Raw genomic sequence first — 55,606 nt, 5'->3', positions numbered from 1 at the left:
GGAGCCGACAGGAGCGTCCGGGCGATCCTTGGAATGCAGCAGGGGGATCTGGCGCTTCAGCTGCTCGAGCAGCAGGGCCTTGTCTGGCAGCTGTTGGCCGACGGCTGCCTCGATCGCATCGATTGCGGCGTCAGGATGCGCGGCGGCCTCGGTCCACGATTTCACCATGGCGTTGTACATCGACTGCACCAAGTCGGGATCGCTCGAAATGAGCTTGTTACTCGTCAGCAGCCCGAGCCCGAGCATGGGAATGCCGTAGTCGCTGTACAGCATCGTGTCGACCTTCTTGCCGCTCTTCTGCGCGACGACGGGTGCCTGGTTCTCATCGAATCCGACGATGGCGTCGACGCTGCCCTTGACGAGAACCGCGATCTTCGAGGCTGCGTCCACGTTCACGATCTTCACCGTGGAGGGATCCACGTCATTCGCCCTGAGGAACGCAGGGAAGGTTTGCGAGAGAGCATCTCCCGGTGTGATCCCGACGGACTTGCCCTCGAGGTCCTTCGGAGACGTGATCCCCTCGTCCGCCAGCGAGATCACGGCCGAGCTGCCACTCTGTTCAAATGCGCCCAGCCCGTGCACGGCAACACCTGCTCCGACCCCTGTGATGATGGACGGGGCATCAGACCATCCGAAATCCGCGTGTCCCGCGCCGACCGCTTGAACGGTCTTCAGCGAGCCGCCTCCGGGCTCCACCGTGAGATCAATTCCCGCGTCTTTGAAGTAGCCCTGCTGGATGCCGTAGAAGACCGGCGAATGGTGCCCGCTGTAGGTGAAGTTCATCATGAGGGTCACCTTCTTCAGCGAGTCCGTCGTCGATTGCCCCTTGTCTGCTCCTGCGTCGGCCTGGCCGCCCCCGCACGCGGTCAACGCGAGCAGGGTTGCTGCGGCCAGCGACACTATGGGAAGTACTTTCTTTAAACTCACTGCTTTCTCCTTCGCTGTGTGGTCGCGACGTCGTCGTCGACGACCGATGGGTGCTGCACGTGGTCAGGACGCAGCCGTTGCCGTCACCCGACGACTCGGCTGCCACGGGATGAAGACACGCTCGGCGACCTCGATCACCATGAACACGACGATGCCGATGGCAGACAGGATGACGAGCCCGGCGTAGAGCATGGGGGTGTTCAGGTTGCCATTGGCATTGAGCAGGACGTAGCCGATGCCCTCGTTCGCCCCAACGAACTCCCCGACAACGGCGCCGATCACCGCCAGGGTGGCTGCCACCTTCAACCCGGAGAAGACGTGCGGAAGCGATGCGGGAAAGCGAATCTTGCGGAATGTCTTCCATTGGCTCGACCCCATCGTCGACGCGAGATCGAGCAGATCAGGATCGACCGACCGCAGTCCGGCGATCGTCGAGACGACGACGGGAAAGAATGCCACAAGCACGGCAACAAGCACCTTCGGCGCCGATCCGAAGCCGAGCCAGATCACGAATAGCGGTGCAATCGCTACTTTCGGAATGACCTGCGCGAAGACCAGGAGTGGGTACAGTGACTTCTCCGCATTGGGCGAGTACACGATCCACATCGCGATCGCGATTCCGCCGACCGCAGCGATGATGAATCCCGCAACCGTCTCGTAGATCGTCACGAGTGCGTTCGCCCATAGGAAGCCGGCAGACGACGTCATCGTGTGCCAGACGTCGACCGGTGCCGGGATCAGGTACGCCGGCACCCAGCCCAGAGTCGTAATCACCCACCAGACAATGAACAGCCCGACAACCACAGCCGCCGGCCGCCACGATGCCGCGATGAGGTCGAACGTCCTGTCGCCGAGGCTCTTGGTCTTCCGCACCTGTTGTGACCGTGCGGGCGCGGGTGTTCGGTCATCCGTCAGCGTCGAGGTGTCACTCGATTGCGTACTCATGGTCGTATCCTTTCCTCGGGCATCGGCGGCCGAGAAGATCAGACGAGTTCGGGCACTTTTGCGGCGCCAAGTCCCGCGAACCTCAAAGCGGAGACGACTTCCTCTTCTGCGCCCTCCGGCAGTGGCAGCAGCGGAGAGCGCACATCTGCCGTCGCGATCACTCCGCGTGCGACGAGGCCGTGCTTGAGGGCCACGGATCCCTCCATGTGCGAACCACGGTGGTAGACGGCTTTCGTCAGGGGCAGCAGCTTGTCATGGACCGCGCGCGCTCCCGCATAGTCGCGCGCCTTCGCTCGCGTCAGCATTTCGTACAGGGGCTCGGGGGCAAGCGAGCCGTAACCCACGAGCGCACCGTCGACGTCGAACATTGTGTGGAAGAGGTACTCGTCGTGACAGGTCATGACCTTGACATCCGGATACTGATCGCGAACGACCGGGATCTCCGTGTCCCAGCGCCGCATGTTGCGCACACCGTTCTTCATCGCCACGACCGAGTCGAAGCTGCACAGCTCAAGAATCGTGTCGAGGTTGTAGGTGGCCGCTGTGACGTCCGGGTAGATGAAGAGCACCTGGGGCAGCCCCGACTCCTCGGCGACGATGCGATAGCGATCCTGAGGGGCGCCGGGCTGGAACCCGAAGCGAAGCCAGCCGTGCGACGGGTACAGCAACACGGCCTCGGCACCGGCTGCAGCTGCCTCGGTGGCCTCGACGGCCGCGACCTTCGACCCTTCACCGCCAATGCCCGCGATGATCGGCACGCGCCCTTCCACAGCGTCGACGAGCGCTCGAATGACATCGTTGCGCTCATCCGTGGTCAGCGAGAGGCCCTCGCCGGCATGCCCGTTGCAGACGATTCCCTTCACGCCCTCGACGGAAGCCAGCCACTGAGCCTGGCGGGCAAGCGAGTCATAGTCGATGTCACCGGCGCTCGTGAAGGGGGTGACATTGGCAGGAAGGATGCCGTCAAAGTTGAGTTCAGACACGATTTGCCTTTCGGTTGAAAGTTGGCTGGCCCCGTCGACGTTGACTGATTCGCGCCGGATACGCAACCGATTGCGTCCTTTCTACGTTGGTTGTAGCATCCTGTCAAGAGCAATTGTTGAGGAAGCCGATGGCGCGCTCGTGTGGGCCGATCGGAGGGTTTGTGCGCGTCGGCGGTGGCGCGCCATCGACGTGAAATGGGCACGTGGCTGGCGCGTCAACAGCGTAAGCATGGCGCGTTCGGCAGGCATGTCGAGAGCGCCCCAGGCGCGAAAAAGGGGCGCCGGCCGAAGCCGACGCCCCTCGAGACGTGATGCGTGCGAGGCCGGTGCTTACCAGCTCGACTTGGTGATGCCGGGCAGCTCACCGCGGTGCGCCATCTCGCGGAAACGCACGCGCGAGATGCCGAACTGGCTGAGGAAGCCGCGGGGGCGGCCGTCGATGGCGTCGCGGCCACGAAGGCGCACGGGCGACGCGTTGCGCGGCAGCTTCTGCAGGCCGACGCGGGCCGCCTCGCGGGACTCGTCGCTGCCGTTCGGGTCGACGAGAGCCTTCTTCAGCTCGAGACGCTTGGCGGCGTAGCGGTCGACGATTTCCTTGCGCTGGTTGTTGCGCGCGATCTTGCTCTTCTTTGCCATGTTTTACCGCTCCTCGCGGAAGTCAACGTGCTTGCGCACTACGGGGTCGTACTTCTTGAGCACGAGACGATCGGGGTTGTTGCGGCGGTTCTTCTTGGTCACGTAGGTGTAACCGGTGCCCGCCGTCGAACGAAGCTTGATGATCGGACGAACGTCCTGCTGCTTTGCCATTAGATCTTCTCCCCGCGAGCCAGCAGGTCTTTGACGACGGACTCGATGCCACGAGCGTCGATGACCTTGATCCCCTTGGCGCTCAGCGTCAGGGTGACGTTACGGCGAAGCGACGGCACGTAGTACGTCTTCTTCTGCACGTTCGGGTCGAAGCGGCGCTTGGTGCGCCGGTGCGAGTGCGAGATGTTGTGACCGAAGCCTGGAACGGCTCCCGTCACCTGGCACACTGCTGCCATGATTCCTCCATCAATACCGCAGAGCGGATGCTCTGCCCAAGATCTCTTGTCGGCACAATTCATCCCCGAACCACGAGAACTCATGCTCGCAAAAGCCTGAACTCGAAAGGTGGGGGGATTTATATGCGATCTGAGCAGAGGAGTCCGCCCAGCCAACGAGCAAGCTTACGTTGTGCCGGGGGCCTCACGCAAACTGCACGCGTCGCACAGGCCGAACACGTCGACCACGTGCTGCGCCTGGGTGAAGCCGTTCCGCGAGGCGACCTGCTGCGCCCAGCGTTCCACCGCATCCGCTTCGATCTCAATGGTGAGACCGCAGTTTCGGCAGATCAGGTGGTGGTGGTGACCCGTGCTGCACGCGCGGTAGAGGCTCTCGCCCTCGGGTGACTGCAGGGAGTCGGCCTCGCCCTCGACCGCGAGGTCGGCGAGCGCGCGGTACACCGTGGCCAAGCCGATGGGGGAGCCGGCGTCGCGCAGCCCGGCGTGCAGGCCCTGGGCGCTCACGAAGCCCTCGCGGGCGTCGAGCGCCTCGCGAACGGCCTCGCGCTGCCAGGTGTTGCGCTTCATGATTCCAATCTATTCCGTGGCAACGCGCAGGCGGCCGCTCAGGCCGCGCCGTGCCCGCACCACCGCGATCACCCGGCACACCACGTATATAAGGAACGAGATGGTGGTGACGAACGGGCTGATGGGAATGGAGCCGCCGAGCGCGAGCAGAATGCCGCCCACCATCGACACCATCGCGAACACCACGCTCAGCACGGGCACCATGACGGGCGATGACGACAGCCGCAGCGCCGCCGCCGCGGGCGTCACCAGGATCGAGAGCACCAGCAGCGCGCCCACGATCTGCACCGACACGGCGACCGCGAGCCCGAGCAGCAGCATGAACACGATCGACAGACCACGGATGGGCACGCCGCGAGCGGCGGCCACATCGGCGTCGACGCTCGCGAACATGAGCGGGCGCCACACCACGAAGAGCCCCACGACGACGACGACCGCGATGACGCCGAGCCAGCCGAGCTGCGGATCGTCGACCGCGACGATCTGGCCGGTGAGCAGCCCGAACTTGTTCGCCGAGCGGCCGGAGTACAGGGCGAGGCACAGGATGCCCAGCCCCAGGCCGAACGGCATGAGCACGGCCGTGATCGAGTTGCGGTCGCGCGCCCGCGAGCCGAGCACGCCGATGAGGAGCGCGGCGACGAGCGACCCGACGAGCGAGCCCTCGACCACCCCGACACCGAGCAGCAGCGCCGCCGACGCGCCCGCGAACGACAGCTCGCTGATGCCGTGCACCGCGAACGCCATGTCGCGCGACATGACGAACACGCCGATCAGGCCGCCCACGAGCCCGAGCACCGCCCCCGCAAGAAGCGAGTTGTGCAGCAGCACGATGAGCTCGCCGTAGTCGGTGAAGTCGAAGATCTGGTTCCAGTCGAAGCCGGCAGACGACGACGCCGAGAGTGCCGCAGCCACGCTCGAGGCGATCACAGCGGCCTCACCTCATGGTGATACTCGTCGGCGTGGTGCGGGTCGTGCTGCTCGTCGTGCTGGGCGTGCGTGCCGTCGGGGTGCGCGTGCGGCCCCTCGGCCGTGCCGACCACGACGATGCGCCCCCGGGTGCGGATCACGTCGACGGGCGAACCGTACAGTTCGCTCAGCACCTCGCTGCGCAGCACCTCGTCCGGCGTGCCGATGCGGAACCGGCCGCCGGCCAAGTACAGCACCCGGTCCACCATGCCGAGCACCGGGTTCACGTCGTGCGTCACGAACAGCACGCCGATCCCGCGCGCGCTGCGGTGCTCGTCGATCAGCTCGCTCACCGCCCGCTGATGCGCGAGGTCGAGCGAGAGCAACGGCTCGTCACACAGCAGCAGCCGCGGGTTGTCCGCGAGCGCCTGCCCCACGCGCAGCCTCTGCTGCTCGCCGCCCGACAGCGTCGCGATGGGCACGCGCGCGTACTGCGACGCGCCCACCGAGGCAAGCACCGCGTCCACGCGCGCGCGCCGAGACTTCGATGGCCACGGCAGCCCCCACCGGTGCCCGTCGAGTCCGAGCGAGAGAAGGTCGCGCGCCCGCAGCGGCGTTCCCTCGTCGGCGAGCCGCTGCTGCGGTATGTAGCCGATTCGCCGGTTGCCCGACTGCACGCTCTCGCCGAGCACGCTCACGCTTCCCGCGCTCAGCCGCTGCCTGCCGAGGATCACCTTCAGCAGGCTCGTCTTTCCCGAGCCGTTCGCGCCGAGCACCGCGATGAACTCGCCCGGCCGCACGTCGAGATCCAGCCCGCTCCACAGCACGCGGTCGTCGAAGCGCAGGCTCGCGCCTCGCAGGCTGAGTACCGCGCTCACCGGCCACCGCCGAGGGCCGAGCCGATCGCATCGAGGTTGTGGCGCATCCATGCACTGTAATGCGTGCCGGCCGGCATGGTCTCGGTGACGGGCACCCGGGGAATGCCGTTCTTCTTCGCCGCCTCCAGCACGGCCTCGGTCTGCGGCCCCTCGGTCTGCGCGTTGTAGATGAGGGCGGCGACCGTGCGGTCGTCGAAGAGGGCGAGCATGTCGCGCAGCACCGAGGGTGCCACGTCGGAATCCTCCTCGATGCCCTCGCTGAACGCCTTGGGCGTGCGGTTCACGAGCCCGGCCGCCTCGAGCATGTAGAGGGAAACGGGCTCGGTGATGGCCACCGCGGCACCGCCGTGGGCCTCCTTGAGCGCGGCCTCCCTCTTCTCGAGTGAGGCAAGCGAGGCGAGAAAGTCGCGCTCGTTCGCGTGCAGGGCGTCGGCGTCGGCCGGCTTCGCCTTCACGAGCGCATCGGCGAGCGCGGTGGCGAGCTTCGCCATGCTTGGCATGTCGTACCAGAGGTGCTCGTTGAACTCGCCCTCCGCCGGGTGCTGGTCGCGCCCCGAGAGCGTCGCGACGTTCAGCACGACCACATCGTCGCGCCCGGCGGAATGGAGCATGCGGTCAACGAACGCGTCGTAGCCGCCGCCGTTCTCGATCACGATGTTCGCCTTCGAGATGGCCAGCTGGTTGCGGCCCGTCGCCTCGTACTCGTGCGGGTCGCGGTCCGGGTCGTCGATGAGCGAGGTCACGGTGGCGCTGTCGCCGGCGATCGTGCGCGCGATGTCGCCGTACACGTTCGTCGAGGCAACAATGCTGACGGATGCCGCATCCGCACCCCCGCCGCCGGAGCCCGGCCCGCTCGTGCCACTCGCGCACCCGGCGAGCGCCAGCGGAATGGCAAGCGCGGCGGCCAGCGCCGCGAGCAGAGGCGGAGAGAAGGGGGAGAGCTTGCGTCGCACGACGGGGGCCGATCTCAGTCGAGTGGGTGCGGCCTGTCGCCGCGATTCCCCGACGCTACTCCTTATTGATAATGATTGTCAAACTCGCTGAGACGCCACTGGTCGAGTAGCTCGGAACGAGCGTATCGAGACCCCTGCCGATGTGACAGAGGTCTCAATACGTCGCATCCGCGACTACTCGACCAGCGGGGAGTCGGCTACTCGACCGGCGGGAGAGCCAGCAGGAGAGCCAACGGGAGACGCTACTTCGTGAGAGAGTCCACGAAGTCCTTGTGGTCGGCCATCCAGTCCTTCACGATGCCCGGGTAGTCCGACTCGTCGGCGCCGCTGTTGAACATCTTGTTCTCGAGGTCGGCGAGCAGCTCGTCGCTGAACGAGAAGTTCTTCAGCCACGAGGTGAGCGTGGGGTAGTCATCCTCGAAGCCGGTGCGCGCGACGGTGTCGACGTGGTCGGGCTTGCCGAGTGCGCCCTTCGGGTCCTTGAGGTCCTTGATCGGGAACGCGCTGTAGGCCCAGTGCGGCTTCCACAGGGTGACAACGATGTTGCTGCCCTCCTTGGTGGCCTTCTTGAGCGCCGCGAGCATGGCTGCGGTCGAGGAGGTCTGGAATTCCATCTTGTCCAGGCCGTACTGCGGGATGACGCTGTCGTTCATGACCGAGGTCAGGCCCGCGCCGGGCTCGATGCCGATGATCTTGTTGTCGAACTTGTCGGCGTTCGCGGCGAGGTCGGCGAGCGAGTCGATGGGCGCATCCTTGTTGACGGCGACCGTCAGCGGAGCGTTCTTGTACCAGGCGCCGAGGTCGTCGAGCTTGTCGCCGTACTTCGCCCAGTACTTCTTGTGCGTGTTCGGCAGCCACACGTCGAACGTGACGTCATAGTCGCCCTGGCTCACGCCCGTGAACACCGGTCCCGCGGTTGCGGACTCGAGCGAGACGTCGTAGCCCTTCTCCTCGAGCACCTGCTGCCACAGGTACGAGGCAGCCTCACCCTCGGCCCAGCCGCTGAACACGGCGATCTTCAGGTCTTTCTTGTCGCCGTTGCTCGGCCCGTCGCTCCCGCTGCCGCTGCCGGAATCGCCGGCAGAGCACGCGCCGAGCGCGAGCACGGTCGCCGCCCCCACCGCGATAGTCGTCAAAAGACGCTTCTTCATACTGTGTTCCTTTCGTACCCGATGCTGTGAACCGGGTGATTGGTTGCACGCCGAAGACAGCCGTGAGGCCGTCGTCGACGCAGATCCGTACGGCTAGACGCCGACGGAGGTCTGGTTGGAATTGGGCTGCTGCGTCAGCTCGGGTGACGGCACGGCGGCCGACGGGCCGGAACCGGTCGTCACGGCGGGCTCGACAGCATCCGTGCCCTGTGCCACACGAGAGCCGTGCGGCAGCAGCCGGTGCGTGCGTCCCGCGCCAAGCGTGGAGGTCAATCGGTCGAGAAGGATCGCGACGATCACAACAGACAGGCCCGCCTCGAAGCCGAGGCCGACGTCGATCGTCTGAAACGAGGCGACGATCGGCTTGCCGAGGCCGGGCGAGCCGACCATGCCGGCGATCACGACCATCGAGAGCGAGAGCATGATCACCTGGTTGATGCCGGCCATGATGGTCGGGCGAGCCAACGGCAGCTGGATCTGCCGCAGAATGCGGCCGGGCGAGGCGCCGAATGCGTGGCCCGCCTCGACCACCTCCTTGTCGACGCCGCGGATGCCGAGCTCAGTCAGGCGCACGCCCGGGGCGATCGCGAACAGGATCGTCGCGACGATGCCGGGAACCGCGCCGACGCTGAACAGGATGATCGCCGGAATCAGATACACGAACGCCGGCATGGTCTGCAAGAAGTCGAGGATCGGCCTGATGGTCGCGGAGGCGCCCGGCGACCGCGACATCCAGATGCCAACCGGGATGCTGATGAGCACCGAGATGATGGTGGCGACCAGGGTCAGCGCGATGGTGTGCATGGCGTTGTCCCACTGGTTCACGCCGTAGATGAGCACCAGCCCGATCGCGGCGCCGATTCCGAAGAGCCAGCCTCTGGCCCACAGGCTCAGTGCCACGATCACGATCATGAGCACCCAGAACGGCGGCGCGGCGAATACCCAGTCGACGCCCTCGTAGAAGCCTCCGAAGATCGCGCGTATTACGTCGAACAGGCCCTTGAGCGCGGTCGTCACGAAGTCGACGAAGTCTTCGACCCAGTTGCCGAGCGGAAGACGGAAGAGTGCGTCGGTCATCGTGCACCCCCTTCCGCGGTGACGAGCGAGTCGTCGTCGCTCGGGCCTCCCGTTGCCAGGAGCGTCTGCGTGATGACCTCGACGGGGATCGTCGCCGGCGGCTCGACCACAGGAATCTCCGCGGTGCTGCTCGGCACGTTGCCGAGCGCGCTCAGCAGCGTGACGCGCGGGATCAGGCCGAGCAGGCGCTGCCGATCGTCGACGACCGCGACGGGCAGGTCGCTCTCGACCGACGCCTCGAAGAGGTCGGCGAGCTGCGTGTCGCCGGTTACGGTGCCGCCGTCGTGCCGGATCGCCTTGCGCAGGTCGGTCTCGCCGGCCTTCACCTGGCGCATCACGTCGCGGTCGCGCACCACGCCGGCAAATGTGCGGCCGTCGCCCACCACGAACGCGGCCGACGTCTGCAGGTCGCGCATGACGCGCAAGGCGGCGCGCGGCCCCGCCGAGACCGAGACGAGGGCCCTGGCGGGCTCCATCACACTTGCGGCGGTGAGCACGCGGGCGCGGTCGACATCCTGCACGAACTGGGCGACGTAGTCGTTCGCCGGGTCGGTCAGAATGTCCTCGGGCGTGCCGACCTGCACAATGCGGCCGTCGCGCATGACAGCGATGCGGTCGCCGAGGAACATGGCCTCGTTCAGGTCGTGCGTGATGAAGATGATGGTCTTGCCGAGCTCTCGCTGCAGCTCGACGAGCTGCTCCTGCATCTCACGGCGAATGAGCGGGTCGAGCGCCGAGAAGGCCTCGTCCATCAGCAGAATCTCGGTGTCGCTGGCGAGCGCACGGGCAAGGCCCACGCGCTGCTGCATGCCACCGGAGAGCTGGCCGGGCAGCTTGTCTTCCCAGCCGGCGAGCCCGACGCGCTCGACGACGCGCTGGGCGCGCGAACGCCGCTCCTCGACGCCGACGCCCTGCACCTCGAGCCCGTATGCCGCGTTGTCGAGCACCGTGCGGTGCGGCAGCAGCGCGAAGTGCTGGAACACCATGGAGACGCTGCGTCGACGGATGCCGCGCAGCACCTTCGCGGGAACGCCCGAGATCGGCTTGCCCATGATCTCGACGGAGCCGCTCGTGGGCTCGAGAAGCCCGTTGAGCATACGGATGAGCGTGGATTTGCCGGAACCCGAGAGCCCCATCACCACGAAAATCTCGCCGGGACGCACATCGAACGACGCGTCGATGACGGCCGCGGTGCCCAGTGAGGTCAGTGAATCTCTGTTTGCGCCGGCGGTGAGTCGCCTGACGACTTCTTTCGGTCTGCGGCCGAACACCTTGAAGAGGTTCTCGGCCCGAACTGCAATCGTTTCGGTCACGTGTCTACGCCCTGCACGCGCGACTCATCCTGAGTCGGGTTCGCGGTGCAGCTTTCGTTTTCTCGGCCGGGTCTGCCAGGAATTGCTCGCGTCACACATCAAGCCCGGCGGGCACTGGACCTGCCTCTGCCAGGGCGATTCGTGACGAGCGAGCGGGGCGATCATGGGACCGCGCCAACCTCGACAAACCATACGTGCGCACGGAAGTCGGGTAAGCGTCAATCGTGCGTTCGCGGACTGGTTTCGGCCCGAAGGCCACCCGCCACGGTATCAAAGATGCGCGGGCGACGCGACCGTAGGATGGGGGGATGCGAACCCGGTCCTCCGACCGCGAGCGTCTGGAGGCGGTCGCTCGCCGTGTGAACTCCAGCTTGTTTCTGCGCATCCTCGCCCGCACGGGCCTGGTCGCGAACGGCATCGTTCACGTGATCGTCGGCGTCATCGCCATCACGGTGGCGTACGGCCTGAAGGCGCAGGCCGACCAGTCCGGCGCCCTCGAGGCAATCGCGCGAACGCCCGGCGGAATCCTCGCGCTTTGGGTGGCCAGTATCTCGCTCTTCGCGCTCGCGCTGTGGCAGTTGACGGATGCCGCGTGGGTCACCGCGCTGAAGGAGAGCACCCGGATCGTGCGCCGCTCATCCGATGTCGGCAAGGCATTCGGGTTCGCCGTCGTCGGCGGCGCCTGCTTCGTCTACGCCGTCGGCGGCCGCTCGTCGAGCACGCACACCGCGCGCCGCGTCAGCCGCTGGCTGCTCGAGAACCCCCCGGGGACCCTGCTGCTGCTTGCCGCCGCGGGAGTGATGGTGGGGATCGGGGTCGCGCACCTGGTGCGCGGAATCCGTCGCCGATTTCGTGACGAGTTGATGCCGCTTCAGGGCGCGCGGCGCGTGATCGTGTACGCGCTCGGCATGGTGGGCCACTTCGCCAAGGCAGTGGGTTTTCTCGTCGCGGGCGGGCTGTTCACGGCGGCCGCACTCATTGCGGACCCGGAGCGGGCGGCCGGTCTCGACGGCGCGCTCAAGTACCTCACGACACTGCCCTCGGGGCGCGTGCTGCTCGTCATCGTGGCGGTTGGCCTGATGGCATACGGGCTCTACCTGTTCGCCCGCGCCCGGTATATGAAGCTCGGCGCGTGAGCGTGAACGCGGCTGCCGCTCAGTCGAGCAGCAGCGCCGGCTCCTCCATGATCGCCGCGACATCGGCGGTGAACCGGCTCGCCACATCGCCGTCGACGACGCGGTGGTCGAACGAGGCGCCCACCGTCGTCACATAGCGCGGCCGCACCTCGCCGTCGACCACCCACGGCTTCTGCTTGATGGTGCCGAGCGCGACGATCGCCACCTCGCCGGGGTTCAGAATGGGCGTGCCGGTATCCATGCCGAACACGCCGATGTTTGTGACCGTGATGGTGCCGCTCGCCATGTCGGCCGGGGTCGTGCGCCCGTCGCGCGCCGTCAGTGTGAGCTGCTCGAGCGACTGCGCGAGCTCGAGCAGCGACATCGACTGCGCCTCCTTCACGTTCGGCACGATGAGTCCGCGCGGCGTGGCAGCGGCGACGCCCAGGTTCACGAAGTGGTGCACGATGATCTCCTCATCGGTCCACGTCGAGTTCACGGTGGGGTTGCGCTGCACCGCCCAGATGATGGCCTTTGCCATGATCAAGAGCGGCGACACCTTCACGCCGGCGAAGTCGGGCGAGTTCTTCAGCCGCTTCACAAACTCCATGGTGCGTGTCGCGTCGACGTCGGTGAACACACTCACGTGCGGAGCCGTGAACGCGCTCGACACCATCGCCGTCGCGATCGCCTTGCGCACGCCCTTCACGGGAATGCGGTCCTCGCGCGTCTCGGGCCACTGCGGCGTCTGAATGTTGTGGAACACGCTCGCCTGCGTCGCCTCGCGGATCACGTCGTCGCGCGTCACCTCGCCGAGCAACCCGGTCGGCGTGACGAGCGTCAGGTCGACCCCGAGGTCTTTCGCGAGCTTGCGAATAGGCGGCTTGGCGATGACAGGCCCAGCGGATGCCGCCGGCACGCTCTCGGGGCGACGGCCCGCGGCGGAGACCGCTGCCTGCGCCCCCGCGTCCGGCCGGCCCGGCTGGCCGACAGGGATCGACGCCGTGCCGGGGTGTGTGGAGCGGCGACGGCGTGAGGTCGTGTGCCCCGTGCTGCCATAGCCGACGAGCGGGGCGGAGGGCTCGTCCTCCTCCTGCGAGACGCTCGCCGCGGTGTCGCTCACGAGGTCACGCTCGGGGCCATCGTCGGCTGCCGCGTCTACGGCGCCGCCATCCGCTGCACCGATGGTGATGAGGGGGGTGCCGACCTCGACCGTCTGCCCCTCTGGCACCAGCAGGGCGCCGACGACGCCCTCGAACGGCGAGGGCAGTTCGACGAGCGACTTGGCGGTCTCGATCTCGACGATCACCTGGTTGAGCGAGACGGTGTCGCCGGGGGCGACCTTCCACGTGACGATCTCGGCCTCGGTCAGGCCCTCGCCCACGTCGGGCAGGTTGAACTGGCTCATGATGACTCCTTCGCGAGGGGCGGTTGCCGTGCTCGTCAGTAGGCCAGGCTTCGGTCGACGGCCTCGAGAATGCGGTCGGCGTCTGGAATGAAGCCGTGCTCGAGCTTGGATGGCGGGTAGGGCGTGTCGAACGCGGTCACGCGCAGCACGGGCGCTTCGAGCGAATAGAAGGCACGTTCGGCGACGGTGGCGGCGATCTCGGATGCGACACTCACGAACCCGGGTGCCTCCTGCCCCACGACGAGACGCCCCGTCTTGCGAACGGATTCGAGCACGGGGCCGAAGTCGAGGGGTGAGATGGAGCGAAGGTCGATGACCTCGGCGCTCGTTCCCTCGGCGGCGGCGAGGTCGGCGGCCCGCAGCAGCGTGTCGACCATGGCGCCGTAGCCCACGAGGGTGACGTCGGTGCCCTCGCGTGCGATGCGACTGGTGTGCAGCGGCGCGGCGGGAACCGTGGTGTCGACCTCGCCCTTCGTGAAGTAGCGGCTCTTCGGCTCGAAGAAGATGACGGGGTCGTTCGAGCGGATCGCGTCCTGGATCATCCAGTAGGCGTCGTTCGGCGTGGCCGGGGCGACCACGCGCAGCCCGGGGGTGTGTGCGAAGTACGCCTCGGGGCTCTCGGAGTGGTGCTCGATGGAGCCGATCGAACCGCCGAACGGAATGCGGATCACGATGGGCATGGTGACGCCGCCCTCGTGCCGGTTGCGCATGCGGGCGAGCTGGGTGGTGATCTGGTCGAACGCCGGGAACACGAAGCCGTCGAACTGGATCTCGCACACCGGGCGGAACCCGCGCATCGCCAGGCCGATCGCGGTGCCGACGATGCCGGATTCTGCCAGGGGCGTGTCGAACACGCGCTTGTCGCCGAATTCGGCCTGCAGCCCCTCGGTGATGCGGTAGACGCCGCCGAGTGGGCCGATGTCCTCGCCCATGAGCAGCACGTGGTCGTCGGCGGCGAGCGCCGCGCGCATTCCCGCGTTGAGTGCCTTGCCGAATGGCATGGTGAGGCGGGTCGGCGGGTCGGACTGTGCCGGCGCGGCAGGCTCGGCCGAGGGTTGCTGCTGCCCGGCCGGCGGCTCCTGCTCAGCCGCTGGTTGCTGCTGCCCGGCCGGCGGCTGCGACTCGACGGCCAGTCCGCGCGTCTCGTCCGTCTGAATCATGCCTGCTCCCCGAATGACTCCTCGTAGCGTGCCAGCCACTCCTGCTGCTCCTCCACAAGCGGATGCGGCTCGGCATACACGTTCTCGAACATGCGCCCGACGCTCGGCGGTCCGAGCTGAAGCACCCGGCGGCGGGCGTCGTCGGCGATGTCGGCCGCCTCCTGGTCAACCGCGTCGAGGAACTCCTGCTCCACGCCCAGCGTGCGCAGGTGCGCGACGAACCGCACGATCGGGTCACGCTGCACCCAGGAGGCGAGTTCGTCGTCGGTGCGGTACTTGGTGGGGTCGTCGGCGGTGGTGTGTGCGCCGACGCGGTAGGTGAGCGCTTCGATCAGCGCGGGGCCGTGCCCGGCGCGCGCGTCGTCGAGCCACTTCGCCGTGACGGCGTAGCTCGCGAGCACGTCGTTGCCGTCAACGCGCGTGCCCGGAACGCCGAAGCCGCTGCCGCGCAGGTACAGGGGCGTGCGCGACTGCCGCGCCACGGGCACCGAGATGGCCCAGTGATTGTTCTGCAGGAAGAACACCTGCGGCGTCTGGTAGCTCGCGGCGAACACGAGCGACTCGCTTGTGTCGCCCTGGGACGAGGCGCCGTCTCCGAAGTAGACGAGCACCGCGGCATCCGTCTCGGGGTTGCCTGTTCCGCTCGAACCGTCGAGCTGCATGCCCATGGCGTACCCGGTCGCGTGCAGGGTCTGCGAGGCGAGCACGAGCGTGTAGAGGTGGAAGTTTCCGTTCTCCTCCGGCACCCAGCCGCCGAGGGTGACGCCGCGCAGCATGCGAAGGATGTCGACCATGTCGAGGCCGCGGATCATGCCGACGGCGTGCTCCCGATACGACGGGAAGATGTGGTCCTGGGGGCGCGCGGCGTACGCGGAGCCGACCTGCGCCGCCTCCTGCCCGTGGCTCGGCACCCACAGGGCGAGCTGACCCTGTCGCTGCAGGTTGGCGGCCTCGGTGTCGAACTGGCGCATGACGACCATGTCGCGGTAGAAGCGCTTGAGATCGTGCTCGCCCAGCGACTCGACGTACGGCAGGTATTCTTCCGCTGAGTCACTCGGCTGCCAGCGCCCGTCCGGTGTCACGAGCTGGACGGTCGGCGTGCTCCCCGGGGAGTCGATGGTGGCAGACACCCATCTAACCTAACCGCTTGCCGGGGTGCCCCTTTGGTAGGCCCCGGACAATCTCCCCTGAAATCTTTAGGAGTTTCTCCACAGACTCGGGCTCGCCGATGCTCACGCGGATGCCGTCGGGGTGGAAGGGGCGCACGCTGATTCCGCCGTCGAAGAACGCGTCGGCAGCGGCATCCGTCGCCTCTCGGGTGGGGAGCCAGACGAAGTTGCCCTGCGCCTCGGGGATCGCCCAGCCCTGGTCGATGAGGGCCGCGCGCGTGCGGTCGCGCTGCAGAGCGATGCGGGCCACGCGTTCCATCAATTCGTCTTCATGCTCGATGGATGCGACGGCCGCCGCCTGCGCGGCGTCCGTCACCGAGAGCGGGATGGCGGCCGAGCGGGCGGCCGCCATGATGCCGGGCTGGCCCACCGCGTAGCCCACGCGCAGCGCCGCCAGACCGTACGCCTTCGAGAACGTGCGCAGAACCACCAGGTTGGGGTATCGCGGCAGCAGGGGCTTGCCGTCAACCGCCTGCGGGTCGGTGACGAACTCGTAGTACGCCTCGTCGAGCAGCACGAGAGTGTCGGATGGCACGGCGGCCATGAACGTCTCGAACTCGTCGCGTGTGACGATCGTGCTCGTGGGGTTGTTGGGGGTGCACACGATGACGACCCGCGTGCGCTCGGTGACGGCGCGTGCCATGGCGGGCAGATTGTGGCGCCCGTCCGGCAGGCAGGGCACCTGAACACTGCGCGCACCCGTCACGGTGACGAGGCCGGGGTATGCCTCGAAGGATCGCCACGCGTAGACCACCTCGTCACCGACGCTGGCCGCCGCGGCGATGAATTGGGCCAGCAGCGAGACGGAGCCGGCGCCGATGTGCACATGGGCGCTCGTCACGCCGAAACGCTCGGCAAGCCTTTCGCGCAGTTCGGGGGCTGCCGCAGCGGGATAGCGATTGAGCGCGGACTGGGCGCGGTAGACCTCGAGCACCGACGGCAACGGAGGGTATGGATTCTCGTTGCTCGACAGCTTGAACCCCGACTCGCCCGCCGTTCTGCCCTGCGCGTACGCGGCCGCCGCGGCGATCTCCGCGCGGATCTTCACGGGCAGCGGTTCGGCTTCACTCACGAGGGTTAACTTACCGGGAGCACCCTGACATAGTGGAGCGATGAGATTCCTCGTGAAGCTGATCATCAACGCCCTCGCGCTGTGGTTCACCACGCTGATCGTCGCCGGGGTCGACGTCAAGGCGTTCAGCCCAGGCGGCGACCTGCAGCTGGTGCTGACGTTTCTGCTGATCGCACTCATCTTCGGCATCGTCAACGGGGTGGTCGGCACGGCGGTGCGGATCGTCGCTTTCCCGCTGTACATCATCACGCTCGGCCTCATCGCCCTGATCATCAATGGTCTGCTCCTGCTGCTCGTCGCGTGGATCAGCTCGCTCATGGGCTTCGGCCTCATCGTCAGCGGCTTCTGGGCCGGCGTGTGGGGCGCGCTCGTTCTCGCGGTCATCAGCTGGCTGATCGGGCTCATCGTGCGACCCCTGGTTCGCCGCTGACCCCGGGCGCGACGCGGTCCGCCCGCCACGAGGAGACGTCGGGCGTCGCCCCGCCCGTGAACGCCGCGAGATGGTCGCGCATGCCCGCGAGCCGAGGATCGCTCGCGCCATCCATCATCGCCGCAGTCTCGCGGTAGTTCGACAGGGCGTGGGCGGGAAGCAGCTCGTCGGCCGGGGGAGGGCTGTCGTCGTAGATGCTGCGGCGCACGAGCACCCGGTCGAGGCCGCCGTGCGCAGCATCCCTCGGTTCGCCTCCCAGGTGCGGAATCAGGTCCTCCTTCACCTCGACCGCCACGTTCGGCACCTCGGCGGGCACGTCCATCTGCCCTGTCGGCGAGCCGAAGGTGACGAGCCCGCCGTTGGTGAAGCCACCCTGACGCACGACGTCGGTCGCCACGATGCCGCCCTGCGAGTAGCCCACGGCGAACACCTTGTCGCCCGGCTTCGCGCCGGCATCCCGCATGGCGTCGAGCGTCGCCCGCACCGACCCGGGGTCGAGCTGTGCGACGCCCTGCACGTTCGCCGTGTCGTCCCACGGCTCACCCGCAGCGACGAACCCCGTGTCGACGGTGCCGCCCACATAGACCACCCAGCGCGGGCGATCTTCCCCCGGCACCGCGTAGCTCTCGAGGCGGACCTGCGGCTTGCCTTCGGCGCTCTTCGGGATGCGTTCGGCCAGGTCTTCGAAGCCGGCCGGCGCCGCCGCCGCACGGCTCGCGTTCTTCCCGTTCCAGCGATGCACGCTGACGGCCGTCTCCTTCAGCAGGGTCGGGCCGGCGAGCGCGATGAGAGTTCGACCCGCGCCGCGCAGCCCGAACCAGCCCGTCTTGTCGTCGTCGAGCGCCCTCACAATGGGCAGCGGCACGTGGGCTGAGCCCAGCATGACATTGTCGGACGCCGAGATGGCTCGCCCGACGAGCGAGACGAACCGCGGGTCGCTCAGCAGCCCACTGCTGCGAACGCGTTTGCCCAGTTGGGCGAAGCTGGCGTTCGCCGAGCCGGTGAACCAGGCGGAGACGCCGAAGCCGACCGCGCCCGTGAGCGCCGTGGCCGTGATGATGAGGATGGTCGCCGGGGAGGCAAGAGACATGCCGATCAGCCACCCGAGCAGCCCGTCGGCCTCGCCCGCGAGGTGCTTCGCCGTGCGTTCGGCCCGGCCGTAGTTCTCAGCCGATTGCGTCACCGCACGTGACAGTGTGCCCGCGCTGGCACCGGCCTGCCGGAGGAGCGAGACCGCGGCGTGCGCGCGCGTGGCCGCGTCGTCACGGCGCAGGCTCCAGAACGCTGAGCCGGATGCGGGCGCCTCGAGCGCGAGCGTCTGTGCCGACAGCCGCCTGCCCCACCCCTCGGCGTTCGTCGCGAGCGCCGAGAGCACGCGGGCATGTTCGAGCATCTCGTCGGTTCCGACGGTCGTGAGCCCGCCGCCCGAGAGCACCAGGTCACCCACGGGCGGCTCCGATCATGTCGTTCAGGTGGAGGTCGATGCGTCGGATCGCCGTCTCGGCGCAGGCGATGGCGTCATCGAGTGTGGCGACGGCGTGGCCCAGCAGGTGCCGCAGTTCGCCGAGGCCCCTGGCGTACTCGCGCTGCGCCGTCGACCGCCAGAACGACCCACCGTCGTCTGGCACGCTCGCGCGGCCCGCCTCGACGTCGCCTCGCACCTGCGTCAGAAGCCGGTGCAGCACGCTCAGGCGCTCGCGCTCGGCCTGGGCGGCGCTCGGCAGCCCGCCCGCTTCGGCATCGGTCACTCGTTCCCCCTCCGCTCGTGTGGTTGTGAACCAAGGCTCGCGCCTGTCGGCGCCCGCGCCCCCGCGGCGCCGCGCATCCGGGTACAGGGCCAGAGAAGGGCCGGCTGTGCAGGAGCAGCACGGTCGTGCCGGCGGAATGCACCAGAATGGGGGCATGACCTTCGCGCCAGAGCCCGCGCCGTTCCGCGTGTGCTTCGTGTGCACGGGCAACATCTGCCGCTCGCCCATGGCCGAGGTCGTACTGCGGCAGCTGGCCGCGGCCGCCGGCCTCGGCGACAGCCTCGAGGTCAGCTCGGCGGGCACGGGGGAGTGGCACGTCGGCGAAGGGGCAGACCCGCGTACGGTCGTCGCGCTCGCGGCGCGAGGCTACGACGGCAGCCGCCACCGAGCCAGGCAGTTCGAGGTCGACTCGTTCGAGCGCCTCGACCTCATCGTCGCCCTCGACCGAAGCCACGAACGCATCCTGACGTCGTGGGCCCCCACCGAGCTCGACCGCAGCAAGGTGCAGCTCATGCTGAGCTTCGATCCGCAGACGGCCGGGCAGACCGACGTGGCCGACCCTTACTACTCCGACGCGGCCATGTTCGACTCGGTGCTCACGACCATCGAGAGCGCCTGCCAGGCCCTGTTCGCCCAGCTCGAGCCGGCCCTTCGTGCGGCGTCGGCAACGCGCATCCGCTCGACGAATTCCTCAAGAACGCCAGAGAAGGGCCGAACGACATGACCTCCCTGCCCCCGCAGCCGCTGAGCCCGCTCGACGGGCGGTACCGCGCAGCCGTCACCGAGCTGGGCGACCACCTCTCGGAGGCAGGGCTCAACCGCGCGCGGGTGCACGTCGAGGTGGAGTGGCTCATCTACCTCACGGGCCACCGCATGTTCGGCGCGGCGCCGCTCACCGACGAGCAGACCGCGAGCCTGCGTGCGCTTGCCGCCGAGTTCGGGCAGGCCGAGATCGACGAGCTGGCCAAGCTTGAGGCGGTCACGCGTCACGACGTGAAGGCCGTCGAGTACCTCGTGCGCTCGCGCCTCGACGCCCTCGGCCTCGGCCACATTGCCGAGCTCACGCACTTCGCCGCCACGAGCGAAGACATCAACAACCTCTCCTACGCCCTCACCGTGCGGGCGGCCGTGACCGAGGTGTGGCTGCCCGCCCTCGACGCCGTCATGCAGGCGCTGCGCGCCACTGCCGTCGACTACCGAGCGGATGCGATGCTCGCGCGCACCCACGGTCAGCCTGCTACCCCGACCACCATGGGCAAGGAGCTCGCGGTGTTCGTGCACCGGCTCGAGCGCATCCGCCGCCAGGTCGTCGAGACCGAGTACCTGGGCAAGTTCAGCGGCGCGACGGCCACGTTCGCCGCGCACCTCGCCGCCGATCCGAGCGCCGACTGGCCGGCGATCTCACGCGAGTTCGTCACCTCGCTCGGCCTCACCTGGAACCCACTCACGACCCAGATCGAGTCGCATGACTGGCAGTCCGAGCTGTACGGCCGCGTCGCGCACGCGAACCGGGTGCTGCACAACCTCGCTACCGACGCGTGGACGTACATCTCGCTCGGGTACTTTCGGCAGATCCCGCAGGCGGGCGCGACCGGCTCGTCGACCATGCCGCACAAGATCAACCCGATTCGGTTCGAGAACGCCGAGGCCAACCTCGAGCTCAGCTGTGCCGTGCTCGACTCGCTCGCGGCCACGCTCGTGACGAGCCGGCTGCAGCGCGACCTCACCGACTCCACGACGCAGCGCAACATCGGCGTGGGTCTCGGCCACTCGCTGCTCGCGCTCGACAACCTGCGGCGCGGTCTCGGCGAGATCTCGCTCGACCGGCAGGCGCTCGCGGCCGACCTCGACGCGAACTGGGAGGTTCTGGCCGAGGCGATCCAGACGGTGATCCGGGCGGAGGTCACGGCGGGGCGCTCGTCGATCAGCGACCCGTACGCGCTGCTGAAAGAGCTGACGCGGGGCAAGCGCATCGGGCAGACCGAGCTGGCCGCGTTCGTCGACGGCCTCGACATCGGCGCCGAAGCCAAGGAGCGCCTGCGTTCGCTCACGCCCGCCGGGTATGTGGGGCTCGCCGCGTCACTCGTCGACTACCTCGGCTGAGGCTTCGCCGGCCTCACGCGACGCCGGCCGCTTGACCCGGGCCCAGCCGACCCTACTTGCCCTCGTCCTGCTGGCGCAGGTCTTCCTCTTCTTCCGGCTTCGACTTGAAGCTCAGCGAGAACATCGCGAGCACCACCAGGCACACGATGAAGACGACGCCGAGCGAGATGCCTGCAAGCAGGAACTCGCGAGTGGCGATGAGCACCACGAGACCGACGAACACGGCAAGAATGCCGGAGAAAATGAGCAGCTCGGCGGGGCGCAGCCGGTCTTTTCTGCTCGGTTCGTAGCTCATGCCGGGCAGGGGCATCGGCGTCACCGGCTCACGCTCGTCGCGGTTCTTGTCGTTGCTCATGCCCTGTCCTCCACGTTTGACTGCCCCACGCTCGGCGGCACCGCGCTCGGCTGCGGCTCGCTCGGCTGCGATTCGCCCGAGCGCGGTTCACCCGGGCCGGGGTCGGCGGCGCGGAGCGCTGCCGCATCCGCACTCTGTGTGCCCCACTTGAGCGAGAAGCCGCCGATGGCGAGGTACACGCACACGATGGCGCAGTATGCGCCGAACGCGCCGACGAGAATGACCGACGAGGTGAGGCTGCGGTCGACGCCGTCGGGGCCCCGGAAGTGCTGGGCGATGTCCGGCGGCACGACGAGGAAGACGATGGCGAGGATGGCGGTGAGCCCTCCCATGGTGAGCCAGTCGCGCGCGGCGGCGTGGCGGCGGCGAGCGCGCAGGCCCGCGTAGAGCTCGATGAACCCGGTGATCGCGGCCCACGCGCTGACGATCGCGAGGAACCAGCCGAGGCCGCCCTGCTGCAGCAGGAGGGCCAGGGCGCCGAGGAGCACGCTCACGATGCCGGAGACGGCGAACAGGGTACGCAGCACGCCCTTGGCCAGCACAGCCCAACAGACCAGCGCGACCGTAAGGCCCGTGAGAATGGCGAAGCCGCCGAACACGACGAGGCCCAGGCGGGCGGAATGGTCGGCCGCGAACGTGATGATCGCGGCGGCGACGAGCGCCACGAGGGCCCGACCGAGCGCGACGATCCAGTAGCGATCGTGAACGGTGGGGGCGGCAGCCACGCGGCGACCTCTTTCATGTGCGAGGGGAACCGCTCCAGTTTAGACGCGCGACCTGAGTGTCCGAGCCGAGCTCACGAGGCGTCGCTAAGCTCGAGAACCAGCCAGTGTCGGCGTCGGCTCCCCGGCGGCGGTGCCGACATCGAGGGAGGTCCGCATGCCCGAGAACGGCCCGTTCGACCCGCGCTACAGCCCGGAGTTCCAGCGCGGTTACGACCCGAAGAAGCACGGCGGTGAGGCAGTAAGACGAGCGGATGCTGCGCACGCTCCCGCCCCTGCGCCTGCGCCTGCGCCCGCCGCCGCCCGCAGGGTGCCCCCCGCACCGCCTGAGCCGATCGGGCCGCCTGCGCCGCTCGGGCCGCCTGCGCCTCAGGCGGCCGACGAGGCTGCCGCGGCCCCGCGGGCCGCTGCCGTGCCCGCACCCGCGCCCGCTTCCGTTGACGACGTGGGCGAGGGCGGCTCGCCGGCATCCGCTGTTCCTGGGCGTTCGGTTACGTGGCGCAACCCATACGTGATCGTGCTGCTCGTGCTCGGCGTGCTGCTGACCGCCAGCGGAGTGCAGCTCTACTACACGTCCACCCAGATGATGTTCGGATTCACGACCTCGTCGTATATGAGTTCGCGTGACCTCGTCACGCCGCAGGTGCTCTGGGGCCTCGCGCCCGTGATGTTGACGTGCGGCGTGCTGACTCTGGTTGGCACTGCCTTCCTTGCGGCGTCACAGTGGCGGTCTCGTCGAACGGGCGCGCGCGCCGCGGACGACGCGAGGGCAGCGACGAGTGCCGACGGCGGTCGCGACCACGGAAGCTGGGCCTGGTGACCCGTCGGCTCAGGCTCCTGGGGCTGCTCGGCGTCGTTGTGATGCTGCTCGGCGTGGGGTGTCTTGCCGTCGACGCGCAGCAGCGCATCCGCGACTCGGCTGTCACCATCTCGGTCAAGCACGGGGCGACGGTCAGCGCGGATCGACTGCACGAGATCCGGCAGGGGGTGCAGCAGCGTCGCGTAATTTCTGCCGTGACCCTCGGCTCACCGACACGACCGCAGCACTGGATCGATTTCACTGAGGGCCCGGATGGGTCGTTCTCGTACTCGTCTTCACAGTCTGACGGGCCCATGCTGATTCTGCCTGGGCCCTCCGCGCGACTCATCAGCCCGGCGGCGCTGCCCTTCACCCTCGGTCTCGGTGTCGTCATCGTGACGCTCTTCATTACAGCGGCACGCTGGCGCCCTCGCGAGCGCGCTCATGGGGTGATCGGCTGACGGCGCGGCCCTTGGTCTCTCAGTGCTCCTCGCATTCGCTTCACGCCGCTTGTATTCGTTGGGGTACTGAGGATATGCTCGCCCTGCGCCCGACCGGCGCGACGATCGAGGGAGATCAGGCATGCAGTTCTATCGAGAGGGCTACCGCCCCGGCGACCCCGACATTCAGCCGCCGACGGGCCAGGCCCTGCATCGCACGACCGAGCTCCCCGCCGAGGTCGACGTACTCATCGTCGGCACCGGGCCCGCGGGCACCGTTCTCGGCGCCCAGCTCGCCGCCTTCCCGTCGATCAACACGCGCATCGTCGAGCGCCGTGCCGGCCCCCTTCAGCTCGGCCACGCGGATGGCGTCGCCTGCCGCACCGTCGAGATGTTCCAGGCTTTCGGCCTCGCCGACGCCCTGCTGCGCGAGGCGTATTGGGTGAACGAGGTGCGCTTCTGGGGGCCCGCGGCAGCCGATCGCTCCACCATCGAACGCACTGGCTGGGTGCAGGACACGCCGGATGGTCTCAGCGAGTTCCCGCACGTCATCGTGAACCAGGCGCGCATGCAGCAGTACCTGCTGAACCACATGGCCGCCTCGTCGAGCAAGCTCGAGCCCGACTACGGCATCGAGTTCGTCACCCTCACGGTCGGTACCGGCGCTTTCCCGGTCGAGGTCACGCTGCGGCACATCGCGGGGCAGCGGGCGGGCGAGGAGTTCACGGTACGAGCCAAATATGTCGTGGGATGCGATGGCGCGCGCAGCAATGTGCGCCGCGCCATCGGCCGAGACCTGAGCGGCGATGCCGCCAACCATGCGTGGGGGGTGATGGACATTCTCGCGACCACCGACTTCCCCGATTGGCGCACGAAGAACGTGATCCAGTCCGCCGGCAAGGGCAGTCTGCTCACCATCCCGCGTGAGGGCGGCAACCTGGTGCGCTGCTACGTCGACCTTGGCGAGGTGGCCGAGGGCGACACGCGGGTCCGCAGCACCGGCGTCGACGAGCTCACCGCGGTCGCCAACGCCATCCTGCACCCGTACTCGATCACGGTGAAATCGGTCGCCTGGTCGTCGGTGTACGAGGTCGGTCAGCGGCTCACCGACGGGTTCGACGACGTGGCCGGCCGCGACGGCGGCGGTCGGTCGCCGCGCGTCTTCATTGCCGGCGATGCGTGCCACACGCACTCGGCGAAGGCCGGCCAGGGCATGAACGTCTCGATGCAGGACGCCTTCAATCTGGGCTGGAAGCTCGCGGCGGTGCTGGAAGGGCGATCGGATGCCGCGTTGTTGCACTCGTACTCGGCCGAGCGTCAGGCGGTCGCCCAGGACCTGATCGATTTCGACCGGTTCTGGTCGGCATTCATCGCGCAGCCGGCGTTCGACCCCGAGCATCCGGAACTCGGCGGCGTCACCGCCCAGGCGATGCAGGCTGAATTCGCGCGCCAGGGCCGGTACACGGCGGGTCTCGCGACCGCGTACAGCGAGTCGGCGCTCACGGGCCACGCGGGGTACCAGGATTTGGCCGCGGGCTTCGAGATCGGAACCCGCTTCCACTCCGCGCCGGCTGTGAGGGTGGCGGACGCCCGGCGCATGCAGCTCGGGCACACGCATCGAGCGGATGGCCGGTGGCGCGTCTATGCGTTCGGCGACCCCGACGGCAGCCAACTGCTCGACCTCGCAGCCTGGCTGAGCGATTCTCCCGCGTCGCCCGTGCAGCGGTTTCGGGGCGAGGGGGCCGACATCGACAGCGTGATCGACGTGCGCGGCGTGTTCCAGAGCCCACATCGCGAGGTGCCCCTGACCACGGTCCCGGAGATCCTGCTGCCGCACTCGGGAACCCTCGCTCTGCAGGACTGGGAGAAGGTGTGGGCGGCCGACGAACAGCGGGACATCTTCGCGGAGCGGGGCGTCAGCCGCGACGGCGCGATCGTCGTCGTGCGGCCGGACCAGTACGTCGCCCACGTTCTGCCGCTCACCGCACGCGCCGAGCTCACGGATTTCTTCGCGGGCTTCCTTCTCGAGACGCGCGCTGGCGTGGAGCAATGACAGCGGATGCCGGCGAGGTCCCCTCGCCGGGGCAGCAGCCCGAGCCCGAGCCCGAGCCCGACCGCCACACCGGCTTCCTCATCCGGCGCGCGCAGCAGCGACACGTCGCGGCGTGGACCCGCATCGTGTCGACGGAGATCTCGAGCGTGCAGTACTCGATCCTCGTCGCGCTCGAGCGGCGGCACGACGCGAGCCAGCGCGAGCTGGGCGACGACGTCGACCTCGACCGTTCGACCGTCGCCGATCTCGTGGCCCGCATGGAGCGCCGTGGCCTGATCGAGCGGCGCCGCGACCCCGCCGACCGGCGGCGCAACACCCTCACACTCACCGAGCACGGTCTCGCCGAGCGGCACCGCCTGTGGCCCCTGGTCGAGCAGGTGCAGCGCGAGCTGACCGGCTCGCTCAGCGCCGAGAGCCTCCACGCGCTGCGCGACGCCCTGCGCCAGCTGCTCAGCGACCGACCCTGATCGTCGCTGACACGGCGGCACGCCTGGCTCAGGTCTGCAGCTGAGCCAGACCACGCACTCAGGCGGATGGCTCGGCGAGGCCAGTGTCGTAGGCGAAGATCACCGCCTGCACGCGATCCCGTGCTCCGATCTTGGCGAGAACCTTGCCCACGTGGGTCTTCACGGTCTGTTCGACGATGAACAGAGCCTCCGCGATTTCGCTGTTCGAGAGCCCTTTGCCGAGCAGCACCAGCACCTCACGTTCCCGCTCGGTGAGGTCGGAGAGCACGGCTGCGGACCGCGGCGCCCGTGGCTTCTGTGCGGCGAATTGCGCGATCATCCGCCGCGTGATGTTCGGGGAGAGCAGGGCGTCACCGGCCGCGACAACGCGCACTGCGTGCACGAGTTCCTCAGGCAGTGCGTCTTTGAGCAGGAACCCGCTCGCCCCCGCCTGCAGAGCGTCGTAGACGTAGTCGTCGATGTCGAAGGTCGTGAGCATGAGGATCCGCGGCGTATGGGCTGCGGTGCGATCGTTGCCAAGAATGCGCCTGGCCGCCTCGATTCCGTCCAGCTCCGGCATCCGTACGTCCATGAGAATCACGTCGGGGTCCAGACGAGCGGATGCTGCCACAGCCTCCACTCCGGTCGCGGACTGTCCGACGACGCGAATGCCCTCGTGCGCGTTCAGTAGCGCCGCGAAACCGGCGCGCACCATCGCCTGGTCGTCGGCGATCAGCACCGTGATGCTCACACGCGCTCCTCGCCGGTACGGCTCCACGGCAGCACCGCGGTGACCGTCCATCCGCCCGCCGGGTCCGGGCCTGTGGTCAGACTACCGTCCAGCAGCGCGACCCGCTCCTGCATCCCGCGCAGACCGTGTCCGGCACCGACGGGAGCGAAGGGCGCGGCGCCCGGCGATGCAGACGCCTGACCGGTGGCGGCATCGTTGTGCACTCGGATCGACACGGCCGCGCCATCCGTCGTCAATTCGATAGCGATCCCAGACCCGGGCGCGTGTCGAACGGCATTGCTGAGCGCCTCCTGCACGATGCGGAAGGCGGTGATCTGCACGCTGGGTGGCGGCCCGATCGGCGGTGAGGTGAGGGAGAGCACCACATCGGCGCCGGCACGGCGGATGCTCGAGACAAGCCCCGGGATGTCGGCGATGCCCTGCTGCGGCGCGAGCTGCGGCGCCTGATCCTCGGTACGCAGCACGCCGAGAAGACGGCGCATCTCGGTGAGCGAACCCCGGGCGATACCGGCAATGTCCTCGAACTCCGCTTCAACCTGCTCCGGCAGCCCCGGGATGCGGTAGCGGGCGGTCGACGCCTGCACCTGGATGAGAGACATGCTGTGCGCGATGACGTCGTGGAGTTCGCGGGCGATCCGAGCGCGTTCCTCGACGAGTTCCCGACGAGACTGCTCCAGCGCGGTCAGTTCGCGTTCCTTGCTGAGCTGCTCGCCGACACGGATGCGCCCGGCCACGAGCACCGCGACGAGGAAGGCGCCGCTCGCGATCGATGCCGTCACGATGAGATCCGCGCCCGCCGCGCCGCCGGTGGCCGCACGCGTGACGATCAGCGGCGCCACGAGCGAACCGGCCACGCTCAGCACCAGGGGGATGATCCCGATCCGCCAGCCGTGAAGCACCGTGATCACGATCACGAAAATCGCGAACGCAATGAGCGCGGGCACCGACCACGGCCACGGCCAGGAGGCGGACCGTTCCGGCGATACCACCAGAGGAAGGGTGAACGCCGTGACGAACACCACGAGGATGGCAATGCGCGGGTGAGAGATCGACAGAAGCGGAGCGACACACAGTCCCGCTCCGAGGAGCATCGCGACCGGAAGCACCGTGCCGTAGTTCGCCGCGTGGATCGGCACAAGCACGGCGTAGAGAGCCACCGCCACGATGGCCAGCGCAATCAGAACCAGGGTCCGGCGATTCGGCGACCGCCTCAGCCCCTTGATCTGCGTCATCCTGCCAGTCTCGCCGATTCGCGCGCCCGCGGCTGTCGTCCCGCGTGCGGGACCGCCCTCATGGGGCAGGGCTCCGCGCTCGAGGCCGCCGCCGCGCGTCGACGCCGGGCAGCGGCGGCCCGGTCCAGCACCAGGCCGATCACGAGGGCGACGACGACTCCGATCACCGCGCCGAGCAGTGGCTGATCTCCCAGCCACTTGCCGGCGAGGATGCCGATGGTGGCGCTGTACGCTGCCCAGGTCGCGCCCGCGATGGCGCTGAGTGGCAGGAAGCGCCGCCACGAGAATCCGAGCGCGCCGGCCGAGATGTTGACCGCCACTCGCCCGACCGGAATGAACCGGGCGCCGAGGATGAGCGGGGCCGCCCGATGCTCAAGGCTGAGCTGTGCCCGGCCGAACGCCGCTGCGATCCGCGGGCGGCGCATCCAGCGAAAGCGCGTTGAGCCAGCCACCCGCCCGATCCCGAAAGCCAGGTTGTCGCCGATCGTGGCGCCGGTCGCCGCGACCATGCACAGCAGCAGCACGGTGGGGAAGGCACCTGCGGCGGCCGCCACCGCTGCGGCCGCGACCAGCACGGTCTCGCTGGGGATCGGCGGGAAGAAGCCGTCGACGATGGCCGTCGCGAACATGACGAGGAGCAGCCACGGGGAAGCCGCGGCCTGAAGGATGAAGTCGTTGATTACGTCCACATCTCGACGCTAGGAACAGCGCGGGTGGCGGCACATCACTCTGAGGTATCGACCGGGGCATACCTCAGAGTGGCTTCTGGCGCAGCGGCCCTGTCAGCGTCAGACCGGCGCCATATCGGTGAAGCGCGAGAAGTGGCCCTGGAAGGCCACGGTGATGGTGCGCGTCGGGCCATTGCGGTGCTTGGCCACGATCAGGTCGGCCTCGCCCGCTCGCGGATTCTCCTTCTCGTAGGCGCTCTCGCGGTGCAGCAGGATCACCATGTCGGCATCCTGCTCGATCGATCCGGACTCGCGCAGGTCGCTCAGCGCCGGCAGCTTGTCCTGCCGCTGTTCGGGGCCACGGTTCAACTGGGAGAGGGCGACGACCGGCACCTGCAGCTCCTTGGCCAGCAGCTTGAGCGCACGCGAGAACTCGCTGACCTCCTGCTGACGGCTCTCGACGCGCTTGCCGCTCGTCATGAGCTGCAGGTAGTCGATGACGACCATCTTCAGCCCCACGCGCTGCTTGAGCCTGCGGCACTTCGCGCGGATCTCCACGAGCGTCATGTTGGGGCTGTCGTCGATGTACAGGGGGGCGTCGTTGATGCGCCCGCGGGTTGCCGCGATCGTGGTCCAGTCGCGGCTGTCGACGGTGCCCTTGCGCATGCTCTGCAGCGGAACCGCCGCCTCGGCTGAAAGAAGGCGCATGGCGATCTCGCTTCGCCCCATCTCGAGGGAGAAGAAGATCGTGGGCAGGTCGTGCTTGATCGCGGCGGCACGGGCGAAGTCGAGCGCCAGGGTCGACTTTCCGAGCGCGGGTCGGGCCGCGACGATGACCATCTGCCCGGGATGCAGGCCGTTCGTCAGCTCGTCGAGATCGGCGAAGCCCGTCGGCACGCCCGTCATCGAGCCGTCCTTGTGCTTGGCCGCCTCGATCTCGTCGATCGCGACCGTGACCGCCTCCGTCAGCGGCACGTAGTCCTCACTGTCGGTCGAGCCCGTCACCGCGTAGATCTCGGCCTGCGCGTTGTTGACGAGGTCGAGAACCTCGCCCTCTCCCGAGTAGCCCATCTGCGTGATGCGCGTGCCGGCCTCGACGAGCCGCCTCAGCAGCGCGCGCTCGGCCACGATGGCTGCGTAGTACCCGGCGTTGGCGGCGGTCGGCACGATGCCGGTGAGCGTGTGCAGGTACTCAGCTCCGCCGGCCCGCGAGAGGTCGCCCGTCTTCGTCAGCTCGTCGGTGACCGTGATCACGTCGGTCGGCTCACCGTGCGAGTAGAGGGCAAGGATCGCGTCGAAGATGATCTCGTGCTTGGGCACGTAGAAGTCGGTACCGCGCACAACCTCGACGACGTCGGCGACCGCATCCTTGCTCAGCAGCATTCCACCGAGCGCACTCTGTTCGGCGAGCAGGTCGTGCGGCGGGGTGCGCTCCGTCTGGCGCATCTCGCCCGAAGAGCGCTGTTCCGCCAGACCAAGGTGCGCTATCGACACTGACGCCTCCCGTGCATCTTCAATCCCCGTGCGCACGTTGCGGCGCACTCGTTCGCGGCTGCTCGAGATCGAGCTCGTCACCGTCTTCGCATCGTGTCAGAAGCCACCGACACGATCGCGATGGGCGTCCCGGCGCGGCTGGCCGAGCGATGCGTGACAACACTATGGAGCGCCCTCACGCCCCCACAACTCGCCCTGTGGATAACTTTGGGGATAATCTGCGCGAAACGCCGAGCGGTGTGTGCAGAAGATGTGCGAACTCCTGTGGATAACAAGATTTCTCGCGACGGTTAAGGCCTTCTGACCAGCCATTACTCTTTCCACATGCTGTGGGGAAAAACTCGTCTCCACCCTGTGTTGAGACTTCGCGGATGCGCCACCAACCTGTGCAGAAAGTACTTGCGTTTCGTGCTTAAACAGGTGTAGCGGCGGGTCACCCCGCCGCTACACCGAACGCGTTTCGCGACTACTTCGCGGCGACCACCTGAAGGGTGATCGTGGCCGTGATGTCGTCGCGCAGGCGAATAGTCGCCTCGTGGTCGCCGACCGTCTTGATGGCGTTCGGGATCTCGATCTTGCGCTTGTCGAGCTCGCCGATGCCGGCGGCGCTTGCGGCGCCGGCAACATCCGCTGCCTTGACGGAGCCGAACAGGCGACCCTCGCGGCCGGCCTTGACCTCGAGGCGCACCTTGGTTGCCTCGAGGCGGGCCTTGAGGTCGAGCGCCTCCTCGATGGTGGCGTGCTCACGGGCGGTGCGGGCCGCCTTGATCTGCTCGATCTGCTTCTCACCGCCGCGGGTCCACGAGACCGCGAAGCCTTGGGGGATGAGGTAGTTGCGTGCGTAGCCGTTCTTGACGTCGATGACGTCGCCGGGCTCGCCGAGGCCGGTGACCTCGTGCGTCAGAATCAGTTTCGACATGTCAGATGCTCCTTACCTGCCCGAGCCGGCGTAAGGCAGCAGCGCCATCTCGCGCGCGTTCTTGACGGCGCGGGCGATGAGCCGCTGCTCCTGCACGGAGACACCGGTGATGCGACGAGCACGGATCTTGCCGCGCTCCGAGACGAACTTGCGCAGGGTTGCGACGTCTTTGTAGTCGATCACGCCGACGCGGATCGACTTCGCCGGGGCGGCGTTCTTGCCGTCCTTGCCCTTGCGGATCGGCTTGCGGCGGTCGCCGCTCGACTTTCCAGCCATGATTGTTCCTTTACTTGAGTACTCGTTCCGTGTGATCGCGCCCGAACCGGCCCGGGATCACGCGGAACACAATGTGTTTAGAAGGGCGTCTCGTCGTTGAAGCTGCCTGGCGTGTTCCACACGTCGCCGCCACCCGATGATGCGGGGGCGCTGGCAGCCCACGGCTCGTCGGCGACGGCGGGGGACCCGCCGGGACCGCGCGACGACTGGGCCCTCGTGACAGAGGCGGTTGCGTAGCGGAGCGAAGGGCCGATCTCGTCGACCTCGAGCTCGATGGTCGTACGCTTCTCGCCCTCCTTCGTCTCGTAGCTGCGCTGCTTCAGGCGCCCGCTCGCGATGACGCGGGATCCCTTCGTCAGCGAGCCCGCCACATGTTCGGCGAACTCACGCCAGACGCTCGCCCGAAGGAAGAGCGCCTCGCCGTCCTTCCACTCGTTCGCCTGACGGTCGAACGTGCGCGGCGTGGAGGCGATGGTGAAGTTGGCCACGGCCAGCCCGCTCTGCGTGTAGCGCAGCTCGGGGTCGGCGGTGAGGTTGCCCACCACGGTGATCACGGTTTCGCCGGCCATGAGCTCTACGCTTCCTTCGCTGCCTTGGCGGATGCGGCGCCCTTGCGGGCGGCGCGCTCTTCGGCACGCTTCGCCGCGGTGGCGACCTGCGCGATGGCTTCTTCGGCACGCAGCACCTTGGTGCGCATGACGGCCTCGGAGAGCTTCAACTGACGGTCGAGCTCCACGGTGGCGTCGGAGTTCGCGGTGAAGTCGACGACGGCGTAGATGCCCTCGGACTTCTTGTTGATCTCGTAGGCGAGACGGCGACGGCCCCAGATGTCGACCTTGTCGATCGTTCCACCGTCGTTGCGAACGACGTTGAGGAACTTGTCAAGGCTGGGAGCAACGGTGCGCTCATCGATCTCCGGATCGAGAATGACCATCAACTCGTACTGATGCATGACTAACCCACCTCCTCTGGACTTAACGGCTACAGACTTTCTGCAGCAGGAGGGTATTGGCATCTGCTGCCCGGTCGCATCCATATGGACGGATGGCACAGGGCAACCTGCACAGCATAGCGGATGCCGGTGGGAGATGCCCGCCCTCGGCTGCCACGACCTACCGCCCCACTCCGCACCTCGCACTCCGCGCTCCGCACCTCGCACTCCGCACCGCCTCCGCGCCGCCGCCTTCGCACCGCCTCCGCGCCGCCGCCTTCGCGCCGCCGCCTCGGCCCCCGAGCCTCGTCGAGCGTGGGTGTTCGCGACGAACCAGGCGCGTAGAGCACCCACGTTCGTCGCGAATGCCCGATCTCGGCACTGCGCACGCCTGAACCCGCGACATGGCAGCGTTCAGTCGCGGACCCGCAGAGGGCGACACCACCACGAGGGCGGCACTGCACGGCAGCGGCCGCTGCACGGGTGCGAGCCGTCGGCGTCACGGCTCGCGTTCGAACCAGGTCTCGAGTTCGCCGTAGCGGCGAAGGTACGCTCTCGGCTCCAGCGGGCGCAGCCCGCCACGCATGAGGCGACGCGAGGGACTGCGGGTTTGTCACCGCATCCCACTCCCAGCGCACAACGGGCTTCCTCTCTCGCAGCCGATCCTCCCGAAGCTTCTCGGCCCAGACGACATCCTGTATCGATCGCCCCCCGGTGTACTGATCGCGAACATACTTGCCGCGGCCGTCGAATTCGCCGTACAGGTTCTCCCACTCGAAATCCGGGTAGTCGTTACCCATTCCGTCTTTCCGCGGAACCTGCACCTGCAGGCGAGGGCGAGGGAAGCGCAAGACGTGCATTTGTACCCGGCTCGCCGACTCACCGGGTGAACCCGATTTCGGATCCGCGAACCCGAGGGCGGACCGCGCCACACGTACCCCTCGTGCCGCACCAAGGCTGAGGAGCCGCTCGCGCAATTCGTCTCGGCTCGCACCCGGGCCTCGCTCGCCGTCGGCCAGCTCAAGCTCTTCCTTCAGCCCGTGATCGAGAGCTACGACGCCGCCGAGGAGGTCACGGCTGCGGGCGAGATCGATGAGCGTTCGCGCGAGACCGGTCGCGCGCATCCCCATGACCTGATCAATCTCGTCGTCGTCGATCGGCTCTCCGTGCCACCTGATCCCGTTCTCTGAGCGGACGCCGGAGTGCCGTAACGTGCGCACGTGGACCAACTTCGGCCAGGGACCCAGTGCGGGAATGCCCCAGAGCAGAGCCGCCGACTCATGCGAGAACACCAGGTCATCGAGCCGTCGAGTCTGGGCAACTGCTCGCAATCGGGCCAGGTACCGGGCGTCCGATCGCGCTCGATCCCATTCCGTGCCATCCACGTACACCCCTCGTCGTAAGCGTTGCACCTGCCCCGCGGCCGCCGCCCGCTGAATCCGTCGAGGATCTATTGACTGGTGGATTCCGTCCCGCACCGTGAGCAGTGGCGGCGATTGGAGGGGTCGTGTTGGCTCCAGGTACAGCGACCTCGCGCCAGACGAGGAGCGACGTGATGCGCGAACGTCACGGTTCGCTGAGCCGGTTGATCCCTCTGCCATACGGGGGAGTCTGTCGCAGCGTGCCTCGCTGACGGCCCCCACGCCTTGATTCAGTGGACAACGAGCGATTCACGTTCGAGTGGAGGAGGCAAAGATCTAGCCTGACCGAATGGAGAGCCTGGGGGCCATCGCCGCACGCTTCGACGCGCGCGCATCAACGTATGAGCTTTCGCCCGCCCGGTGACCCGCCGAGAGTGGGTGTTCGCGACGAACCATACAGGTCCACGAGCCACCCTCGTCGCGAACACGCACTCTCGGCGAACCTCCTACGGAACGAGGGCGCAACCGACCGACGGAACGGGAAACGCGCGCGCAGGAGACGGCGAAGAGCGGATGGCACGGGCGCCGCAGGCGCCCGCATCCGGCTCTACCCGGCCATCGCCTTGTTGGCGGCCGCCTGCGCCTGCGCGAGGCCCTTGTCGACCGGCAGCCGGCCCAGGAACACCTCGTCGAGGATCGGCTTGTACGCCGAGCCCGCCGCGTTGAAATTCGCCCCGGTCGGCGCCGGGATCGTCGGATTGTCCTTGATTACGTCGAAGAACGGCGAGACGTCGACTCCCTGGCCCTTCCAATAGTCGAAGTACGTCTGCTGGGCGGCCGTCACGGCGGGCAGGTTCGCGCCGGTCGCGCCGATGAACTGGTTGCCCTCCTTCGAGCCGATCCATTTCAGCACCTTCTTGGTGGCGTCGAGGTGCGCACTGTGCGCGTTGCCCGCGGCGACGATGCCGTTCGTCACGCTCACGGCGCCGGCGGGCCCGGCCGGCAGCGGCACGACACCCCACTCGAACTTCGCGTTGCCCGCCACGTTCGCCAGGTTGTACAGGCCGGACTGGAACAGCGCGATCTTGCCCTGCAGGAACTGGTCTTTGGTGAAGTCGCCGTTGCCGTTCGTGTCGGCGGCGCCGGGCGAGACGTGGTACCGGTTGATCAGGTCCACGATGTACGAGAAGGCCTGCTCGGTCTTCGGGTTCGTGAACGTGAACGAGTTGTCGGCCTTCTGGAACGTTCCGCCGTTCGAGCCGATGAACGGCAGGTAGATGGCCTGCAGGTCCTCCGCCGCGCTGTAACCCCACTGCGTGATGTTCGACGGGTCGAAGCCGCTCTCGTCGGCGGTCGTGCCCGCGGCATCCTTCGTCAACTTCTCCGAAACCGGCAGCAGCGTGTCGTCACCCGAGGCGTTCGGGCTCCAGGTCAGGTGCGAGATGTCACTCTCGCTCAGGCCGGCGTCGGCAAGCAGCTTCTTGTTGTAGTAGACCGCGATGCCGCCGTCCGAGGTCTGCGGCACGCCCCACAGGGCGTCGTCCTGTGTGAACTGCGCAACGACGCTCGGTGCCCACGCTTTTTTCGCGCCCGCGCCCAGGGCCTTGTCGACGTCGATGAGTTTGCCGCCAGACGCGTATGAGCCGTACGACGAGTTGTTGATCCAGAAGATGTCGTCGGCGTTGCCGCCCGCCACGTCCGTGCGCAGCGACGTGAAGTAGTCGGACCACGGCACCACGTCGATCTTCACCGTGATCGTCGGGTTCTTCTCGTGGAACTCCGCGAAAGACTGCTTGTACGCCTCCGCCGCGTTCTCATCCCACGTGCGGAACGTCACCGTCGTCGAGCCGCCGCCGCCGTCGTCGTCATCACCGCCTCCCGCTGAGCACCCGGCCAGCGCCAGCACACCCACGGTGAGCACGGAGACGGCGAGAAGAAAACGGGAGCGCTTCATGTGGAACCTCTGGTCGGCCGGCGAGCGCGAACGCTCGATCTTCACGGGCTACTTGAAACCGGTGATGGCGATGGAGCGCACGATCTGCTTCTGAAAGACCAAGAAGAGCACCAGCAACGGTGCGATCGCCAGCGTCGTCGCCGCCATCACCAGAGTCCAGTTGCCGTTGTACTGCGACTGCAGGCTAGCAGTGCTCACAGTAATAACCCGCCATGTGTTACGGCTCGTGATGATGAGCGGCCACAGGAAGTTGTTCCAGTGGGTGACCACCGTGATGATCGCGAGCGTCGCGATGATGGGGCGCGAGAGCGGCACCACGAGCCAGGTCAGGATGCGCCAGGTGCCCGCGCCGTCAAGCCTCGCGGCGTCGATCAGGTCCTGCGGAATTCCGCGGAAGTACTCGCGCAGCAGGAAGATCGCGTACGGCGAGCCGAACACGTACGGCAGCACGAGAGCCCAGAACGTGTTGCGCAGTCCGCCCTCGCTCATCATGAGATAGAGAGGGATGATCGTCACCACCGGCGGCACCATGAGCGTCGCGAGGTACACCCAGAAGATGGCGTCGCGCCCGGGGAATGTGACGCGCGCGAAGGCGTACGCGGCCAGGATGGAGAACGCGAGCTGGCCCACGAGCACGACGAGAACAACGGCCGCGGTGACGGCGAACGAGTGACCGAAGTCGACGAGACCGTTGGTGAAGAGGCCCGCATAGTTGGCGCCCGTCACCGGGCTGGGTGCGGCGAGCGCCGGTTCGGTCGCGAACTGCTGCGGCGTCTTCAGTGAGGTCATGACGCTCAGCACGAACGGGCCGAGCGTGAGGGCGGCGCCGACGACGAGAACGGCGTAGGCGGCGAGGGTGCCGCCAACCCGTGCGGCTCGCGGTCGCGGCTTAGCTGAGGTCATAGGTGATCCTCCGCCTGAAGTACAGCTGCTGCCCGAGCGTCACAACGACCAGGATCGCGAACAGCACGATCGCCATCACCGACGCCTGCCCCAGGTTGAAGTCGGTGAACGCGGTGCGGTAGATGCTGTAGGCGATCACATCCGTGCGCGCCTGCGGGCCGCCCTTGGTCAGCGCATACACCGTGTCGAACACCTGGAACGAGCTGATGACCGAGGTGACGAGCACGAAGAAGAGCGTGGGTCGCAGCAGCGGCACCGTCACGCTCCAGAAGACGCGCGTCGGCCCCGCACCGTCGACCCGCGCCGCCTCGAGAATCTGCTCGGGGATCGCCGCGAGCCCGGCGACGAAGAACAGCGTGACGTAACCCACCTGCGACCAGATCGTCACCGCGGCGACCGCGGGAAGAGCGAGCGCCGGCTCACTCAGCCACGGCACGTGCGTGCCGAGCAGAGCGTTCAGCGCCCCACCCGTCGGCGCGAAGATCCAGTTCCACACCACGCCGAGCGCGAGCGGCGCACACACCCACGGCACCACGTAGATCACACGGAACGCTCCAGACCCCGGCAGCCGGCGGTTCAGCAGCACCGCCACGAACAGGCCGAGCGCCGTCTGCACCGGGATCACGAGCACCACGAACGCGAGTGTCACGAGCAGTGAGTTGCCGAACGCGGCATCCGTCAGCACATTTGTCCAGTTGTCGAGGCCGACGGCCGTCAGCGGCGCCAGCAGATCCCACTTCTGAAAGCTGAGCCAGATGACGACGACGATGGGCACGAGCAGGAAGACAACGATGCCGATGAGGCTCGGCGTCAGCAGTGCATAGCCGGTCACCGCATTTCGACGACGGATGCCCCGAGCGCGCCGCCCGCGGCTAGGCATCGTCGCGGTCGCGCCACTCGAGCAGGCGGCGCGTGGCCTCCTCCTCGCCGAGGGGACCCTCGTCGAGCCTCAACTCGAGCAGGAACCGGTATGCGCGACCCACCTGGGGCCCCGGCCCGATTCCCAGGATTGCCATGATCTGCTCGCCGTCGAGGTCGGGGCGTTTGCTGGCCAGGTCCTCCTGCTCGGCGAGCTCGGCGATGCGCTGCTCGAGGTCGTCGTAGGCGAAGCCGAGACGGTCGGCCTTGCGCCGGTTGCGCGTCGTCACGTCGGCGCGCGTCAGCATGTGCAGCCGCTCGAGCTGATCGCCGGCGTCGCGAACGTATCGGCGCACCGCGGAGTCGGTCCAGGCGGCGTCCGCGTATCCGAAGAATCTCAAGTGCAGCTCGATGAGCGCTCCGACGGCGGCGACGGTGTCGTTGTCGAAGCGCAGCGCACGCAGGCGCTTGCGTGCCAGCTTCGCCCCGACCATGTCGTGGTGGTAGAAGCTCACCGCCCCGCCCGCCTCGAAGCGACGGGTCGCCGGCTTGCCGATGTCGTGCAGCAGGGCGGCGAGGCGCAGCACGATGTCGGGCTTCTCGCCCGGGTGCCGCTCGTGCTCGTAGCCGATGGCCTGCTCGACGACCGTGAGGGTGTGCTGGTAGACGTCCTTGTGGTGGTGGTGCTCGTCGATCTCGAGACGCAGCGCCGGCAGCTCTGGAAGGATCAGGTCGGCGAGGCCCGTGTCGACGAGCAACTGCAGGCCGCCGCGCGGGTCGTCGCACGACAGCAGCTTGACCAGTTCGTCGCGCACACGCTCGGCGCTGACGATGGAGATGCGCTCAGCCATGCCCGTCATGGCCTCGCGCGCGTCGTCGGCGACGCGGAAGGCCAGCTGGGCCGAGAACCGGGCGGCGCGCAGCATGCGCAACGGGTCGTCGCCGAACGAGATCTCGGGGGTGTCCGGCGTGCGCAGCAGGCCCGCCATCAGGTCCTCCACGCCACCGGATGGGTCGACCAGTCGGCACTCGGGCACGCGCAGGGCCAGCGCGTTCACGGTGAAGTCGCGCCTCGTCAGATCGGCCTCGAGGCTGTCGCCGAAGACCACGTCAGGCTTGCGCGTCGCACCGTCGTAGCTGTCGGCCCGGTACGTCGTGATCTCGACGGTGTCCGCGCCGATCCGCGCGCCGATCGTGCCGAAGGCCCGCCCCATGTCCCAATGCGCGTCGGCAAGGGGCCTCAGCACGCGCAGAATGTCATCTGGCCGCGCGTCGGTCGTGAAGTCGAGGTCATGCACATGCCGCCCGAGCAGGGCGTCACGTACGGGGCCACCGACGAGCGAGAGCTCGAAACCGGCATCCGCGAACGCGCGGGCCAGCGTGGAGACCGGCTCGGATGCCGCCAAGTCGCTGACGCGCGCAAGGGAGGCGGCGACGTTCTGCATGGTTCCCCAGCCTAAGCCGTGTTGATCAGGCAGGCATCGTCGGGCGGCACGCATGGCGGCGCGGCTGGCATCAGAGGGCGGCACGCGATTTCGCGCCGACACTCGCCGATGCCTCACAGCGCGGACACCCTAGAATTGCGCACATGGTGGCCGAGGTGGAGTCGCGCGCTCAGGCGCGCGGCACAACGACCCGATGATCGGCCACTGGGGTCGTCTCGGCCGTGTCGCCGCGGCCCTCACGCTCTCGGTCGCCGCGGTCGTCGTCGCCGCCGCTCCCGCGGCAGCGGGGGCCGCCACCGGCGCGACGCAGGCCGCTTCGGGGGTCTCGGCGCACGCGGCCGCGGGCGCATCCGACGCGACGGCCACGAAGCCCGCCGCCGTGACGCTTTCGGTCGCCGCCGACAACGGCGGCGTGCTGAAGCCCGGCATCGACCTGGTCGTCAGCGCGATGATCAGCAACAGCGGCTCCGCGCCCGTCGACGCGGGGTCGATCAGCGTGTGGCTGGCAGACGGCAGCCTCACCACGCGAGACGCGCTCTCGGACTGGTCGGACGGCACCGATCGACCCGACGGTGTGCGCTCGCTCGGCACCGCGACGGCCGGCCGGGTCGAGCCGGGCAGCACGACGACCGTTCGCATCACGGTTCCGTCGACGGCGGTCGCTCTGACTCGCGACCGTGCCGCCATCCTGCCCCTCGGCGCCTCGTTGAGTGCCGGCACCAAGGCGGTCGCCTCAGGTCACGGCGCTCTGCTCTGGCAACCAGCGGATGCCGGCAAGCGCACCAATCTGGCCATTGCCATGCCGATCACGGTTCCCGCCGGCTCCAAAGGCCTCATCAGCGCGGCCGACCTCGCCACATACACGGCCGCGAACGGTCTGCTCTCACGCCAGATCGACGGGCTCGACGGGCATCCGGATGTCGCCATCGGGCTTGATCCCATGATCCTCGCCTCGATCCGGGTGCTCGGCAGTTCGGCTCCTGAATCGGCGCTCGAGTGGCGGCAGAAGCTGCTCAACCTGCCCAACGACGTCTTCCCCCTGCAATACGGCGACGCAGACGCGGCCGGCGAGGTGCAGGCGGGAGTGACCGAGCTGCTGAAGCCCACGAGCCTGGCCTGGGCGATGAAGCCCTCCGACTTCCAGGCGCCACCGGATCACGTCGGGGAGACGCCCGAGGCCACGAGCAAGGCGCCGGCTTCGCCCACACCGACGCCCACGTCGACGAGCGGGCCGGCGCTGCCCACCCTCGACGAGCTGCTCTCGTGGCCGTACACCATGAGCGGCATCGTCTGGCCGGCCGATGGCACGGTGCGTGCCGCCGACCTGCCGGTCTTTGCCGCGAACGGCCTGAAGACCACGATCGTCTCCGGCTCGAACACGTCGATGGGCGAGGTGAAGACCACCCCGAACGCCGCGTTCTCGGCGGGCGACAACACGGTCATCGCCGCAGACGACGCCGTGTCGAATGCCCTCCGCTCCGCGGTCGGCGCCACCTCGCCGACCGCATGGAACCGCGCCATGTCGCAGCTGGGTGCCGAGCTCGAACTCGTCGGCCAGGAGAAGGGACCCGAGGCCCGAACCATTCTCGCCACCCTGTCTCGCGGCTGGCCGGCCGACTCTCTGCGCCTCTCCCTCACACTCGACGCGCTCGCGTCGGCACCGTGGGTCAGCTCGGTCTCGCTTCCCGCGGCCCTCGACGCCGCCCCGACACCGGGCGTCACGATCAAGGACGCCCCGGAGACCGCGCAGCACGTCGCCGGCATCCGTCAGCTGTTGACAACCGAGAAGAACCTGAACGCCTTCGCCACACTGCTCGACGACCCCACGACCCTCACCGGGCCCACTCGGGCGAACCTGCTCGCGCTGCTCGGAGTGTCGTGGTTCAACGCTCAGAACGACTGGCCCTCGGCGCTCGCCGCCAACACGAAGTCGAGCGCGGCCATTCTCGACTCGGTCAAGATCGTGCCCGCGAGCAACGTGAACGTCTTCAGCACGGAGGCGCCCATTCCTGTGACCGTCGAGAACGGATTCTCGCAGCGCGTGAACCTGGTGCTGCAGACTCGGCCGTCGAATGCCCGGCTCGAGATCGACGGCAACGCTACTCAGACGGTCCAGGCCGATTCGCGCGCGACCATGAGGGTGCCCGTGAAGGCCAATCTTGGCAACGGCAAGGTCAAGCTCTACCTGCAGCTCTACAGCCCCACCGGCGTCGCCATCGGCGACGAGGCCAGCATTCCGGTCGAGGTGCACGCCGAGTGGGAGGGCGTCGTCGCGCTCGCCCTCGCCATCATCGTCGTGGGCCTGTTCGGCTTCGGAATCGTGCGCAACCTGCTGCGGCATAGGGCCGAGAAGCGAGCGGAGCCGCACGGCGACGGCGAAGCGGATGCCGGCGCTGCCGCGCCGGAGAACGCGGTCGCCGCCGACGCAAGCACACCCCCGGAAGACGGAGCCTCGGGTGGCTGAGGTGCGTCGGGCGAGCGCAGTGCTCGCCGCGGGCACCATGGTGTCGCGCGTGCTCGGGTTCGTCAACATGTTCGTGCTCGCGCTCGCAATCGGCACATACGGCTCGGCCGCCAACAGCTTCGCGGCGGCCAACCAGCTGCCCAACACCATCTACGTGATCGTCGCCGGCGGCGTGCTGAATGCCGTGCTCGTGCCGCAGATCGTGCGCGCCGGCCTGCACGCCGACGGCGGCCGCGCGTACATCAACAAGCTGCTGACGATCGCGATCGTCATTCTCGGGCTGACCACGCTCGTGGCGACGGCGCTCGCACCCGTTCTCGTGCGCGTCACGGTCTCGGGCTTCAACGAGGCGCAGACGAATCTCGCCACGGTCTTCGCGTTCTGGTGCCTGCCCCAGATCTTCTTCTACGGCATGTACACGGTGCTCGGCGAGGTGCTGAACGCGCGCAGCGTCTTCGGCCCCTTCACCTGGGCGCCCGTGTTCAACAACGTCATCGCCATCATCGGCTTCGCTCTCTTCATGCTGTTCTTCGGCTCCGACCCCGAGGGCGCCCGCACGGTCGCCGACTTCTCCGGCGGCATGATCACCACCATCGGCGCGACCGCGACCCTCGGCGTCGCCACGCAGGCAATCGTGCTCATTCTGTTCTGGCGGCGCAGCGGCCTCAGCTTCCGCCCGGATTTCCACTGGCGCGGAGTGGGCCTGCGCGAGGTGGGCCGCATGGCCAGCTGGACCTTCGGCATGCTCATGGTCACCACGCTCACGGGCGTGGTGCAGAGCAACGTCGCCTCACTAGCGGATGCCGATGACCCGTCCGTCAGCGTGCTCTCGCGGTCGTGGCTCATTTTCATGCTCCCTCACTCCATCGTCACGGTCTCGATCGCGACGGCGTACTTCACGCGCATGAGCGCGGCCGGGGCGTCAGGGCGCATGTCGGAACTCAAGGCCGATATCTCTGCCGCCATCCGTGCCGTGACCCTGCTGATCATGGCCGCCACCGCGGGGCTCATCGTGCTCGCGTTCCCGTTCGCCCGGCTGTTCACGAAGACCTTCTATCAGACGCAGTCGATGGGGTTCGTGATCATCGCCAACGTCGTCGGACTGCTCTCGTTCACGCTGCTCTTCGTGGTGCAGCGCGCCTTCTACGCGCTCGGCGACACGAAGACGCCGTTTTACTTCACGCTGGCCGAGGGCATCGTCTTCACCCTGATTCTCATCGGATGCGCCATGCTTCCCAGCCCATACATCGCCATCGGCGTCGCGCTCGGGCAGAGCGTCGCCACCACCGTGCAGATGGCGCTCGCCTGGTACCTGCTTCGGCGGCGCATCGGCACGTTCGACGGCCGCAGAATCGGGGCGAGCCTCACCCGCTACGCGGTCGCTGCGGTGCCCGCCGCGCTCCTCGGCTGGCTCGTTCTCACGGCGCTCGGGGCGACGCACGACGGCGGGTTCGGTGTGAGCGGCAAGCCACAGGCGGTCGTCACCATGATCGCCGCCGGGGCGGTGGTCGCCGCCGTGTACTTCTCGCTGCTGATCGCGCTGCGCGTTCCGGAACTGCGCGGAGTGCTCGCGCCGCTTGCGGCGCGCATCCGTCGTCGCTGACCTGGCTGACATGGCGCTGGAATAGCAGCCGCCTAGGATGTGTTGTACGGGTCGAATCACCTCGACTCGTGAGCACTTCAGGGAGTATTCGTGCGGCAGATCATCATCATCGGATCGGGACCGGCGGGCTACACCGCCGCCATCTACGCTGCGCGCGCCAACCTCGAACCGCTCGTGATCGCCAGCTCGGTCGAAGCGGGCGGCGAGCTCATGAAGACGACCGAGGTCGAGAACTTCCCAGGCTTCCCCGAGGGCATTCAGGGGCCAGAGCTCATGATGCAGATGCAGGCGCAGGCCGAGCGGTTCGGCGCCGAGATCGTGCTCGACGACGTCACGAACCTCGAGCTCGACGGCGACGTGAAGAGGGTCACCCTGGGCTCCGGCGCCGTGCATGAAGCACGCACCGTCATCTTCGCCACCGGGTCGGCGTACCGCAAGCTCGGGCTGAGCGACGAGGAACGGCTCTCGGGCCACGGCGTCTCGTGGTGCGCCACGTGCGACGGCTTCTTCTTCCGCCAGAAGACGATCGCGGTCGTCGGCGGCGGCGACTCGGCGATGGAGGAGGCCACGTTCCTCACCCGGTTCGCCGAGAAGGTCTACGTGATTCACCGCAAGGACAGCCTGCGCGCCTCGAAGATCATGCAGGAGCGAGCGTTCGCCAACGAGAAGATCGAGTTCGTGTGGAACTCGCAGGTGGTTGGCATCACGGGCGGTGATGCCATCGACGGCGTCGTGCTGCGTGACACCCAGACCGGCGTGGAGCGCGACCTGGCGCTCGATGGTCTCTTCATCGCCATCGGCAACGACCCGCGCACGCACCTCGTCCACGGCAAGCTCGACCTCACGGCCGAGGGAACCATCGCGGTGCAGGGCCGGTCGTCGAAAACCAGCCTGACCGGGGTTTTTGCTGCCGGTGACGTGATCGACCCGCACTACCGGCAGGCCGTCACCGCGGCAGCATCCGGTACTGTGGCGGCCCTTGATGCCGAGCAGTACCTTGCCAGCCTGCCTGCCGAGCAGCCGGCCGGCGTGGGCGCGCCCCAGCTCGCGACCGCCTGATCCGCCCGGTTGCCACGACCTCAGAAACCATCCGAGAAGGAGAGAACAACAATGTCAGCAGCACGCAGCGTGACCGATGCCACGTTCGAGAGCGATGTCCTGAACAGCGAGAAGACGATCCTGGTCGACTTCTGGGCTGAGTGGTGCGGCCCGTGTCGCGCAGTCGGCCCGATCCTCGACCAGATCGCGGCGGAGAACACCGACAAGATCGAGATCGTGAAGCTCAACGTCGACGAGAACCCGCAGACCGCGGCGAAGTACCAGATCACGTCGATCCCCGCGATGAAGGTGTACCAGAAGGGCGAGGTCGTCAAGACCGTCATCGGCGCGAAGCCGAAGCCCGCTCTCGAGGCGGACCTCGCCGCCTACCTCGCCTAGGCCGAAGCCGGAACGTGGGTTGAGGAGCGCCAAAGGCGCGTCTCGAAACCCCGCCCCCGAAACGCCAGTCCCCCCGGTGGTCGAGCAGTCGCACTCTGCTCGACCACCGTTTGCGTCTAACCCACCACAACTCTGTCCTCACAGCGGCACGGCCTACCCTTGAAGGCGTGACTCTGAAGAACATCCCCCTCGTGCTGTTCGCGGGCGCAGCGATCCTGTTCGGCTTCTGCGCCGTCCTGCAGTTCACCAGCGGCTCTGTTGCGCTCGGCCTGCTGTTCGCGGTTCTCGCCGTGGTGGGTATCGTCATGTTCTTCGTGCTTCGCAGCGGCCGTATCACCCTCTGACGCTCGCCCTGCGAGCCGTTGCGCCCTGCGGCGGCGCGGCGCTCGCCCGCCCTGGTGGGTGCGGGGCGCTGCGGCGCATCCCCTAGCATGGAAAGCACGTTTCAGAACAGGATGACCATGTCGGACAAGGGCACAGCGAACCAGGGAAACAATCTCGACCCGTGGTATGACCACTACGCGGCGCGCACGAGCGGCCTGACCGCGAGCGAGGTTCGAGCCCTGTTCGCCGTGGCCTCGCGGCCCGAGGTCGTTTCGCTCGCAGGCGGCATGCCGTACGTCTCGGCGCTGCCGCGCGATCTCGTGGTCGGCGCCATGGATCGCGTGATGCGCGAGCGAGGCGCCGTCGCCCTGCAGTATGGTTCGGGACAGGGCGTTCCCGCGCTGCGCGAGCAGATTCTCGAGGTCATGGCGCTCGAGGGTATTTCGGGCAGCGCCGACGACGTCGTGGTGACGACGGGATCGCAGCACGCGCTCGAGCTCTTCAGCAAGCTCTTCATCGACCCCGGTGACATAGTGCTCGCCGAGGGGCCCAGCTACGTCACCGCCATGGTGATCTTCAATTCGTTCCAGGCCGACGTCGACCACGTTCCCATGGATGAGCACGGGCTTATCCCGCAGGCCCTGCGCGAGCACATCGCCAGGCTGAAAGCCGAGGGCAGGCGGGTCAAGTTCCTTTACACCGTGCCGAGCTTCCACAACCCCGCCGGCGTAACGCTGAGCTGGGAGCGCCGGCTCGAGATCCTCGAGATCGCGCGCCAGAACGACATTCTCGTGCTCGAAGACAACCCCTACGGACTGCTGTACTTCGGGGATCGTGCGCCGGATGCCATGCGCTCGGTCGAAAGCGAGGGTGTCGTCTACCTCGGCACCTTCTCGAAGACGCTCGCCCCGGGATTCCGTGTGGGCTGGGCGCTCGCGCCACACGCCATCCGCGAAAAGCTGATCCTGGCGAATGAGGCCGCCGTGCTGAGCCCCAGCTCGTTCAGCCAACTCGTCATCTCGCAGTACCTCTCTGACGCCGACTGGCAGGGCCAGATCGACACGTTCCGCGGCGTCTACCGGGAGCGCAAAGAGACCATGCTCGCGGCCCTGGGGGAGTACCTGCCAGAACTCTCATGGACGAACCCGAACGGCGGCTTCTACGTGTGGCTCACGCTGCCCGAGCGTCTCGACTCGAAAGCGATGCTCCCTCGGGCGGTCAAGGAACTCGTCGCCTACACGCCGGGCACCGCGTTCTACGCCGATGGCGGCGGCCGCCAGAACATCCGGCTCTCGTTCTGCTATCCGACCCCTGAGCAGATCCGCGTCGGCATCCGTCGTCTCGCCACGGTGATCAACGGGGAACTCGATCTGCTCGACACCTTCGCCGGCACCGGGTCGCTCAACCCGGTGCGTCCCGGCCGCACATACCCCAATCCCCCCTCCGATCTTCGTTAAGAAAGACCTGATCATGTCGAGTTTCTCTGAACTTTCCGTGGCAGTTCTCGCGGGCGGGATTTCGCACGAGCGCGATGTCTCGCTGCGCTCCGGCCGACGGGTCGCCGACGGCTTGTCGGCGCTCGGGCACCGCGTGTCCTTCCACGAGCCGGACAGCACGGTGCTGCAGTTCCTTGCCGAGACGCGCCCCGACGTGGTCTGGCCAGCCCTGCATGGAGCCAGCGGAGAGGATGGCGCGCTCCGCGCGCTCCTCGCGTTGCTCGGCGTTCCCTTCGTCGGCTCGGACGCCCGGCACGCCAGGCTCGCATGGTCGAAGCCGACCGCCAAGACACTCGTGGCCGAGGCCGGCATCCACACACCCGAGTCGGTCACACTGTCGACCGAATCATTTCGTGAGCTCGGCGCGGCCAGCGTTCTTCGCACCGTGCTCGACGCGCTCGGTACGCCATTGGTGGTGAAGCCGGCGAAGGGCGGGTCTGCCCAAGGCGTCACGATCGTCGATGGTCCCGACGATCTGCCGCGCGCCATGGTGGACGCGTATACCTATTCCGACGTCGCTCTCATCGAGCGCAAGGTCACGGGAACCGAGGTAGCGATCACCATCATCGACACGGGGGACGGACCGCAGGCACTTCCCGCCGTCGAGATCGTGCCACTCTCCGGCGTCTACAGCTTCGAGGCTCGCTACAACGCGGGGGAGACGCGGTTCTACACCCCGGCACGCCTTGAAGCGGATGTCGCGGACGACGCGGCGCGCATCGCCATCGCCGCGCACAACGCCCTGGGCCTCCGTCACATCTCCCGGGTCGATCTCATCATCGACGAGCGCGGGACCTCGTGGTTCCTCGAGGCGAATGTGCTTCCCGGTCTCACGGAGACGTCGCTCGTGCCGCAGGCGATCGAGGCTGCCGGTCTCGAGCTGGGCGAGGTCTACTCGGCCCTCGCCGTCGAGGCGATGCGCAACCCCCTCTGACCGGCGGTCAATTCGAGGAGGCGCGCAGCGCCGTCTCATCCGTGGATTAGGGACGCGCTGAGCGCCGTCTCTTCGGTGGATTGAGGAGGCGCGCAGCGCCGTCTCGAAATCCGCAACCGCGGCGGCATGGTTTCACGTGAAACATGCGGAGCGCGTTGGGCTTGCGCGGCTTGGGACGAACGGCGCGCTCAAGAGCCAGCGACACCTCAGGGTTCGTAGCCTGTGTCCCCGAGCTCGGCGAGAATGCGATTCAGGTCCTGGATCGTCGCAAAGTCGATCACGACCTGGCCTTTGCGGGCGCCGAGCGTGACACGCACTCGCGTGTTCAGCCGGTCCCCAAGGCGCTCCGCGATCTCGTTGAGGTGTCCCTGCCTGCGACCGGCTGTCGGCTTCGGGCGGCTGACCTTCGGCGTCGCCGAGGCGGCGGCCTCGGCGGCCCGCACCGAGAGATCCTCGTTCACGATCTTGTCTGCGAGCCGGTTCATCGCTTCGGAGTCACCGACAGACAGAATCGCGCGCGCGTGACCGGCGCTCAGTACACCGGCGGCGACCCGCGTCTGCACAGACTCGGGCAGCTTCAGCAATCGCAAGGTGTTGGTGATCTGGGGCCGCGAGCGTCCGATGCGAGATGCCAGCTCATCCTGCGTTATTCCGAAGTCTGCGAGCAACTGCTGGTACGCAGACGCCTCTTCGAGCGGATTCAGCTGTGAGCGGTGCAGATTCTCGAGCAGCGCGTCTCGCAGCATGTTCTCGTCCGCGGTGTCCTTGACCACGGCCGGAATACTCGCGAGGCCGAGTTCCTTCGTTGCGCGAAGCCGGCGCTCGCCCATGATGAGCTCATACGTACCGCTCTGCCCGGAGACGGGCCGCACGACGATGGGCTGAAGCACCCCGACCTCGCGGATGCTGACGATGAGCTCGTCAAGCGCCTCACGATCGAACTCAGTGCGGGGCTGCTGTGCGTTCGGCACAATGTCGGCGGGCGAGATGTTGACGAGACGCGCCCCGGGCACGGCCACCAGGTTGTTCGATTGTGCATCGCGTTCCGGAAAGAACACGTCGACCGGCCGGGCTGATGGATCCGAGACGGGTATCAGAGCGCCGATGCCCCTGCCCAAGCCTGTGCGTTTCGCTGCCATCAGCGCGGTACTCCTCTTCGTGCGATCTCTGCTGCGGCTTCCATATATGAGAGGGAGCCGGAGGAATTGGTGTCGTAACTCACGACGCTCTGCCCGTAGCTTGGCGCCTCTGAAATGCGCACCGAACGTGGGATCATCGCCGCGAGGACCTCATCGGGGAAGTGCTCCCGAACATCCTGAGCTACCTGGTGTGCCAGGTTCGTGCGCGAATCGAACATCGTGAGCAGGATCGTGCTGACCTTGAGCTTCGGGTTCAGGTGCTTCTCGATCATCTCGATGTTCTTCAACAGCTGACTGAGACCCTCGAGCGCGTAGTACTCGCACTGGATCGGAATCAGCACCTCCGTCGCGGCGACGAAAGCGTTGATCGTCAAGAGCCCGAGTGACGGCGGGCAGTCGATGAACACGTAATCGATGCCCTCGTGAACGTTCTCGAGGAAACTGGATAGGGCACGAGCGAGACGCTGTTCCCTCGCCACCATCGAGACGAGCTCGATCTCAGCGCCGGCGAGGTCGATCGTCGCCGGCACGCAGTAGAGCCCGTCGAATTCGGGGCTCTTCTGAACGACGTCCTCCATCTCGAGGTCGTCTACGATCACGTCGTAGACGCTCGGGGTTCCCTCGCGGTGGTCGACACTCAGAGCGGTCGACGCGTTGCCCTGCGGATCGAGGTCGATCACGAGAACCCGCGCACCCGACTTGGCCAGCGCCGCCGCGAGGTTGACGACCGTCGTCGTCTTGCCCACGCCGCCCTTCTGATTGGAGATCGTGAAAATGCGAGTACGGGCGGGCAGGGGGAGCGTCGTCGCGGCTAGCACCTGGCGTCGCTTCGCCATATCCGCGAGTTCCCGTGCCAGAGGAGTGGAGCCGTCGAAGGTCGTAACGTCGTCGTCGCTGCGCACGCTCTGCTGCTCGGGATGTTTCACGTGAAACCTTGTCGCTCAGCCCTGCGCGCCCACGATCACGTAAGCGCCAAGGAAGAATTACGGATGCTGCCGGATCGATCCCGGCGATCACTCAACTGTAGCCCGAATGACCCTGGTCGTTTCGTCCAGGATTCCCTCACCGAGGGTCAGAACCTCGACATCATTCAGACGGTACTTCCTGATCGCCTTCTCCGCGGCTGTGACTTCAGCCGCCGCATTCACGCCCTTCATGAGAACCAGTTCTCCACCGGAGCGCACCAGGGGAGCAGTAAGGGGGACCAGCGTGCGAAATGCGCTGACCGCCCGTGCCGTCACTTGGTCGAACGGACGCACTGGCGTCGCATCCTCCGCCCGCGAGCGCATGACCTCGGCGTTCGTCAGCCCGAGTGCGGAGACCTGCTCGTTCAGCCATGCCGTTCGGCGTTCCATCGGCTCGATCATGACGAAACGCACGTCCGGGCGCGCGATGGCGAGCACGAGCCCGGGCAGTCCGGCACCGCTGCCGATGTCTCCCACCACACCCTCACGAACGAGCGGGGCCACGATTGCGCAGTTCAGAACGTGTCTGCTCCAGAGACGAGGCAGCTCGAGCGGGCCGATCAGCCCGCGCGTTTCTCCCTGCTCCGCCAGAGCGGCTGTGAACTGCCGTGCAAGTTCGATTCGATCGCCGAAAAGCCTGGCTGCCGCGCCCGGTTCCTGCTCGTAGATCACAGGCAATGTTTCACGTGAAACTACGCCGTTGCCGTGATGACCGTGTGTCGATCCCGGCCTTCACCCTCGGAGTTCGATGCGTACCCGCGCTCCGCGACCAGGTCGTGCACCAGCTTGCGCTCGTACGACGACATGGCGGGAAGCGCCGCCTGCGCGGCACCCTCATCGATGCGAGCGATGGCGCGATCCACAATCGCTGCAAGCTCGCTCTGACGCGCCTCGCGCGATCCACCGATGTCGAGGATAAGGCGTGAGAACTCTCCCGAGCTGCTCTGCACGGCGAGGCGTGCAAGCTCCTGGAGCGCGTTCACCGTGTCTGGCTTCGACAGCAGCCGCAGGTCGACGCTCTCGTCCGAGTGCACCGAGATGTAGGTACGCCCGGCCCGCACGTCGATGTCGATGTCACCGTCGATGTCGCAGATGTCGAGGAGTTCCTCGATGTAGTCGGCGGCGACATCACCCTCGTCTGACGACGGACCGTCGGTCGCCGAGGCGTCAGCCGCGTCACCGGCGGGGGAGTGCTGAGCCTCATCCCGCTCTTCGACGCCCTCATGTGCCGACTCGGCGGCATCCGTTGTCTGCGTATCGCTCATCATCGGTTCCTTACTTGTTCCCGCCGGTCTGCTTCTTCGCTCGCGCCTTGCTCATCGGCTGCACGCGCTGAGTACTCTTCGGTTCCTCGACCACGATCACGTCGCCCTCGGGTGACGTCGTGAGCTTGCCCTTGCGGGCCAGCCGCGCCTCTCGCGCCTTGGCTGCTTCACTACCGGGCGTCGGCATGTTGCGGATGACGACGAACTGCTGAGCCATGGTCCAGATGTTCGACGTGAGCCAGTAGAACATGACGCCGAGCGGGAACGTGAAGCCAGAGAACAGGAACACGAAGGGGAGCAGGTAGAGCAGGATGCGCTGCTGCTTGAACTGCGGGCTCGCCTTGGTTTCGGCCGACATGTTCTTCGACACGATCTGCAGCTGAGTGATGAACTGCGAGCTCGTCATCAGCACGACCATGCACGCTGCGATGATCATGACGCCGACCTGCTGCGGATGCGCGTTCATCGCGTTCGAGAAGCTCTCGTGCAGCGGTGAACCGAACAGCTTCGCATGGGCGAAGAGGTTGCCGAGGTGAGCGCTCAGCGGGCCCACGCCGCCCTTGCCATGCTGCGCGTCGTTCAGTACCGAGAAGAGGCTGAAGAAGATCGGCATCTGAATCAGCAGGGGAAGGCAGGAGCTGAGCGGGTTGGTCCCCGTCTCCTTGTACAGCGCCATCGTCTCGCGGCTCATTGCCTCGCGCGAGAACTGGTCCTTTTTACCCTTGTACTTGGCCTGGATCTTCTTCAGCTGAGGAGCGACCTCGAGCATCCGCCGCTGATTCTTGATCTGTCGCACGAAGATGGGGATCAGTGCGGCACGAACCACCACCGTCAGGCCCACGATGGAGAGCACCCAGTTGAGCCCCGAGGCCGGATCCATGCTGATGACGTTCGTGAACACCCAGTGGAACGCGACCAGGATCAGCTCGACGACCCACTTGAGGGGCCAGAGTACGGTGCCGATGATGTCCATGTGTTTGACTCAGGCCTTTCTGTGTTCGCCGGCGACGACGAATCCGAACGAAGTCGTGTGATAGCGATTCCGCCGCGCCGGTGGGACGTCATCGATCCCGCCCGCCGCCCATGGGTGACACCGGGCGATGCGACGTGCGGTGAGCGCTGATCCGATCACGACACCGTGTTCCTGAACAGCCTGGAGCCCGTACGCCGAACAGGACGGGTAGTAGCGGCAGACGTCACCATAAAGAGGAGAGATCACCGCGCGGTATGCGCGCAGCAGCAGTACAAGGGCATTGCGCGGCAGAAGCAGCACAGCGCTCACGGCTGTCTTCATGATGAGGGGAATTCTCTGGTCACGGCACGGATAATCTCATCTTGCAGAGTAGCCCACGTGGCACCGGCAGATGCTGGCAAAGCCCTGATCACGATCTCCATACCGGGGTCCACGTGGGGGATCAGTTCGCGGCAGATCGCCTTCAGACGACGTCGTACCCGGTTCCTCGTGACCGCATTGCCGACGCTCTTGCCCACAATGAAGCCGAAACGAACGAACGGCGACTGCTTATTGTCGTCGGCCGCACGGCGACGATAGGTGATGGTGGCCGTACGCACCGATCGCCGCCCGCGCCGCACAACCGCCCGGTAGTCGTCGCCTCTGGTGATGCGATTGGCCTTCGCGAGCACCGTTGACGGGTACTAGGCGGAGAGCTCGGTGCGGCCCTTGCGACGGCGCGCGGAAAGAATGGCGCGGCCGGCGCGGGTGCGCATGCGAAGTCGGAAGCCGTGCACCTTGGCGCGGCGACGGTTGTTCGGCTGGAACGTTCTCTTGCTCATGAGGATCTCCGTAAAATGCTTCCTTGCACGCCTGCACCGGATGCATGGCACGAGGGCGACGTGAAGATTTTGGGCAGCCAGAGCTGGCTGAAGTCAACCGCTTAAAGCTACGTGTTACGCGCGCTGAGGTCAAACCGGGCGCACTCGAAACGGATATTATCGACGCATCCTCCACAATCAATGTGCGCGACACGCCCGACTCGGCGAAAAATACAATTTGATCGCACTGCCCCGCATTGGTTAGCGTGATGAGAAGTTATCCCCAGCTCTGGCCACGCTGTGCGGGAGATCGCTACGGTAATTGACACACGGCGGTGGATAACTCTGTGAATAGTTGGGGAAGAATGACGGACGGCGAAAGCTCGATCAACGACGCGTGGCACACGCTGCTCACGGCGCTCGACGACGACGAACGAGTCACTCCCCAGCTATACGGGTTCCTCAGCCTGGTCGAGCCGAAGGGCATCATGGCCGGCACCTTCTACCTCGAGGTCCCGAACGAGTTCACTCGAGGCATGATCGAGCAGCGCTGCCGCGTGCCCCTTCTCGGCGCGATCGCCGGCCTCGACGACGACGCCATCTCGACCTTCGCCATCGTCGTCAATCCCGACATCGAACAGCCGCAAAGCGCACCGCAGACGGATGCCGGCGAGCAGCCCTACATTGAAACCGTCGCCCCCGTCGTTCCCACCCAGGCCGTGGTCACCGACATTCAGACACCGACGCGTGGCAACGACTCCCGTCTGAATCCGAAGTACAGCTTCGACAACTTCGTCATCGGTCAGTCCAATCGTTTCGCCCACGCCGCCGCCGTCGCGGTTGCCGAGGCGCCGGCAAAGGCGTACAACCCGCTCTTCGTCTACGGCGAGTCCGGTCTGGGCAAGACACATCTGCTGCACGCCATCGGCCATTACGCGATGAGCCTGTACCCCGGCATCCGCGTTCGCTATGTCTCGAGCGAAGAGTTCACCAACGACTTCATCAACTCGATCGCGAATAACCGCGGATCGCTCTTCCAGTCCCGGTACCGCAACATCGACATTCTGCTGATCGACGACATTCAGTTCCTGCAGGGCAAGGCGGAGACGCAGGAGGCGTTCTTCCATACCTTCAACACGCTGCACGATCACAATAAGCAGGTCGTAATCACGAGCGATCTGCCGCCGAAGCACCTGACCGGCTTCGAGGATCGCATGCGCTCCCGCTTCGAATGGGGACTGATCACTGACGTGCAGGCACCTGACCTCGAGACGCGCATCGCCATTCTGCGCAAGAAGGCGCAGAGCGATCGGCTGCAGGTTCCCGACGACATCCTGGAGTTCATGGCGTCGAAGGTGTCGTCCAACATCCGGGAGCTCGAGGGAACACTGATCCGCGTCACGGCGTTCGCGAGCCTCAATCGCACGCCGGTCGACATGAGCCTCGTGCAGACGGTACTGAAAGACCTCATCACCCTCGATGACGACAATGTCATCGCGCCCGTCGACATCATCACCAACACGGCCGACTACTTCAAGCTGACAGTCGATGACCTCTACGGCTCGTCGAGATCCCAGGCCGTCGCGACCGCGCGGCAGATCGCCATGTATCTCTGCCGAGAGCTGACCAATCTCTCCCTGCCGAAGATCGGGCAGCTCTTCGGAAATCGGGATCACACCACCGTGATGTACGCGAACAAGAAGATCAGCGAGCTCATGAAGGAGCGCCGCTCGATCTACAACCAGGTCACCGAGCTCACCAACCGCATCAAGCAGAACCACCGCTGACGGCCTGCCTCGCGCGGAAATGAACCGCGCGTGTGAGCGAATCCGACTCGCCGCTTGCGCTGGGCGGTTCACCTTCGCTATCTTCCGCTCCGCCGAATTACACATTGTGGATAACTTGTGGATAGTTAACGCATAACTCCGCCGCAGATGTGGGCGGATGCGGTGGCTCTGTGAGTGAGGGAACCTCACCAGCATCCGTCACAACCCCAGTAGATACGCGGAAATCACACCCGCCCCACAACTCACACGCGTGTAGTTTCCAGCCGCCGACCGGAAGTTGGGGAGTTATCCACAGTTTCCACACTGGTTAACACCATTAATTCTTTCTTCATTGTTTAAGGGTCGACAACCTTGAGCAGGTCGGCGGTCGCGCCGAACGAGTGCGCGGCGGGTGCGGAACTCGGGCCACGGGTGGCCAGAGGGCAGGCGCTAACATGGTCAGGATCTATGTCCGCCCATCGACAGGGGTGAAGCACGTGAAGTTTCAGGCCAATCGGGACGTCTTCAGCGAGGCTGTTTCGTTCGCTGTCAAGCTTCTTCCGCAGCGAACCACCCTGCCGATCCTGAGCGGTGTGCTCATCGAGACCAACGACACCGGTCTCACCCTCTCGTCATTCGACTACGAGGTCTCGGCCAGAACCGAGATCACCGCTGACATCGAGGAGCCGGGCCGCATCCTCGTCTCGGGCCGTCTTCTTGCCGAGATCGCCAGCAAGCTGCCGAATGCACCGGTGCAGTTCTCCACCGAGGAGTCGCACATTCTGGTCAAGTGCGGCTCCGCCAGCTTCACCCTGCTTTCCATGCCGGTCGAGGAATATCCGAGCATTCCCGAGATCAGTGAACGCTCCGGTCTCGTGCCGGCCGAAGACTTCTCGGCCGCTGTCTCGCAGGTCGGCGTCGCGGCCTCACGCGACGACGTCACCCCCGTGATCACGGGCGTTCAGCTCGAGATCGGCGACAACCGCATCGGCCTGGTCGCCACCGACCGTTACCGGGTGGCCGTACGGGAGATTGACTGGGACGGTTCGGATGGCGGCATCACCGAGGCAACCGCCCTGGTTCCCGCGCGCACCCTGCAGGAGATCGGCAAGACGCTCGGCCACGGCGGCAACATCTCGGTCGCCATCACGAGCAAGGACGACCGCGAGCTCATTGCCTTCACGGCCGACAAGAAGACCATCACGTCGCTGCTCATCAAGGGCAATTTCCCGCCCGTGCGCCGGTTGTTCCCCGACACCGTCGACAACTACGCCGTCATCAACACCGGCGAATTGATCGAGGCCGTGCGTCGCGTCTCGCTCGTGCTTGAGCGTGAGGCTGCGCTGCGCTTCAGTTTCAGTGCGGATGGCCTGACTCTCGAGGCCATCGGCAGCGAACAGGCGCAGGCATCCGAGAGCATTGACGCGTTGCTCACCGGGCAGGACATGGTCGTCTCGCTCAAGCCGCAGTTCCTCCTCGACGGGCTGGGTGCCGTGCACTCCGAGTTCGTGCGGATCTCGTTCACCAAGACCGACAATCCGAACAAGCCGGGCCCGGTGCTCATTACAAGCCAGACGTCGAGGGAGCAGGCTGGCAGCGACAGCTACAAGTACCTGCTGCAGCCCAACCTGTTGCTGCGCTGACGATTCGTTCAGCGCCGCGGTTAGCACTCAGCACAACGACACGAAGAAGGTTTCAGTCATGCACATCGGTCTCGTGGGTCTCGGCAGAATGGGCAAGAACATGCGTGCCCGCCTGGAGAACAAGGGAATCGAGGTCACCGGCTACGACACCAACCGCGATGTGTCGGATGTCGCGGACCTCGCTGCGCTCGTCGCCGCGCTCCCTTCCCCCCGCACCGTGTGGGTCATGGTGCCTGCCGGAG

60 protein-coding genes (2 of these 60 cut by a window edge) are annotated in these 55,606 nt (G+C 67.0%); 19 read left to right on the top strand and 41 right to left on the bottom strand.

The window, feature by feature from the left end; genetic code table 11:
* The 13 genes from OSC27_RS11065 to OSC27_RS11005 form a co-directional block, all read right to left on the bottom strand.
* Positions 1 to 927, bottom strand: the 5' portion of a protein-coding gene (locus OSC27_RS11065) for an ABC transporter substrate-binding protein (RefSeq protein WP_267181507.1). 120 nt of this gene lie to the left of the window's left edge; the window shows 927 of its 1,047 coding nt (coding positions 1–927); it begins with the start codon at positions 925 to 927; its stop codon lies off the left edge, out of view.
* Between the two features lie 63 nt (positions 928 to 990).
* Complete coding sequence (locus OSC27_RS11060) at positions 991 to 1,872, bottom strand: ABC transporter permease (protein ID WP_267181506.1); 882 nt, start codon at positions 1,870 to 1,872, stop codon at positions 991 to 993.
* A gap of 38 nt (positions 1,873 to 1,910) precedes the next feature.
* Entirely contained in the window at positions 1,911 to 2,855 is a 945-nt protein-coding gene (locus OSC27_RS11055) for a dihydrodipicolinate synthase family protein (protein WP_267181505.1), read from the bottom strand.
* A 330-nt stretch (positions 2,856 to 3,185) separates the two neighbouring features.
* Positions 3,186 to 3,491, bottom strand: coding sequence for a 30S ribosomal protein S14 (gene rpsN / locus OSC27_RS11050; protein WP_267181504.1), 306 nt, complete (start codon positions 3,489 to 3,491; stop codon positions 3,186 to 3,188).
* A gap of 3 nt (positions 3,492 to 3,494) precedes the next feature.
* Positions 3,495 to 3,662: a 50S ribosomal protein L33 gene (rpmG, locus tag OSC27_RS11045; protein ID WP_085367414.1), complete on the bottom strand. Its 168-nt coding sequence runs from the start codon at positions 3,660 to 3,662 to the stop codon at positions 3,495 to 3,497.
* The gene (rpmB, locus tag OSC27_RS11040; protein WP_027464952.1) at positions 3,662 to 3,898 is read right to left on the bottom strand and encodes a 50S ribosomal protein L28; all 237 of its coding nucleotides are present in this window, start codon (positions 3,896 to 3,898) and stop codon (positions 3,662 to 3,664) included. Before rpmB ends, rpmG begins: the two co-directional genes overlap by 1 nt.
* Positions 3,899 to 4,063: 165 nt before the next feature.
* On the bottom strand, positions 4,064 to 4,465 hold the full coding sequence (locus OSC27_RS11035) for a Fur family transcriptional regulator (RefSeq protein ID WP_267181503.1): 402 nt from the start codon (positions 4,463 to 4,465) through the stop codon (positions 4,064 to 4,066).
* A gap of 9 nt (positions 4,466 to 4,474) precedes the next feature.
* Entirely contained in the window at positions 4,475 to 5,377 is a 903-nt protein-coding gene (locus tag OSC27_RS11030; protein WP_267181736.1) for a metal ABC transporter permease, read from the bottom strand.
* A gap of 11 nt (positions 5,378 to 5,388) precedes the next feature.
* A complete protein-coding gene (locus OSC27_RS11025) occupies positions 5,389 to 6,300 on the bottom strand; it encodes a metal ABC transporter ATP-binding protein (RefSeq protein WP_416348846.1) in 912 nt (303 codons plus the stop codon).
* Entirely contained in the window at positions 6,246 to 7,202 is a 957-nt protein-coding gene (locus OSC27_RS11020) for a metal ABC transporter solute-binding protein, Zn/Mn family (RefSeq protein ID WP_267181501.1), read from the bottom strand. The genes OSC27_RS11025 and OSC27_RS11020 overlap by 55 nt, the downstream gene beginning before the upstream one ends.
* A 242-nt stretch (positions 7,203 to 7,444) precedes the next feature.
* Complete coding sequence (locus OSC27_RS11015) at positions 7,445 to 8,353, bottom strand: glycine betaine ABC transporter substrate-binding protein (RefSeq protein ID WP_267181500.1); 909 nt, start codon at positions 8,351 to 8,353, stop codon at positions 7,445 to 7,447.
* Between the two features lie 93 nt (positions 8,354 to 8,446).
* Positions 8,447 to 9,430, bottom strand: a complete 984-nt coding sequence (locus tag OSC27_RS11010; RefSeq protein WP_267181499.1) for an ABC transporter permease — start codon at positions 9,428 to 9,430, stop codon at positions 8,447 to 8,449.
* Positions 9,427 to 10,743, bottom strand: coding sequence for a quaternary amine ABC transporter ATP-binding protein (locus OSC27_RS11005; RefSeq protein WP_267181498.1), 1,317 nt, complete (start codon positions 10,741 to 10,743; stop codon positions 9,427 to 9,429). Before OSC27_RS11005 ends, OSC27_RS11010 begins: the two co-directional genes overlap by 4 nt.
* 308 nt (positions 10,744 to 11,051) lie before the next feature.
* On the opposite strand from OSC27_RS11005, the gene OSC27_RS11000 reads away from it, so the two are divergent.
* On the top strand, positions 11,052 to 11,879 hold the full coding sequence (locus OSC27_RS11000; protein WP_267181497.1) for a DUF1206 domain-containing protein: 828 nt from the start codon (positions 11,052 to 11,054) through the stop codon (positions 11,877 to 11,879).
* A gap of 19 nt (positions 11,880 to 11,898) precedes the next feature.
* Here OSC27_RS11000 and OSC27_RS10995 read toward each other — a convergent pair whose 3' ends face one another.
* From OSC27_RS10995 to OSC27_RS10980, 4 genes are all read right to left on the bottom strand, one after another.
* On the bottom strand, positions 11,899 to 13,266 hold the full coding sequence (locus tag OSC27_RS10995; protein ID WP_267181496.1) for a dihydrolipoamide acetyltransferase family protein: 1,368 nt from the start codon (positions 13,264 to 13,266) through the stop codon (positions 11,899 to 11,901).
* A 35-nt stretch (positions 13,267 to 13,301) separates the two neighbouring features.
* Entirely contained in the window at positions 13,302 to 14,267 is a 966-nt protein-coding gene (locus tag OSC27_RS10990) for an alpha-ketoacid dehydrogenase subunit beta (protein WP_267181735.1), read from the bottom strand.
* A 155-nt stretch (positions 14,268 to 14,422) separates the two neighbouring features.
* Positions 14,423 to 15,556 carry a thiamine pyrophosphate-dependent dehydrogenase E1 component subunit alpha gene (locus OSC27_RS10985; RefSeq protein WP_267181495.1) on the bottom strand — a complete coding sequence of 378 codons (1,134 nt, stop codon included), beginning with the start codon at positions 15,554 to 15,556 and terminating at the stop codon, positions 14,423 to 14,425.
* Positions 15,557 to 15,560: 4 nt separating this feature from the next.
* Positions 15,561 to 16,667 carry a histidinol-phosphate transaminase gene (locus OSC27_RS10980; RefSeq protein ID WP_267181494.1) on the bottom strand — a complete coding sequence of 369 codons (1,107 nt, stop codon included), beginning with the start codon at positions 16,665 to 16,667 and terminating at the stop codon, positions 15,561 to 15,563.
* Between the two features lie 40 nt (positions 16,668 to 16,707).
* Here OSC27_RS10980 and OSC27_RS10975 point away from each other — a divergent pair, with 40 nt between their 5' ends.
* Positions 16,708 to 17,097 (top strand): phage holin family protein, encoded by a 390-nt coding sequence (locus tag OSC27_RS10975; protein WP_267181493.1) that lies wholly within the window; start codon positions 16,708 to 16,710, stop codon positions 17,095 to 17,097.
* Here the strand turns inward: OSC27_RS10975 and OSC27_RS10970 are convergent.
* Together OSC27_RS10970 and OSC27_RS10965 are read right to left on the bottom strand one after the other, a co-directional pair.
* Positions 17,069 to 18,544, bottom strand: a complete 1,476-nt coding sequence (locus OSC27_RS10970; RefSeq protein ID WP_267181492.1) for a hypothetical protein — start codon at positions 18,542 to 18,544, stop codon at positions 17,069 to 17,071. The genes OSC27_RS10975 and OSC27_RS10970 overlap by 29 nt on opposite strands.
* Positions 18,537 to 18,845, bottom strand: a complete 309-nt coding sequence (locus OSC27_RS10965; protein WP_267181491.1) for a hypothetical protein — start codon at positions 18,843 to 18,845, stop codon at positions 18,537 to 18,539. Before OSC27_RS10965 ends, OSC27_RS10970 begins: the two co-directional genes overlap by 8 nt.
* Positions 18,846 to 18,999: 154 nt before the next feature.
* Here OSC27_RS10965 and OSC27_RS10960 point away from each other — a divergent pair, with 154 nt between their 5' ends.
* Together OSC27_RS10960 and purB are read left to right on the top strand one after the other, a co-directional pair.
* Positions 19,000 to 19,569 (top strand): low molecular weight protein-tyrosine-phosphatase, encoded by a 570-nt coding sequence (locus OSC27_RS10960; protein ID WP_267181490.1) that lies wholly within the window; start codon positions 19,000 to 19,002, stop codon positions 19,567 to 19,569.
* Complete coding sequence (gene purB / locus OSC27_RS10955) at positions 19,566 to 20,948, top strand: adenylosuccinate lyase (protein WP_267181489.1); 1,383 nt, start codon at positions 19,566 to 19,568, stop codon at positions 20,946 to 20,948. The genes OSC27_RS10960 and purB overlap by 4 nt, the downstream gene beginning before the upstream one ends.
* Before the next feature lie 52 nt (positions 20,949 to 21,000).
* On the opposite strand, the gene OSC27_RS10950 is transcribed toward purB, so the two are convergent.
* Both OSC27_RS10950 and OSC27_RS10945 read right to left on the bottom strand, forming a co-directional pair.
* Positions 21,001 to 21,303 carry a hypothetical protein gene (locus tag OSC27_RS10950; protein ID WP_267181488.1) on the bottom strand — a complete coding sequence of 101 codons (303 nt, stop codon included), beginning with the start codon at positions 21,301 to 21,303 and terminating at the stop codon, positions 21,001 to 21,003.
* Positions 21,300 to 22,028 carry a DUF308 domain-containing protein gene (locus OSC27_RS10945; RefSeq protein WP_267181487.1) on the bottom strand — a complete coding sequence of 243 codons (729 nt, stop codon included), beginning with the start codon at positions 22,026 to 22,028 and terminating at the stop codon, positions 21,300 to 21,302. Before OSC27_RS10945 ends, OSC27_RS10950 begins: the two co-directional genes overlap by 4 nt.
* A 154-nt stretch (positions 22,029 to 22,182) precedes the next feature.
* Here OSC27_RS10945 and OSC27_RS10940 point away from each other — a divergent pair, with 154 nt between their 5' ends.
* The 4 genes from OSC27_RS10940 (at position 22,183) to OSC27_RS10925 (ending at position 25,784) form a co-directional block, all read left to right on the top strand.
* Positions 22,183 to 22,845: a hypothetical protein gene (locus tag OSC27_RS10940; protein WP_267181486.1), complete on the top strand. Its 663-nt coding sequence runs from the start codon at positions 22,183 to 22,185 to the stop codon at positions 22,843 to 22,845.
* A complete protein-coding gene (locus OSC27_RS10935; protein WP_267181485.1) occupies positions 22,842 to 23,285 on the top strand; it encodes a hypothetical protein in 444 nt (147 codons plus the stop codon). The genes OSC27_RS10940 and OSC27_RS10935 overlap by 4 nt, the downstream gene beginning before the upstream one ends.
* 121 nt (positions 23,286 to 23,406) lie before the next feature.
* On the top strand, positions 23,407 to 25,317 hold the full coding sequence (locus tag OSC27_RS10930; RefSeq protein WP_267181484.1) for an FAD-dependent monooxygenase: 1,911 nt from the start codon (positions 23,407 to 23,409) through the stop codon (positions 25,315 to 25,317).
* Positions 25,314 to 25,784 carry a MarR family winged helix-turn-helix transcriptional regulator gene (locus OSC27_RS10925; RefSeq protein WP_267181483.1) on the top strand — a complete coding sequence of 157 codons (471 nt, stop codon included), beginning with the start codon at positions 25,314 to 25,316 and terminating at the stop codon, positions 25,782 to 25,784. Before OSC27_RS10930 ends, OSC27_RS10925 begins: the two co-directional genes overlap by 4 nt.
* Before the next feature lie 58 nt (positions 25,785 to 25,842).
* Here OSC27_RS10925 and OSC27_RS10920 read toward each other — a convergent pair whose 3' ends face one another.
* From OSC27_RS10920 to rpsF, 8 genes are all read right to left on the bottom strand, one after another.
* Positions 25,843 to 26,514, bottom strand: a complete 672-nt coding sequence (locus tag OSC27_RS10920) for a response regulator (protein WP_267181482.1) — start codon at positions 26,512 to 26,514, stop codon at positions 25,843 to 25,845.
* Positions 26,511 to 27,746, bottom strand: a complete 1,236-nt coding sequence (locus tag OSC27_RS10915; RefSeq protein WP_267181481.1) for a sensor histidine kinase — start codon at positions 27,744 to 27,746, stop codon at positions 26,511 to 26,513. Before OSC27_RS10915 ends, OSC27_RS10920 begins: the two co-directional genes overlap by 4 nt.
* Positions 27,743 to 28,435, bottom strand: coding sequence for a DedA family protein (locus OSC27_RS10910; RefSeq protein ID WP_267181480.1), 693 nt, complete (start codon positions 28,433 to 28,435; stop codon positions 27,743 to 27,745). Before OSC27_RS10910 ends, OSC27_RS10915 begins: the two co-directional genes overlap by 4 nt.
* Before the next feature lie 99 nt (positions 28,436 to 28,534).
* Entirely contained in the window at positions 28,535 to 29,908 is a 1,374-nt protein-coding gene (dnaB, locus tag OSC27_RS10905; RefSeq protein ID WP_267181479.1) for a replicative DNA helicase, read from the bottom strand.
* A gap of 466 nt (positions 29,909 to 30,374) precedes the next feature.
* On the bottom strand, positions 30,375 to 30,827 hold the full coding sequence (gene rplI, locus OSC27_RS10900; protein ID WP_267181478.1) for a 50S ribosomal protein L9: 453 nt from the start codon (positions 30,825 to 30,827) through the stop codon (positions 30,375 to 30,377).
* A 12-nt stretch (positions 30,828 to 30,839) separates the two neighbouring features.
* A complete protein-coding gene (rpsR, locus tag OSC27_RS10895; protein ID WP_055810442.1) occupies positions 30,840 to 31,103 on the bottom strand; it encodes a 30S ribosomal protein S18 in 264 nt (87 codons plus the stop codon).
* A 77-nt stretch (positions 31,104 to 31,180) separates the two neighbouring features.
* Positions 31,181 to 31,672 carry a single-stranded DNA-binding protein gene (locus OSC27_RS10890; protein ID WP_267181477.1) on the bottom strand — a complete coding sequence of 164 codons (492 nt, stop codon included), beginning with the start codon at positions 31,670 to 31,672 and terminating at the stop codon, positions 31,181 to 31,183.
* A 5-nt stretch (positions 31,673 to 31,677) separates the two neighbouring features.
* Positions 31,678 to 32,055: a 30S ribosomal protein S6 gene (gene rpsF, locus OSC27_RS10885; protein ID WP_267181476.1), complete on the bottom strand. Its 378-nt coding sequence runs from the start codon at positions 32,053 to 32,055 to the stop codon at positions 31,678 to 31,680.
* A gap of 1,019 nt (positions 32,056 to 33,074) precedes the next feature.
* Between rpsF and OSC27_RS10880 the strand changes: the two genes are divergently transcribed.
* Complete coding sequence (locus OSC27_RS10880) at positions 33,075 to 33,224, top strand: hypothetical protein (RefSeq protein ID WP_267181475.1); 150 nt, start codon at positions 33,075 to 33,077, stop codon at positions 33,222 to 33,224.
* Between the two features lie 778 nt (positions 33,225 to 34,002).
* Here the strand turns inward: OSC27_RS10880 and OSC27_RS10875 are convergent.
* From OSC27_RS10875 to OSC27_RS10860, 4 genes are read right to left on the bottom strand one after another with little or no spacing between them, the layout of a single operon-like run.
* On the bottom strand, positions 34,003 to 35,349 hold the full coding sequence (locus OSC27_RS10875) for an ABC transporter substrate-binding protein (RefSeq protein WP_267181474.1): 1,347 nt from the start codon (positions 35,347 to 35,349) through the stop codon (positions 34,003 to 34,005).
* A gap of 48 nt (positions 35,350 to 35,397) precedes the next feature.
* A complete protein-coding gene (locus OSC27_RS10870; RefSeq protein WP_267181473.1) occupies positions 35,398 to 36,252 on the bottom strand; it encodes a carbohydrate ABC transporter permease in 855 nt (284 codons plus the stop codon).
* Positions 36,239 to 37,084 (bottom strand): sugar ABC transporter permease, encoded by an 846-nt coding sequence (locus tag OSC27_RS10865; RefSeq protein WP_323374057.1) that lies wholly within the window; start codon positions 37,082 to 37,084, stop codon positions 36,239 to 36,241. Before OSC27_RS10865 ends, OSC27_RS10870 begins: the two co-directional genes overlap by 14 nt.
* 40 nt (positions 37,085 to 37,124) lie before the next feature.
* Positions 37,125 to 38,555, bottom strand: a complete 1,431-nt coding sequence (locus OSC27_RS10860) for a CCA tRNA nucleotidyltransferase (RefSeq protein ID WP_267181471.1) — start codon at positions 38,553 to 38,555, stop codon at positions 37,125 to 37,127.
* A 193-nt stretch (positions 38,556 to 38,748) separates the two neighbouring features.
* Here OSC27_RS10860 and OSC27_RS10855 point away from each other — a divergent pair, with 193 nt between their 5' ends.
* From OSC27_RS10855 to OSC27_RS10825, 7 genes are all read left to right on the top strand, one after another.
* Positions 38,749 to 41,019, top strand: a complete 2,271-nt coding sequence (locus tag OSC27_RS10855; RefSeq protein WP_267181470.1) for a DUF6049 family protein — start codon at positions 38,749 to 38,751, stop codon at positions 41,017 to 41,019.
* Positions 41,012 to 42,622: a murein biosynthesis integral membrane protein MurJ gene (gene murJ, locus OSC27_RS10850; RefSeq protein ID WP_267181469.1), complete on the top strand. Its 1,611-nt coding sequence runs from the start codon at positions 41,012 to 41,014 to the stop codon at positions 42,620 to 42,622. Before OSC27_RS10855 ends, murJ begins: the two co-directional genes overlap by 8 nt.
* Positions 42,623 to 42,712: 90 nt before the next feature.
* Complete coding sequence (gene trxB / locus OSC27_RS10845) at positions 42,713 to 43,681, top strand: thioredoxin-disulfide reductase (RefSeq protein ID WP_267181468.1); 969 nt, start codon at positions 42,713 to 42,715, stop codon at positions 43,679 to 43,681.
* A gap of 51 nt (positions 43,682 to 43,732) precedes the next feature.
* On the top strand, positions 43,733 to 44,059 hold the full coding sequence (gene trxA, locus OSC27_RS10840; protein ID WP_267181467.1) for a thioredoxin: 327 nt from the start codon (positions 43,733 to 43,735) through the stop codon (positions 44,057 to 44,059).
* Positions 44,060 to 44,226: 167 nt separating this feature from the next.
* On the top strand, positions 44,227 to 44,403 hold the full coding sequence (locus OSC27_RS10835; protein WP_267181466.1) for a hypothetical protein: 177 nt from the start codon (positions 44,227 to 44,229) through the stop codon (positions 44,401 to 44,403).
* Between the two features lie 111 nt (positions 44,404 to 44,514).
* Positions 44,515 to 45,840 carry a PLP-dependent aminotransferase family protein gene (locus tag OSC27_RS10830; protein WP_416348856.1) on the top strand — a complete coding sequence of 442 codons (1,326 nt, stop codon included), beginning with the start codon at positions 44,515 to 44,517 and terminating at the stop codon, positions 45,838 to 45,840.
* A 13-nt stretch (positions 45,841 to 45,853) separates the two neighbouring features.
* Positions 45,854 to 46,813 (top strand): D-alanine--D-alanine ligase family protein, encoded by a 960-nt coding sequence (locus tag OSC27_RS10825; RefSeq protein WP_267181464.1) that lies wholly within the window; start codon positions 45,854 to 45,856, stop codon positions 46,811 to 46,813.
* Between the two features lie 206 nt (positions 46,814 to 47,019).
* Here the strand turns inward: OSC27_RS10825 and OSC27_RS10820 are convergent, their stop codons facing one another.
* From OSC27_RS10820 to rpmH, 8 genes are all read right to left on the bottom strand, one after another.
* Positions 47,020 to 47,952 (bottom strand): ParB/RepB/Spo0J family partition protein, encoded by a 933-nt coding sequence (locus OSC27_RS10820; RefSeq protein ID WP_267181463.1) that lies wholly within the window; start codon positions 47,950 to 47,952, stop codon positions 47,020 to 47,022.
* The gene (locus tag OSC27_RS10815; RefSeq protein WP_416348845.1) at positions 47,952 to 48,878 is read right to left on the bottom strand and encodes a ParA family protein; all 927 of its coding nucleotides are present in this window, start codon (positions 48,876 to 48,878) and stop codon (positions 47,952 to 47,954) included. The genes OSC27_RS10820 and OSC27_RS10815 overlap by 1 nt, the downstream gene beginning before the upstream one ends.
* Positions 48,879 to 48,965: 87 nt before the next feature.
* Positions 48,966 to 49,595: a 16S rRNA (guanine(527)-N(7))-methyltransferase RsmG gene (gene rsmG, locus OSC27_RS10810; RefSeq protein ID WP_267181462.1), complete on the bottom strand. Its 630-nt coding sequence runs from the start codon at positions 49,593 to 49,595 to the stop codon at positions 48,966 to 48,968.
* A 14-nt stretch (positions 49,596 to 49,609) separates the two neighbouring features.
* The gene (locus OSC27_RS10805) at positions 49,610 to 50,182 is read right to left on the bottom strand and encodes a protein jag (protein ID WP_267181461.1); all 573 of its coding nucleotides are present in this window, start codon (positions 50,180 to 50,182) and stop codon (positions 49,610 to 49,612) included.
* A gap of 10 nt (positions 50,183 to 50,192) precedes the next feature.
* Positions 50,193 to 51,155 (bottom strand): membrane protein insertase YidC, encoded by a 963-nt coding sequence (gene yidC, locus OSC27_RS10800; RefSeq protein WP_267181460.1) that lies wholly within the window; start codon positions 51,153 to 51,155, stop codon positions 50,193 to 50,195.
* Positions 51,156 to 51,164: 9 nt separating this feature from the next.
* On the bottom strand, positions 51,165 to 51,476 hold the full coding sequence (gene yidD / locus OSC27_RS10795) for a membrane protein insertion efficiency factor YidD (protein WP_267181459.1): 312 nt from the start codon (positions 51,474 to 51,476) through the stop codon (positions 51,165 to 51,167).
* A complete protein-coding gene (rnpA, locus tag OSC27_RS10790) occupies positions 51,473 to 51,826 on the bottom strand; it encodes a ribonuclease P protein component (protein WP_267181458.1) in 354 nt (117 codons plus the stop codon). The genes yidD and rnpA overlap by 4 nt, the downstream gene beginning before the upstream one ends.
* Before the next feature lie 12 nt (positions 51,827 to 51,838).
* Complete coding sequence (gene rpmH / locus OSC27_RS10785; protein ID WP_022895130.1) at positions 51,839 to 51,976, bottom strand: 50S ribosomal protein L34; 138 nt, start codon at positions 51,974 to 51,976, stop codon at positions 51,839 to 51,841.
* A gap of 344 nt (positions 51,977 to 52,320) precedes the next feature.
* Between rpmH and dnaA the strand changes: the two genes are divergently transcribed.
* The 3 genes from dnaA to gnd form a co-directional block, all read left to right on the top strand.
* Positions 52,321 to 53,742 (top strand): chromosomal replication initiator protein DnaA, encoded by a 1,422-nt coding sequence (dnaA, locus tag OSC27_RS10780; RefSeq protein WP_267181457.1) that lies wholly within the window; start codon positions 52,321 to 52,323, stop codon positions 53,740 to 53,742.
* 476 nt (positions 53,743 to 54,218) lie between these two features.
* Positions 54,219 to 55,364, top strand: a complete 1,146-nt coding sequence (gene dnaN, locus OSC27_RS10775) for a DNA polymerase III subunit beta (protein WP_267181456.1) — start codon at positions 54,219 to 54,221, stop codon at positions 55,362 to 55,364.
* On the top strand, positions 55,258 to 55,606 hold the 5' portion of the coding sequence (gene gnd / locus OSC27_RS10770) for a phosphogluconate dehydrogenase (NAD(+)-dependent, decarboxylating) (protein WP_267181733.1). Its footprint extends 704 nt past the window's final position; 349 of the gene's 1,053 nt are visible here — the first part of the coding sequence; it begins with the start codon at positions 55,258 to 55,260; its stop codon lies off the right edge, out of view. Before dnaN ends, gnd begins: the two co-directional genes overlap by 107 nt.

This window comes from Microbacterium sp. STN6, assembly GCF_026410545.1.
Taxonomy (GTDB): Bacteria; Actinomycetota; Actinomycetes; order Actinomycetales; family Microbacteriaceae; genus Root112D2.
This window is presented reverse-complemented; position numbering and strand designations above follow the sequence as displayed.

Bases quoted from the DNA above. Each gene is read 5' to 3' on its own strand.
- OSC27_RS11060 (WP_267181506.1), bottom strand. From the start codon at position 1,872: ATGAGTACGCAATCGAGTGACACCTCGACGCTGACGGATGACCGAACA.
- rpsN (WP_267181504.1), bottom strand. From the start codon at position 3,491: ATGGCAAAGAAGAGCAAGATCGCGCGCAACAACCAGCGCAAGGAAATC.
- rpmG (WP_085367414.1), bottom strand. From the start codon at position 3,662: ATGGCAAAGCAGCAGGACGTTCGTCCGATCATCAAGCTTCGTTCGACG.
- rpmB (WP_027464952.1), bottom strand. From the start codon at position 3,898: ATGGCAGCAGTGTGCCAGGTGACGGGAGCCGTTCCAGGCTTCGGTCAC.
- OSC27_RS11035 (WP_267181503.1), bottom strand. From the start codon at position 4,465: ATGAAGCGCAACACCTGGCAGCGCGAGGCCGTTCGCGAGGCGCTCGAC.
- OSC27_RS11025 (WP_416348846.1), bottom strand. From the start codon at position 6,300: ATGGATGCGCCACAACCTCGATGCGATCGGCTCGGCCCTCGGCGGTGG.
- OSC27_RS11015 (WP_267181500.1), bottom strand. From the start codon at position 8,353: ATGAAGAAGCGTCTTTTGACGACTATCGCGGTGGGGGCGGCGACCGTG.
- OSC27_RS11010 (WP_267181499.1), bottom strand. From the start codon at position 9,430: ATGACCGACGCACTCTTCCGTCTTCCGCTCGGCAACTGGGTCGAAGAC.
- OSC27_RS11000 (WP_267181497.1), top strand. From the start codon at position 11,052: ATGCGAACCCGGTCCTCCGACCGCGAGCGTCTGGAGGCGGTCGCTCGC.
- OSC27_RS10995 (WP_267181496.1), bottom strand. From the start codon at position 13,266: ATGAGCCAGTTCAACCTGCCCGACGTGGGCGAGGGCCTGACCGAGGCC.
- OSC27_RS10990 (WP_267181735.1), bottom strand. From the start codon at position 14,267: ATGCCATTCGGCAAGGCACTCAACGCGGGAATGCGCGCGGCGCTCGCC.
- OSC27_RS10975 (WP_267181493.1), top strand. From the start codon at position 16,708: ATGAGATTCCTCGTGAAGCTGATCATCAACGCCCTCGCGCTGTGGTTC.
- OSC27_RS10960 (WP_267181490.1), top strand. From the start codon at position 19,000: ATGACCTTCGCGCCAGAGCCCGCGCCGTTCCGCGTGTGCTTCGTGTGC.
- purB (WP_267181489.1), top strand. From the start codon at position 19,566: ATGACCTCCCTGCCCCCGCAGCCGCTGAGCCCGCTCGACGGGCGGTAC.
- OSC27_RS10950 (WP_267181488.1), bottom strand. From the start codon at position 21,303: ATGAGCAACGACAAGAACCGCGACGAGCGTGAGCCGGTGACGCCGATG.
- OSC27_RS10940 (WP_267181486.1), top strand. From the start codon at position 22,183: ATGCCCGAGAACGGCCCGTTCGACCCGCGCTACAGCCCGGAGTTCCAG.
- OSC27_RS10930 (WP_267181484.1), top strand. From the start codon at position 23,407: ATGCAGTTCTATCGAGAGGGCTACCGCCCCGGCGACCCCGACATTCAG.
- OSC27_RS10925 (WP_267181483.1), top strand. From the start codon at position 25,314: ATGACAGCGGATGCCGGCGAGGTCCCCTCGCCGGGGCAGCAGCCCGAG.
- OSC27_RS10915 (WP_267181481.1), bottom strand. From the start codon at position 27,746: ATGACGCAGATCAAGGGGCTGAGGCGGTCGCCGAATCGCCGGACCCTG.
- rplI (WP_267181478.1), bottom strand. From the start codon at position 30,827: ATGTCGAAACTGATTCTGACGCACGAGGTCACCGGCCTCGGCGAGCCC.
- rpsR (WP_055810442.1), bottom strand. From the start codon at position 31,103: ATGGCTGGAAAGTCGAGCGGCGACCGCCGCAAGCCGATCCGCAAGGGC.
- OSC27_RS10890 (WP_267181477.1), bottom strand. From the start codon at position 31,672: ATGGCCGGCGAAACCGTGATCACCGTGGTGGGCAACCTCACCGCCGAC.
- rpsF (WP_267181476.1), bottom strand. From the start codon at position 32,055: ATGCATCAGTACGAGTTGATGGTCATTCTCGATCCGGAGATCGATGAG.
- OSC27_RS10875 (WP_267181474.1), bottom strand. From the start codon at position 35,349: ATGAAGCGCTCCCGTTTTCTTCTCGCCGTCTCCGTGCTCACCGTGGGT.
- OSC27_RS10870 (WP_267181473.1), bottom strand. From the start codon at position 36,252: ATGACCTCAGCTAAGCCGCGACCGCGAGCCGCACGGGTTGGCGGCACC.
- OSC27_RS10860 (WP_267181471.1), bottom strand. From the start codon at position 38,555: ATGCAGAACGTCGCCGCCTCCCTTGCGCGCGTCAGCGACTTGGCGGCA.
- OSC27_RS10855 (WP_267181470.1), top strand. From the start codon at position 38,749: ATGATCGGCCACTGGGGTCGTCTCGGCCGTGTCGCCGCGGCCCTCACG.
- trxA (WP_267181467.1), top strand. From the start codon at position 43,733: ATGTCAGCAGCACGCAGCGTGACCGATGCCACGTTCGAGAGCGATGTC.
- OSC27_RS10830 (WP_416348856.1), top strand. From the start codon at position 44,515: ATGACCATGTCGGACAAGGGCACAGCGAACCAGGGAAACAATCTCGAC.
- OSC27_RS10825 (WP_267181464.1), top strand. From the start codon at position 45,854: ATGTCGAGTTTCTCTGAACTTTCCGTGGCAGTTCTCGCGGGCGGGATT.
- OSC27_RS10820 (WP_267181463.1), bottom strand. From the start codon at position 47,952: ATGGCAGCGAAACGCACAGGCTTGGGCAGGGGCATCGGCGCTCTGATA.
- OSC27_RS10805 (WP_267181461.1), bottom strand. From the start codon at position 50,182: ATGAGCGATACGCAGACAACGGATGCCGCCGAGTCGGCACATGAGGGC.
- yidC (WP_267181460.1), bottom strand. From the start codon at position 51,155: ATGGACATCATCGGCACCGTACTCTGGCCCCTCAAGTGGGTCGTCGAG.
- yidD (WP_267181459.1), bottom strand. From the start codon at position 51,476: ATGAAGACAGCCGTGAGCGCTGTGCTGCTTCTGCCGCGCAATGCCCTT.
- rpmH (WP_022895130.1), bottom strand. From the start codon at position 51,976: ATGAGCAAGAGAACGTTCCAGCCGAACAACCGTCGCCGCGCCAAGGTG.
- dnaA (WP_267181457.1), top strand. From the start codon at position 52,321: ATGACGGACGGCGAAAGCTCGATCAACGACGCGTGGCACACGCTGCTC.